The 57,062-nt window shown below is 61.7% G+C and carries 49 protein-coding genes and 1 pseudogene (1 of these 50 running past the window's edge); 26 read left to right on the top strand and 24 right to left on the bottom strand.

Going from position 1 to position 57,062, the window contains the following annotated elements; all coding sequences use genetic code 11:
* Positions 1 to 7, bottom strand: partial view of a response regulator transcription factor GacA gene (gene gacA, locus AC13EY_RS04710; RefSeq protein ID WP_228244866.1) — the beginning only. Its footprint begins 638 nt before the window's first position; only the first 7 of its 645 coding nucleotides appear in the window; the start codon lies at positions 5 to 7; its stop codon lies off the left edge, out of view.
* Positions 8 to 301: 294 nt separating this feature from the next.
* Here gacA and AC13EY_RS04705 point away from each other — a divergent pair, with 294 nt between their 5' ends.
* From AC13EY_RS04705 to AC13EY_RS04695, 3 genes are all read left to right on the top strand, one after another.
* Positions 302 to 2,236 (top strand): DUF294 nucleotidyltransferase-like domain-containing protein, encoded by a 1,935-nt coding sequence (locus tag AC13EY_RS04705; RefSeq protein WP_482877127.1) that lies wholly within the window; start codon positions 302 to 304, stop codon positions 2,234 to 2,236.
* Entirely contained in the window at positions 2,233 to 2,943 is a 711-nt protein-coding gene (locus AC13EY_RS04700; protein WP_482877125.1) for a 3'-5' exonuclease, read from the top strand. Before AC13EY_RS04705 ends, AC13EY_RS04700 begins: the two co-directional genes overlap by 4 nt.
* A gap of 135 nt (positions 2,944 to 3,078) precedes the next feature.
* Positions 3,079 to 4,323 (top strand): OmpP1/FadL family transporter, encoded by a 1,245-nt coding sequence (locus AC13EY_RS04695; protein ID WP_482877123.1) that lies wholly within the window; start codon positions 3,079 to 3,081, stop codon positions 4,321 to 4,323.
* 60 nt (positions 4,324 to 4,383) lie between these two features.
* On the opposite strand, the gene AC13EY_RS04690 is transcribed toward AC13EY_RS04695, so the two are convergent.
* Together AC13EY_RS04690 and AC13EY_RS04685 are read right to left on the bottom strand one after the other, a co-directional pair.
* Entirely contained in the window at positions 4,384 to 6,150 is a 1,767-nt protein-coding gene (locus AC13EY_RS04690) for a sodium:solute symporter family protein (protein ID WP_233049695.1), read from the bottom strand.
* A gap of 16 nt (positions 6,151 to 6,166) precedes the next feature.
* A complete protein-coding gene (locus tag AC13EY_RS04685) occupies positions 6,167 to 6,433 on the bottom strand; it encodes a DUF4212 domain-containing protein (RefSeq protein ID WP_088274190.1) in 267 nt (88 codons plus the stop codon).
* A 295-nt stretch (positions 6,434 to 6,728) separates the two neighbouring features.
* On the opposite strand from AC13EY_RS04685, the gene AC13EY_RS04680 reads away from it, so the two are divergent.
* Complete coding sequence (locus AC13EY_RS04680) at positions 6,729 to 7,406, top strand: DUF4197 domain-containing protein (RefSeq protein WP_482875971.1); 678 nt, start codon at positions 6,729 to 6,731, stop codon at positions 7,404 to 7,406.
* 140 nt (positions 7,407 to 7,546) lie between these two features.
* Here the strand turns inward: AC13EY_RS04680 and AC13EY_RS04675 are convergent, their stop codons facing one another.
* Positions 7,547 to 8,851 carry a serine hydrolase domain-containing protein gene (locus tag AC13EY_RS04675; protein WP_482875972.1) on the bottom strand — a complete coding sequence of 435 codons (1,305 nt, stop codon included), beginning with the start codon at positions 8,849 to 8,851 and terminating at the stop codon, positions 7,547 to 7,549.
* Between the two features lie 127 nt (positions 8,852 to 8,978).
* Positions 8,979 to 9,878, bottom strand: a complete 900-nt coding sequence (locus tag AC13EY_RS04670) for a LysR family transcriptional regulator (RefSeq protein ID WP_228244859.1) — start codon at positions 9,876 to 9,878, stop codon at positions 8,979 to 8,981.
* 267 nt (positions 9,879 to 10,145) lie between these two features.
* Between AC13EY_RS04670 and AC13EY_RS04665 the strand changes: the two genes are divergently transcribed.
* Genes AC13EY_RS04665 through atzD form a run of 9 tightly spaced genes read left to right on the top strand, consistent with a single transcriptional unit; the run spans position 10,146 to position 18,130 of the window.
* On the top strand, positions 10,146 to 10,943 hold the full coding sequence (locus AC13EY_RS04665) for a cysteine hydrolase family protein (RefSeq protein WP_228244858.1): 798 nt from the start codon (positions 10,146 to 10,148) through the stop codon (positions 10,941 to 10,943).
* Between the two features lie 2 nt (positions 10,944 to 10,945).
* Entirely contained in the window at positions 10,946 to 11,989 is a 1,044-nt protein-coding gene (locus AC13EY_RS04660) for an ABC transporter substrate-binding protein (RefSeq protein WP_228244857.1), read from the top strand.
* A gap of 16 nt (positions 11,990 to 12,005) precedes the next feature.
* Positions 12,006 to 12,797 (top strand): SDR family NAD(P)-dependent oxidoreductase, encoded by a 792-nt coding sequence (locus AC13EY_RS04655; protein WP_228244856.1) that lies wholly within the window; start codon positions 12,006 to 12,008, stop codon positions 12,795 to 12,797.
* A gap of 9 nt (positions 12,798 to 12,806) precedes the next feature.
* Complete coding sequence (gene allB / locus AC13EY_RS04650; RefSeq protein ID WP_228244855.1) at positions 12,807 to 14,255, top strand: allantoinase AllB; 1,449 nt, start codon at positions 12,807 to 12,809, stop codon at positions 14,253 to 14,255.
* Positions 14,256 to 14,314: 59 nt separating this feature from the next.
* A complete protein-coding gene (locus AC13EY_RS04645) occupies positions 14,315 to 15,184 on the top strand; it encodes an ABC transporter ATP-binding protein (protein ID WP_228244854.1) in 870 nt (289 codons plus the stop codon).
* Complete coding sequence (locus AC13EY_RS04640; protein WP_228244853.1) at positions 15,181 to 15,963, top strand: ABC transporter permease; 783 nt, start codon at positions 15,181 to 15,183, stop codon at positions 15,961 to 15,963. Before AC13EY_RS04645 ends, AC13EY_RS04640 begins: the two co-directional genes overlap by 4 nt.
* Positions 15,960 to 16,559 carry an LOG family protein gene (locus AC13EY_RS04635; protein WP_228244852.1) on the top strand — a complete coding sequence of 200 codons (600 nt, stop codon included), beginning with the start codon at positions 15,960 to 15,962 and terminating at the stop codon, positions 16,557 to 16,559. The genes AC13EY_RS04640 and AC13EY_RS04635 overlap by 4 nt, the downstream gene beginning before the upstream one ends.
* A gap of 14 nt (positions 16,560 to 16,573) precedes the next feature.
* Entirely contained in the window at positions 16,574 to 16,999 is a 426-nt protein-coding gene (locus AC13EY_RS04630) for a DUF3830 family protein (protein ID WP_228244851.1), read from the top strand.
* A gap of 36 nt (positions 17,000 to 17,035) precedes the next feature.
* Positions 17,036 to 18,130 carry a cyanuric acid amidohydrolase gene (atzD, locus tag AC13EY_RS04625; protein ID WP_228244850.1) on the top strand — a complete coding sequence of 365 codons (1,095 nt, stop codon included), beginning with the start codon at positions 17,036 to 17,038 and terminating at the stop codon, positions 18,128 to 18,130.
* A gap of 66 nt (positions 18,131 to 18,196) precedes the next feature.
* Here atzD and AC13EY_RS04620 read toward each other — a convergent pair whose 3' ends face one another.
* Genes AC13EY_RS04620 through AC13EY_RS04580 form a run of 9 tightly spaced genes read right to left on the bottom strand, consistent with a single transcriptional unit; the run spans position 18,197 to position 26,337 of the window.
* On the bottom strand, positions 18,197 to 18,883 hold the full coding sequence (locus AC13EY_RS04620; RefSeq protein WP_482875973.1) for a GntR family transcriptional regulator: 687 nt from the start codon (positions 18,881 to 18,883) through the stop codon (positions 18,197 to 18,199).
* Between the two features lie 6 nt (positions 18,884 to 18,889).
* On the bottom strand, positions 18,890 to 19,282 hold the full coding sequence (gene hpxZ / locus AC13EY_RS04615) for an oxalurate catabolism protein HpxZ (protein ID WP_482875974.1): 393 nt from the start codon (positions 19,280 to 19,282) through the stop codon (positions 18,890 to 18,892).
* Positions 19,275 to 19,949, bottom strand: coding sequence for a cysteine hydrolase family protein (locus AC13EY_RS04610; RefSeq protein WP_482875975.1), 675 nt, complete (start codon positions 19,947 to 19,949; stop codon positions 19,275 to 19,277). Before AC13EY_RS04610 ends, hpxZ begins: the two co-directional genes overlap by 8 nt.
* Positions 19,946 to 21,487, bottom strand: a complete 1,542-nt coding sequence (locus AC13EY_RS04605; RefSeq protein WP_482875976.1) for an ABC transporter ATP-binding protein — start codon at positions 21,485 to 21,487, stop codon at positions 19,946 to 19,948. The genes AC13EY_RS04610 and AC13EY_RS04605 overlap by 4 nt, the downstream gene beginning before the upstream one ends.
* A gap of 2 nt (positions 21,488 to 21,489) precedes the next feature.
* Positions 21,490 to 22,179, bottom strand: a complete 690-nt coding sequence (biuH, locus tag AC13EY_RS04600; RefSeq protein WP_482875978.1) for a biuret amidohydrolase — start codon at positions 22,177 to 22,179, stop codon at positions 21,490 to 21,492.
* A gap of 3 nt (positions 22,180 to 22,182) precedes the next feature.
* A complete protein-coding gene (locus AC13EY_RS04595) occupies positions 22,183 to 23,190 on the bottom strand; it encodes a formamidase (protein ID WP_432569328.1) in 1,008 nt (335 codons plus the stop codon).
* Between the two features lie 9 nt (positions 23,191 to 23,199).
* On the bottom strand, positions 23,200 to 24,120 hold the full coding sequence (locus AC13EY_RS04590; protein ID WP_233049704.1) for an ABC transporter permease: 921 nt from the start codon (positions 24,118 to 24,120) through the stop codon (positions 23,200 to 23,202).
* The gene (locus AC13EY_RS04585) at positions 24,113 to 25,219 is read right to left on the bottom strand and encodes an ABC transporter permease (RefSeq protein ID WP_482875980.1); all 1,107 of its coding nucleotides are present in this window, start codon (positions 25,217 to 25,219) and stop codon (positions 24,113 to 24,115) included. The genes AC13EY_RS04590 and AC13EY_RS04585 overlap by 8 nt, the downstream gene beginning before the upstream one ends.
* Before the next feature lie 8 nt (positions 25,220 to 25,227).
* Positions 25,228 to 26,337 carry a BMP family ABC transporter substrate-binding protein gene (locus AC13EY_RS04580; RefSeq protein WP_482875983.1) on the bottom strand — a complete coding sequence of 370 codons (1,110 nt, stop codon included), beginning with the start codon at positions 26,335 to 26,337 and terminating at the stop codon, positions 25,228 to 25,230.
* 418 nt (positions 26,338 to 26,755) lie between these two features.
* Between AC13EY_RS04580 and AC13EY_RS04575 the strand changes: the two genes are divergently transcribed.
* The 3 genes from AC13EY_RS04575 to AC13EY_RS04565 all read left to right on the top strand — a co-directional run bounded on the left by AC13EY_RS04575 (position 26,756) and on the right by AC13EY_RS04565 (position 32,004).
* Complete coding sequence (locus tag AC13EY_RS04575; protein ID WP_482875985.1) at positions 26,756 to 28,402, top strand: VRR-NUC domain-containing protein; 1,647 nt, start codon at positions 26,756 to 26,758, stop codon at positions 28,400 to 28,402.
* Complete coding sequence (locus AC13EY_RS04570; protein ID WP_482875987.1) at positions 28,399 to 30,702, top strand: ATP-dependent DNA helicase; 2,304 nt, start codon at positions 28,399 to 28,401, stop codon at positions 30,700 to 30,702. The genes AC13EY_RS04575 and AC13EY_RS04570 overlap by 4 nt, the downstream gene beginning before the upstream one ends.
* Positions 30,703 to 30,912: 210 nt before the next feature.
* A complete protein-coding gene (locus AC13EY_RS04565; RefSeq protein WP_269687307.1) occupies positions 30,913 to 32,004 on the top strand; it encodes an AI-2E family transporter in 1,092 nt (363 codons plus the stop codon).
* 40 nt (positions 32,005 to 32,044) lie between these two features.
* Here the strand turns inward: AC13EY_RS04565 and AC13EY_RS04560 are convergent, their stop codons facing one another.
* Entirely contained in the window at positions 32,045 to 33,892 is a 1,848-nt protein-coding gene (locus AC13EY_RS04560; protein WP_482875989.1) for a sensor domain-containing diguanylate cyclase, read from the bottom strand.
* Positions 33,893 to 34,136: 244 nt separating this feature from the next.
* Between AC13EY_RS04560 and AC13EY_RS04555 the strand changes: the two genes are divergently transcribed.
* From AC13EY_RS04555 to AC13EY_RS04545, 3 genes and pseudogenes are all read left to right on the top strand, one after another.
* Positions 34,137 to 36,767: a LuxR C-terminal-related transcriptional regulator gene (locus tag AC13EY_RS04555; protein ID WP_482875991.1), complete on the top strand. Its 2,631-nt coding sequence runs from the start codon at positions 34,137 to 34,139 to the stop codon at positions 36,765 to 36,767.
* A gap of 116 nt (positions 36,768 to 36,883) precedes the next feature.
* Positions 36,884 to 38,686 (top strand): acyl-CoA dehydrogenase, encoded by a 1,803-nt coding sequence (locus tag AC13EY_RS04550; protein ID WP_269687304.1) that lies wholly within the window; start codon positions 36,884 to 36,886, stop codon positions 38,684 to 38,686.
* A gap of 156 nt (positions 38,687 to 38,842) precedes the next feature.
* Positions 38,843 to 39,331, top strand: a pseudogene (locus AC13EY_RS04545) (winged helix-turn-helix transcriptional regulator).
* A gap of 1 nt (position 39,332) precedes the next feature.
* On the opposite strand, the gene AC13EY_RS04540 reads toward AC13EY_RS04545, so the two are convergent.
* The 4 genes from AC13EY_RS04540 to AC13EY_RS04525 form a co-directional block, all read right to left on the bottom strand.
* Positions 39,333 to 40,373 carry an MBL fold metallo-hydrolase gene (locus AC13EY_RS04540; RefSeq protein WP_269687303.1) on the bottom strand — a complete coding sequence of 347 codons (1,041 nt, stop codon included), beginning with the start codon at positions 40,371 to 40,373 and terminating at the stop codon, positions 39,333 to 39,335.
* 40 nt (positions 40,374 to 40,413) lie between these two features.
* Positions 40,414 to 41,280, bottom strand: coding sequence for a phytanoyl-CoA dioxygenase family protein (locus AC13EY_RS04535; protein ID WP_482875993.1), 867 nt, complete (start codon positions 41,278 to 41,280; stop codon positions 40,414 to 40,416).
* Positions 41,281 to 41,540: 260 nt separating this feature from the next.
* A complete protein-coding gene (uraH, locus tag AC13EY_RS04530; RefSeq protein WP_482875995.1) occupies positions 41,541 to 41,951 on the bottom strand; it encodes a hydroxyisourate hydrolase in 411 nt (136 codons plus the stop codon).
* Between the two features lie 33 nt (positions 41,952 to 41,984).
* Positions 41,985 to 42,479 carry a GlcG/HbpS family heme-binding protein gene (locus tag AC13EY_RS04525; RefSeq protein ID WP_482875996.1) on the bottom strand — a complete coding sequence of 165 codons (495 nt, stop codon included), beginning with the start codon at positions 42,477 to 42,479 and terminating at the stop codon, positions 41,985 to 41,987.
* Positions 42,480 to 42,621: 142 nt separating this feature from the next.
* On the opposite strand from AC13EY_RS04525, the gene AC13EY_RS04520 reads away from it, so the two are divergent.
* From AC13EY_RS04520 to AC13EY_RS04505, 4 genes are all read left to right on the top strand, one after another.
* Positions 42,622 to 43,293: a heavy metal response regulator transcription factor gene (locus AC13EY_RS04520; protein ID WP_228244831.1), complete on the top strand. Its 672-nt coding sequence runs from the start codon at positions 42,622 to 42,624 to the stop codon at positions 43,291 to 43,293.
* Positions 43,290 to 44,660: a heavy metal sensor histidine kinase gene (locus AC13EY_RS04515; protein WP_482875998.1), complete on the top strand. Its 1,371-nt coding sequence runs from the start codon at positions 43,290 to 43,292 to the stop codon at positions 44,658 to 44,660. The genes AC13EY_RS04520 and AC13EY_RS04515 overlap by 4 nt, the downstream gene beginning before the upstream one ends.
* A 531-nt stretch (positions 44,661 to 45,191) precedes the next feature.
* Positions 45,192 to 45,716, top strand: coding sequence for a DUF3833 domain-containing protein (locus AC13EY_RS04510; protein ID WP_228244829.1), 525 nt, complete (start codon positions 45,192 to 45,194; stop codon positions 45,714 to 45,716).
* Complete coding sequence (locus AC13EY_RS04505; protein ID WP_228244828.1) at positions 45,716 to 46,417, top strand: SDR family NAD(P)-dependent oxidoreductase; 702 nt, start codon at positions 45,716 to 45,718, stop codon at positions 46,415 to 46,417. Before AC13EY_RS04510 ends, AC13EY_RS04505 begins: the two co-directional genes overlap by 1 nt.
* Positions 46,418 to 46,477: 60 nt before the next feature.
* Here the strand turns inward: AC13EY_RS04505 and AC13EY_RS04500 are convergent, their stop codons facing one another.
* Entirely contained in the window at positions 46,478 to 47,434 is a 957-nt protein-coding gene (locus tag AC13EY_RS04500; protein ID WP_228244827.1) for a sensor domain-containing diguanylate cyclase, read from the bottom strand.
* A gap of 198 nt (positions 47,435 to 47,632) precedes the next feature.
* On the opposite strand from AC13EY_RS04500, the gene AC13EY_RS04495 reads away from it, so the two are divergent.
* Positions 47,633 to 48,577, top strand: a complete 945-nt coding sequence (locus AC13EY_RS04495; RefSeq protein ID WP_228244826.1) for an L-threonylcarbamoyladenylate synthase — start codon at positions 47,633 to 47,635, stop codon at positions 48,575 to 48,577.
* A gap of 4 nt (positions 48,578 to 48,581) precedes the next feature.
* Here the strand turns inward: AC13EY_RS04495 and AC13EY_RS04490 are convergent, their stop codons facing one another.
* The gene (locus AC13EY_RS04490; RefSeq protein WP_228244825.1) at positions 48,582 to 49,505 is read right to left on the bottom strand and encodes a LysR family transcriptional regulator; all 924 of its coding nucleotides are present in this window, start codon (positions 49,503 to 49,505) and stop codon (positions 48,582 to 48,584) included.
* A 97-nt stretch (positions 49,506 to 49,602) separates the two neighbouring features.
* On the opposite strand from AC13EY_RS04490, the gene AC13EY_RS04485 reads away from it, so the two are divergent.
* On the top strand, positions 49,603 to 50,460 hold the full coding sequence (locus AC13EY_RS04485; RefSeq protein WP_482876001.1) for a DUF6671 family protein: 858 nt from the start codon (positions 49,603 to 49,605) through the stop codon (positions 50,458 to 50,460).
* 143 nt (positions 50,461 to 50,603) lie between these two features.
* Here the strand turns inward: AC13EY_RS04485 and AC13EY_RS04480 are convergent, their stop codons facing one another.
* Both AC13EY_RS04480 and AC13EY_RS04475 read right to left on the bottom strand, forming a co-directional pair.
* A complete protein-coding gene (locus AC13EY_RS04480; RefSeq protein ID WP_228244823.1) occupies positions 50,604 to 53,051 on the bottom strand; it encodes a YbcC family protein in 2,448 nt (815 codons plus the stop codon).
* The gene (locus tag AC13EY_RS04475) at positions 53,048 to 54,574 is read right to left on the bottom strand and encodes an NADH-quinone oxidoreductase subunit L (protein ID WP_228244822.1); all 1,527 of its coding nucleotides are present in this window, start codon (positions 54,572 to 54,574) and stop codon (positions 53,048 to 53,050) included. The genes AC13EY_RS04480 and AC13EY_RS04475 overlap by 4 nt, the downstream gene beginning before the upstream one ends.
* 105 nt (positions 54,575 to 54,679) lie before the next feature.
* On the opposite strand from AC13EY_RS04475, the gene AC13EY_RS04470 reads away from it, so the two are divergent.
* A complete protein-coding gene (locus AC13EY_RS04470; protein WP_228244821.1) occupies positions 54,680 to 55,564 on the top strand; it encodes a LysR family transcriptional regulator in 885 nt (294 codons plus the stop codon).
* Positions 55,565 to 55,708: 144 nt separating this feature from the next.
* Here AC13EY_RS04470 and AC13EY_RS04465 read toward each other — a convergent pair whose 3' ends face one another.
* Positions 55,709 to 56,674, bottom strand: coding sequence for a calcium/sodium antiporter (locus AC13EY_RS04465; protein ID WP_228245051.1), 966 nt, complete (start codon positions 56,672 to 56,674; stop codon positions 55,709 to 55,711).
* Between the last annotated feature and the right edge of the window lie 388 nt (positions 56,675 to 57,062).

Here is a 57,062-nt window from a genome sequence, read left to right as displayed (position 1 = left end):
TGATCAAGTCCTACCCCTTGAACAAACCGAACCGAGCTATCCCACCGGGAGCGGAGGCAGCATCCCGACACGCAGCCTTACTATAATGGGCGAACGCACCATCCTGCCCGACAAGGAAATGCTCTGTCAGGCAATGATCAGCGTGTTTTAGGCGCAACGATACCAAAACGACCAGCCAGATGAAATCACTTGTCCAGCTGCGCGAACTGCCGGTACCTGTCCAATGACTCAGCTACCATGGTCTGATGGACGTTATGGGTACTGCACGCAACACTGGCTGCAAACAACAGGCGCATAGCCCATGAACCAAAACAACAAGTTTACCCAGGCCGGCAAAACAGCGGTCATGCAGAACATTCAGGGCATCATCGGCTTTCTGCTTGGCTACCCGCCCTTCAATCTGATGGAGCAGGGTCATCTGGCTTGGCTGGTGGAGCACGCCCAGCTGCGTTTTTTTGCCGCTGGCGACCCCATTCTCCAGCCCCAGGATGGCCCCGTTCAACACTTCTTCATCGTCAAGCAGGGTTTGATTCGCGGTGAACGCGTAATCTCCGGCAACGACGAGCCCGATACCACATTTGAAATCGGTACCGGCGAGTGCTTTCCGCTGGCAGCCCTTCTGGGGGAGCGGGCTACGCGCACCCTTCACCGCGCAGCAGAGGACAGTTTCTGTCTGACGATCAACCGCGACGACTTCGTTACCCTGTTCAGCCAGTCAATGCCGTTCAGGGACTTCGCCCTGCGCGGTGTCAGCAGCCTGCTTGAACAGGTGAATCAACAGGCTCAGAAACAGGCGAGCGAAACCCTGGGAGCGCATTACTCCCTGGATACCAGGCTGGACAGCCTGATCGGGCGCGAACCTATCTGCTGCCCACCAGAGACCAGCATTCGCAATGCAGTCAAGCAGATGCATGAAGCAGGGGTCGGCAGTATCGTCATCATAGATCCGCAGCAGGCGCCGGCGGGCATTTTCACGCTGCGCGACCTGCGTGCACTGATTGCCAATGATGCCGCTGACCTGAATAACAGCATCGCGACCGTAATGACACCGCAACCAGCTGCGCTCCCCTCCTCCGCCAGCGCGTTCGACGCAGCCATCGCAATGACCAGGCGGCATATTGCACACATTTGTCTGGTCGATGATGGCAAGCTGGTTGGCGTTGTCTCCGAGCGGGACCTGTTCTCGCTGCAACGGGTCAACCTGGTGCACCTGGCCCGCACGCTGCGTCAGGCCGAAAGCATCCAGCGGCTGCGTGACTTGCGCAGCGACATTCACCAGTTGGTCGACAGCATGCTGGCACACGGCGCATCCTCCGGGCAGATCACCCGGATCATCACCCTGTTCAACGATCACACGGTGTGTCGTGTCATCGAGCTCAGCCTAGAGGAACACGGCGATCCTGGTATACCGTTCAGTTGGCTGTGCTTTGGCAGCGAAGGACGCCAGGAGCAGACCCTGCATACCGATCAGGATAACGGCATGCTGTTCAGCGCAGCATCGGGCGCAGAGGCCGATGCGCACCGCGAACGTCTGCTGCCGCTGGCCCGCCATATCAATAATGCACTCGCCGAATGCGGCTTTACCCTGTGCAAGGGCAACATCATGGCCAGCAATCCGGAGCTGTGTCTGTCCGCCCAGGAATGGCGGGACAAGTTTTCACGTCTGGTACGCAGCACCACGCCGGCCAACCTCCTGAGCTCTTCGATTTATTTCGATTTCCGGGTCGTATGGGGCGATAAACGCGGCCCGGAACAGCTCTTTGCCGAAGTCTTGCGCCAGATCGGCGGCAACACGCTGTTCCAGCAGCAGATGGCGCAAAACGCCCTGCTCAACCGGCCACCTATTGGCCGCCTGCGTGACTTTGTAGTGGCGCGCAGCGGCGCCGAGAAAGACACGCTGGATACCAAGGTGCAGGGGCTGAGTCCCTTTGTGGATGGCGCCCGACTGCTGGCACTGGCCAATGGTATCAGCGTCACAAACACCCTTGAGCGCCTGCAGCAACTGCGCGAACGCAGAGTGCTCGACCCTCAAGACGCCGACGCCTACATCGAGGGCTATCAGTTCATTCAGTTGGTGCGGATGCAGCAGCACCAGCAGCAGGAACGCGATGGCAAGACATTCAGCAACCGGCTGGACCCGGACACGCTCAACCAGCTCGACCGTCGCATTCTTCGTGAATCGTTCCGCCAGGCCAAGCGGCTGCAGGCCAGTCTGGCCTTGAGGTATAACCTGTGAACCCTCTCTCCTGGCTGGGCATTCGCCGCCGCGGGCTATCGCCAGCACAGCAGCAGCGGCTCGACGCACTGCCTGCCCCGCAACCACTGGATGATACCCCGCTGGATGATTGTCGCTTTGTGGTGGTGGATCTGGAGACCAGCGGGCTGAACGTCAACCGCGACCGTATTCTGTCGGTCGGCGCAGTGGTGATCGAACATGGCCTGATTTACCTGGGCAGCCAGTACGAATGCACCCTCTACCAGGAAAACCACCGTGTTACCGAGTCGGTACTGATTCACGGCATCGCCCCCAGTGCGGTGGCAGACGGCGTAGCGCCTGCTGACGCCCTGCTGGACTTCATGGACTTTGCCGGCACCTGCATCTTCGTGGCCTTTCACGCCGCCTTCGACCATCGCATGCTGCAGCGCGGCCTGCGTGACGAGCTGGGCCACCGGTTGCGACACCGCTTTGTTGATGTTGCCGAGCTGGCCCCTATGCTCTGCCCTGCCGGGGGGCGCAGGCAAAGCCTCGACGAGTGGCAACAGCACTTCAAGGTCGTCAATCAGCAACGTCATCATGCTGCTGCTGATGCACTGGCAACGGCCGAGTTGATGCTGATTCTGTTGTCACTGGCACGCCGGGAAAAACTTGAAACCCTGGCAGACCTGGATTCCCGCCTGCGTCACTGGCGCCGCTTGCGACAGGCTCGAATCGGCGCGATGTAGCGCGACAACCGGTATTTTGCCGTCATTTTGCGCCACCAAAACCGCTTTTATCGACAAGCAGCTCTGGCAAATGGCACTGATTCTTGATAGCGTGCGCGCCCTCACCGAATCACCCATCCCTATCCGGAGCATTCCATGAACAGACACGCCTGGCTGAAGTCATCTGTTGCCTTGGCCGTCACCCTCGCCGCCAGCAGCGCCAGCGCCAATGGCCTGAGCATCAACGAACAAAGCGCCAGCGGCATGGGAACTGGATTTGCAGGACGCTCATCCGCCGCCGAAGACGCCAGCACCCTGTTTGGTAACCCGGCAGGCATGTCCAGGATGGACAGAACCGAGGTCAGTGGTGGCTTTGCTACCATTTTCGCTTCTACCGATATTGATGACGCTCAGGGTTTCGCCTCGGGCACCAATAAGGGCGACATGGTTCCGACGGCAACCATTCCGTTCGCCTACCTGGTAACGCCGCTGAACGACCGCTGGCACGCCGGCATCGGCGTTTACGCCCCCTTCGGCGTGATCAGCGATTATGAGAAAGGCTTCCAGGGACGCTCGCATGGTCTGTATAGCATGGTTCAGGTCGTTACCCTGCAGCCCACTCTGAGCTACCAGGTCAACGACCGTGTATCCGTCGGCTTGGGCCCGACCATCAACCGTATCAGTGGCAAATTGACCAGCCAACCGCTTGCGGCGCTGGGCAGCGATGCCAAAGTCAACATCAAGGGTGATGACACCGGCTACGGCTTCAACGCTGGGGTGCTGGTGCAGGTTACCGATCAGGTGCGCTGGGGCCTGACTTACCACTCGGCCATCGACTTCGGCCTCGAAGGCCGCACTCGGTTCAGCGGCTTCAACCCGCAAATCGGGCCTGACGGCAGCTACGACGCCGCGCTGGACATCACCATGCCCGAATCGATCGACACCTCCATCACCTGGGAACTGGATGACCGTTGGACCGTTTACGCCGGCAGCACCTGGACCCGCTGGAGCCGTCTGGACAAGATCGTGGTTGAGAACAGCGGTTTGCTGGCACCCTACCAGCCTAACTTCGGCAGCATTGAAGAACAAATGAAGTGGGACGACATCGTCTCCTGGGCGGTTGGTGCATCCTACCAACTGAACCCGCAATGGGTTCTGCGTGCCGGCTTCACGTCCGATCCGTCACCAACCAACGACACCCACCGCACCGTGCGTATCCCGGTATCGGACCGCAAGGTCTTCTCGGTAGGCGCCGGCTGGGATGTTACATCAGACCTGACGCTGGATATCGCGTACTCCTACCTGCGTGAAGCCAAGGGTGAGATCAACACCGCGGACTACACCGCCGAGTTCCGCAACCAGGCACACGGCCTGGCAACTCAGGCCACCTGGCGCTTCTGATCGACGGGCAATAAAAAACGCCCCGCATGATGCGGGGCGTTTTTGTTTCAGTGCTGCTGATCAGTGATCAACCGCAGCGCCTGCTCCACGCGGGATACGAATATCCTCGATCAGGTGCTGGATCTTCTCCGGCGGCGCCTTGGTTACGGATGCAACCAGTACTGCAGCGACGAAGTTGAAGATCATACCCAGGGTACCGATACCTTCCGGAGAAATACCGAACCACCAGTCGTCTGCGGTCGCAGTCGGGTTGATGAACTTGTAGTAGACGATATAGCTGAAGGTGAAGGTCAGACCGACAATCATCCCCGCGATAGCGCCTTCCTTGTTCATCTTCTTCGAGAAAATACCCATGACGATGACCGGGAAGAACGAGGCCGCCGCCAGGCCGAACGCGAAGGCGACCACCTGCGCCACGAAGGCCGGTGGGTAGATCCCGAACAGACCGGCAATGGCGATGGCGACACCCGCAGCTACCCGGGCAGCAAGCAGCTCCTGCTTCTCGGTAATATTCGGTGCCATGTTGCTCTTGAGCAGGTCATGGGAGACCGAGGTTGAAATCACCAGCAGCAGACCTGCTGCAGTAGACAGCGCCGCAGCCAGACCACCCGCTGCAATCAGTGCAACCACCCAACCGGGCAGATCGGCAATTTCCGGGTTGGCCAGAACCATGATGTCGCGGTCCACGTACAGCTCGGTGGCAGCAGCAGTCGGCTCGTTGCTGATCAGACGCTCACCGTTGGCACCACGCTCATCAGTAAACTTCGGCGCACCAACGAACGGCGCGCCCGGGCCGTACTGAATCACGCCATCGTTGTTCTTGTCCTGCCAGGCGATCAGACCGGCATTTTCCCAGGTCTTGAGCCAGGTCGGCACCTGTTCGTAAGCGACGTTCGGCACCGAGGTCAGCAGATTGGTGCGAGCAAACGCAGCAACCGCCGGCGCAGTGGTATAGAGAATCGCGATGAACAACAGAGCGTAACCGGCCGATTTACGGGCATCACGCACGGTCGGTGTGGTGAAGAAACGAACGATAACGTGGGGCAGACCGGCAGTACCAACCATCAGCGCCATGGTGATGAAGAACACGTCAATGGTCGACTTGGACCCGTCAGTGTATGCCCCAAAACCCAGCTCAGCGCCCAGACCGTTCAGGCGTTCCAGTACCGATTGCCCGGTTCCGGTAACCTCGCTGCCAAAGCCCAGTTGCGGGATCGGGTTGCCGGTAATCAGCATGGAGATGTAAATGGCGGGAACCATGTAGGCGAAGATCATCACGCAGTATTGCGCCACCTGGGTATAGGTGATGCCCTTCATGCCGCCGAGAACGGCGTAGAAGAACACGATGGCCATGCCGATCACGACGCCGGTGTTGATATCCACTTCCAGGTAACGGGAGAACACGATGCCAACACCGCGCATCTGGCCTGCCACGTAGGTAAAGGAAATGAAGATCACACAGATCACCGCCACCACCCGCGCGGTTTGTGAGTAGTACCGCTCGCCAACAAACTCCGGCACGGTAAACTTGCCGAACTTGCGCAGGTAGGGTGCCAGACACATAGCCAGCAGCACATAGCCACCGGTCCAGCCCATCAGGTAGACCGAGCCATCGAAGCCGGTGAAGGAAATGATACCGGCCATGGAGATGAAGGATGCCGCAGACATCCAGTCAGCCCCGGTAGCCATACCGTTGGCAATCGGGTGCACGCCCTTGCTCGCCACATAGTACTCGCTGGTGCTGCCCGCACGAGACCAAATGGCAATGGCGATATACAGCGCGAAGGTCGCGCCGACGAACAGATAGATCAGAGTTTGGGTATCCATCGCAGGGATCCTGTTCTTATTCTTCGTGGAAGTCGTACTTGCGATCGAGCTGGTTCATCTTCCAGACGTACACGAAGATGAGCACCACGAAGGCGTAGATGGAACCCTGCTGGGCAAACCAGAACCCCAGCGGGAAGCCGAAGAACTGGATGGCGTTGAGCTGGTCTACGAACAGCACGCCGGCACCGAAGGAAACCACAAACCAGACGACCAGCAGGGTCAGCATGAGTTTGAGGTTTTCACGCCAGTAACCGCGCGCTGCCTCTTCTTTTGACATGGACATTAGCGTCTCCATTGTTGTTGTTATTACGCCAGTAACGGTAGCACCGGGATGCGCTGGTGAAGAGTAAGACTTTGGTAGAACGGACGTTCAGGATCGCAAAACAAAACTTTGAAAACACATAAACTTATAAATATAAAGCACTGATTTTTATTTTCTTTAATAAATAAAGAAATAAAAATGACCAACCTATTAGACTAAAGACACGCCCTGGGCAGTAAGCCTTGAATACACGGAAAACGCCCACACTGGCAGACATCGTCTAGAGTGAAGGAACACCACTGGAGCGGAGACAGCCATGAAACGCGTTGCTTTGTTGCTCACCAGCCTGTTTCTTTCGGCTCAGGCCATGGCGTTGTCGCTGTCCGACCTTACCCAACAGGACACCGCAACCGCCATGAAGGAGGCGCTGACCCAAGGCGCGCAGCTGGCCGTCAGCGAACTTGGCAAGCCCGGCGGGTTCAGCAACAACCCGGATGTGCGCATCGAACTGCCCGGCAAGTTGGGTAGCGCTGCACGCTCGCTGAAAATGATGGGAATGGGGAACCAGATCATCGCGCTGGAAAACAGCATGAATCAGGCCGCAGAGGCCGCGGTGCCCCAGGCGCAATCCATTCTGGTCAACGCCATCAGCCGGATGAGCCTGACAGACGCCAAGAGTGTCCTCACCGGCGGTAACGACTCGGCAACCCAGTATCTCGAACGCAGCAGCCGGGAAGAAATTCGCGCCCTGTTCCTTCCGGTGGTAAAGCAGGCCACCGACCAGGTTGGCGTAGCCCAGCAATACAACGCATTTGCCTCTCAGGCAGCAGGGTTTGGCGTTGTCGACGCCAACGCGACCAGCGTCGAGACCTACGTCACCGAAAAGGCGCTGGACGGCCTGTTCGAGATGATTGCCCAACAGGAAGCAACTATTCGCAGCAACCCGGCAGCGGCAGCCACCAGCATGGCACGCAAGGTATTCGGCGCTCTGTAATGCGCGACAGCCTGGCGTTATACCCGATTGCCGCTTGTCCTATTCGGTAATCACGCACATGGCCTTCAGCTTGACGAATCTGCTGCCGGCAGTGCCCTACCCGATAATGGATACGCAGACCGTAAAAGCTCCGTTCAATATCAGACCCGGCCACCAAGATGGCCTGCCAACCGCTGCATCGCAGCAGTGGTCATTTCGTAAGTAAACTCATTACTGGCAATCGGGTGTGAGGCGGTCCGAACAACAGTCAGCTCCACCGCCGGATTGATATGTATCAGTTGCCCATGCACCCCCATGGCTTCATACACGCCATCGGCGTTGTGACTGATCCACCACTGGTTGTGATAGGAGTAGCCGTCCATGCCACGCCGGCCAAAATCGGCAAAGGCTTCGCGATCGGCGCCGCGCTGCAAATCCTCAATGATTGCGGCGGGAATGATCTGCTGGCCGTTCCACCTTCCGCCGCTGCGCATCATCTCGCCGAACCGGGCGAGATCTCGCAAAGTCGCATTCAGCCCCGCACCAGCCCATTCGGTACCCGTCGGGTCGAGCAGCAACAGCGCGTCCTCCTCTGCCCCCAGTTTGCTCCAGATGCGCTCACCAATATGGGTCGCCACATCCTTGCCGCTGGCGCGGCGAATCAGCCAGCCCAGAACCTCGGTGTGAACCGTGCGATACGCGAAATAACGGCCGTGCTCGCGGGCTGCACCGATGGTCGGCAGGTAGTCATAGAGACGGGTTGGACCGGCCCATTGCGGTGACTGGGTAATGCCCGCGGCCAGGCCGTAGTACTTCACATCCGAGGTGCCGTCAGCGTAGACCTCGGAGTACTTGATGTCCGCTGTCATATCCAGCACCTGCTGAACGCTGGCACCACGCCAACCGGAACTGGCCAGTTCAGGAATCAGGTCAGTCACCTGGGCGTTCGGATCCATAACGTCCTCGGCGATCAGCATCGCCGCCACCAGACCGGTGAACGACTTGGTCACCGACCAGAGCATGTGCGGGCTGAGCGGATCGGGCTGATTGGGATACTGCTCATAGATCACCTTGCCGCGGTGCAGAATGATGCAGGCGTCCGCATAGCTACACGACAGAAACTCGCTAAAGTCGATTTCGCTGCCGTCATTCAATGTGATACTGAGCGCGTCGATCTGAGCGGTCAGATCGGCACCGCGAGGCAACTCACTGGTAGCACCACTGCCACGCCTGATCTGACGTGAGGGCACAAGCTCGCGCATATGCTGGAACGCCCAGCGCAGCTTCGGGTACTCGACCAGGTAGTTTTCGCGGGTAACCAGCTTCTCGGGGGCCGGCGGAAAGCCCTCCATAAAACCCAGCAGCTCATAGCGCACGGTATCCGGAGCGGGGAGATCGGGTGCCACATCGGCAGCGGCATGCAGGCGACGCCCCATACCCGGTTGAAAACCATGAAAGTGTGTCATTGGGCTGTCCTGTTTTTGTTGTTTGAGCAGCCCCTCACGTTAGGAGGTCGGTGTCAGTGCAGCAAGCATCCCCTGCTGAACGCTATGTTCCATCATTCATCCGATATGATGCCCGTTGCTTCGCTATTCAATGTGCATCCTCCTTGGGCGCTGCAGACAAATAGTCGGCAAAAGCATAGGCAACAACCGGCAGTTGGCGGTTCTGCAGCGAGGCCAGCACCAGATTGGCCGCCGGAAAGCCCCGGTCGGCGATTTCGCGGCTGACCAGTTCCTCACCCGCCAGCGGCACGCCAATCTGGATCTGAAAACTCAGCGCTTGCTCATAGCGTAGATAGCCCAGCAGAAATTCGAAGCTGTTGCTCTCAACCAGTGCCCGCAGCTTGATCGAACGCCGTGCCAGATAGGTATCCAGCAGCTGGCGGCCGGCGGTTTCCCGGCTGGGCAGCACCACAGGGTAATCTAGACACTGTCGCAGACTGATGGCGCCCGGCTGGGCCGCCAGCGGATGGTCTCGGTGCATGACCACGCACAGCGGCTGCACCAGCTCATGCATGCGCTGGATGTCGGTCTCCGGGGTGAGATGAAAGATCAGCGCCAGATCAGACTCAAAGCTGCGCAGCGCATCCAATGCCCGATGGTGATCGCCCACCTGGACCTGAAACTCCACCAGCGGATGCTGCTGGCGAAAGCCGGCAATACGCTTGGGCAGGTAGCTGCCGGCTGCCGCCTGGCTGACCACGATACGCACACGACCACGGCGCAGGCCCTGCAGGTCTTCAATCTCCGAGCGCACCTGCTCCAGATGCGCGGCGCGGCTGCGGATGTACTGCACAAACAGCTCACCCGCCGCGGTCAGGCGCATGCCCCTGGTCAGGCGCTCGAACAGCGGCGTACCCAGCTCATCCTCCAGATCCTGAATACGCCGATTAACCGCCGAGGGCGCCACGTGCAGACGCTCGGCGGCCTGGCGAATCGACCCCACCCGGGCCACTTCATCCAGATAGTGCAAAAAACGCAGGTGGTTCATAGCTTCTCCTGAGCACCGTCACAGTGCAGCAAACCGCACAGCATGAGTGCAGCCGGTGCCGCGCGATCGCACCCGCCATCCATGCATACCTCACCCAGACCGCCGCCAAGCCCGAGCCCTTGAACTGGGCGCGCAGCAAGTCGATGACCGGCAAGCCGCCCGGTATATGTGCTGCAGCATAACCGTTGCCGAAACGGCAACGCAATGCACGTTAAAAGGTGACATTTGATAGTCACCGATGGCATGTGTACTGCATCGTCTGCCAGCATGAAAAAGACCACCGACGACACCGAGGCCTACGGCCCTCACCCGGACAATGCCTGGCACCGACACTACGGTGTGACAAGCCTGCTGCGTCCAGCCCATACCCCGCAGCCGCTGCTGTTCGGCAGTGATCAGGGCAACCTGGAGCTGGACATCAGCACCAGCGCCGTGGTCGTGGTCGACATGCAGAACGACTTCTGCCACCCCGAGGGCTGGTTCGCGCAAAAAGGCGCCAGCATGCGCGCCACCCGGCGCCCCATCGCACCGCTGCGCAAGCTGCTGCCAGCCTGGCGCCAGGCTGGCGGGCGCGTGGTCTGGCTCAACTGGGGCATCCGCGCCGACCGCCTGAACCTGCCGCCGGTGGTGCACTTTGTCGGCAAGCGCGGCGCGGGCGAGGTGGGCTATGGCGAGCACTCGCCGATCGACCACGGCCCGGCACTGGTGCAGGGCAGCTGGGGCGCCGAGGTGATCAGCGAACTGCCGCCCGAGCCCGCCGATATTCAGGTCTGCAAACACCGCCTGAGCGGCTTTTGGGATAACGAGCTGGACAGCATCCTGCGCGGCCAGGGCATCACCAGCCTGCTGTTCGCGGGTATCAACACCGACCGCTGTGTCTTTTCCACCCTGCAGGACGCGGCCTTTCTCGGCTACGACTGCGTGCTGCTGCGCGACGCCTGCTCTACCCCATCGCCGGCCTACGTCAGCCGCGCCATCCACTTTCTTGTTGCGCAGTGCCACGGCTTTGTTGCCACGGCCGCTGCGCTGAATACCGCCATCGCATCACACCATCAGGAGTCTTGAACATGTCAGCAAAAATCCGCCGGCCACGTCTGGCCAACACCCTCACAGCCCTTAGCCTCGGCATGGGGCTATTCGCCGCCGCCAGCGCGCAGGCCGCAACCGATATCGATCTGGTTCTGAACTGGAAATACGAAGGTGCCCAGGCCTGGTTCTTCCTAGCCGAAGACAAGGGCTACTTCAAGGAGCACGACCTGAACGTCACCATCGATCAGGGCGAAGGCTCTGCTGCGTCCATTCCGAAGGTCGCCTCTGGTGTCTACGACGCGGGCTTTGGTGACACCAACGCGCTGATCCAGCTGGCCTCGACCCAGCCTGAGCGTGCGCCGGTGGGCGTTTACATGATCTACAACACCCCGCCGTTCGTGATTGCGGTCAAGAGCGACAGCCCGATCACCGAGCCGCAGGATCTGGAAGGCAAGATCGTCGGCGCCCCGGCTAACGACGCCGCCCTGAAGCTGTTCCCGGCCTTTGCCGAGATGACCGGCATCGACCAGTCCAAGGTCACCATCAACAACATGGCGCCCAACCTGCGTGAGCAGTTGCTGATGCGCGGCCAGATTGACGCCGCCTTCGGCTACATCACCACCATCAGCTTCAGCGCCAAGGGCATGGGCATCAACCCGGACGAGGAACTGCGCTTTATTCGCTACGGCGACCACGGCATGGACCTGTACTCCAACTCGATCTTCTTCTCCCAGGAGTTCATCGCCGAGCACCCCGAGGCCGTGCGTGGCTTTGTCGCCGCCATCAACCAGGCCATTCAGGACGCCGTGGCCAACCCCGAAGAAGCCATCGACGCGCTGATGCGCCGCGAGCCGCTGCTCAACCGCGCGGTCGAGACCGACAAGATGCTGACCACCGTGCGCAACGACATGAGCCACCCGGAAATCGCCGACATCGGCCTGGGTGACGTCAGCGACGACCGCCTGCAGCAGAACATCGACATCGTGGTCAAGGCCAACCAGCTGGAGAACGCACCGGCCCCGACCCAGATCTTCGACCGCAGCTTCCTGCCGGCCCGGGCAGACCGCCCGAGCGAACTGTGAGCGACGGGAGATACTGATGAATCTTGATCTGCAGGACAAAGTCGTTGTCATCACCGGCCCGGCCAAAGGTATGGGCCGGGCCATCACCCTCGCCTTCGCCCGCGAAGGTGCCCGACTGGTGCTGGCCGGGCGCGATCTGGACGCCATCGCCCCAGTCGCCCGGGAAGTCACCGAGCTGGGCAGTGAGGTAGAAGTAGTGCGCTGCGACATGACCCGCAGTACCGATGCCGAGGCCCTTGCGGCCGCGGCACTGAACTGCTTCGGCCGCATCGACGTGCTGGTCAACGTGGCCGGCGGCTCTGGCCCGATCGGCAAGACCGGCTGGGAGACCACCCAGAGCGAGTTCGATGAGATCGTTCAGCTCAACATGACCGGCTGCTTCAACACCATGCGCGCAGTGATGCCCGCGATGATCGAGCAAGGCAGCGGCAAGATCGTCAACGTTGGCGGCACCTTCGGCATGCGCGGTCGTGCTGGCCGCATGGCCTATTCCGCCTCCAAGTGGGGCCTGCGCGGCATCACCAAGAGCTTTGCGCTGGAGGCCGGCCCGCACGGTATCAACGTCAACTGCGTCGCCCCCGGCATGGTTGACGGCCCGCGCTTTCGCGACAAGGTGTGCGCCAACATGGCCGCCCAGCTGGATATCAGCCCGGAGGAAGCGGCCACCCGCCACGCCGCCGACTACGCGCTCAAGCGCGTTTCCACCGACCAGGACGTTGCCAATGCCTGCCTGTTTCTCGGCAGCGACGTCTCCCGCCAGATCACCGGCGTCGACCTCCCGGTCGATGGCGGCTGGGCCATGCTTTAGGAGTATTTGATGAACCAAGTTGACCTGCTGATTCGTGGTGCCCGCGTGGTATCAGACCACCAGATAATCGAGGCATCCGTTGCCATCGACGGCGAGAAGATCGTTGCCGTGGGCCGCGACGAGCTAATGCCGTCGGCACGCGAAGTCGTCCAGGCAGACGGCCTCTATCTGCTACCGGGCGCCATCGACAGCCATGTGCACTTCCGCGATCCGGGCTACGCCCATAAGGAAACCTGGAAGACCGGCTCGGCGGCTGCCGCCTGCGGTGGCGTGACCACCGTGTTCGACATGCCCAACACCAACCCGCCGACCGGCACTATCGAAGCCCTGCGCATGAAGCAGAAAGCGGCCGAATCCTCTTACGTCGACTACGGCATCCACGGCCTGTTGGGTGACGACACCGTCGGCCATCTGGAAGAGCTGATCGACGCCGGCTGCACCAGCTTCAAGGCCTTTGTCGGCAATACCTTCGGCAACCTGCCGGCGCCCACCGACGGCGCACTGCTGGAAGGCTTCGAGAAGCTGGCGCCACTGGGTATTCGTACCGTGGTACACGCGGAAAACTCGTCCATTCTCTCCCGTCGCCAGAAGCGCATGCAGGAAGCCGGGCGTATCGACGCCCTGGCGCACCTCGCCGCGCGCCCGGTGGTGGCCGAGATCGAGGCCATCGGCCGCGTGCTGACCCTGGCCGAGTGGACCGGCGCGCGCGTGCACATTGCCCACCACAGCGCCGCCGACTCGCTGTTTCTGATTCGTGAAGCCAAGCGCCGCGGTGTGGACGTGACCGTTGAGACCTGCCCGCAGTACCTGCTGCTCAACACCGACCATAGCGACCGGCTGGGCGGCATCCTGCGCCTGAACCCGCCGATCCGCGAACCCCGGCACAACCAGCCGCTGTGGGATGCGCTGATGGACGGCACCATCGACATGATCGCCACCGACCACGCGCCGCACGCCCCGGAAGAAAAGACCCGGGAGAACATCTGGGAGTGTGACTGCGGCTTCCCCGGCATCGAGACGCAGATGGCGCTGATGCTCACCGAGGTGAACCGCGAGCGCGCCAGCCTGATGGACTACGTGCGCTGGAGCTCCGTCAGCCCGGCCAAGGCCTGGGGCATCTACGGCACGAAGGGCGTGATCACCCCCGGCGCCGATGCCGACATCGCCATTGTCGATATGCAGCGCAGCGGCATCCTCTCGGAAAACCAGCTGCACAGCACCAGCAAGATCTCGCCCTGGCATGGTCGCCCGGTCAAGGGCTACCCGCTGCATACGCTGGTGCGCGGCAAGTTCGTTATGCGTAACGGCGAACTGGTCACCGAGGCCGCTGGCTGGGGCCGTTCGGTCAAAACCATCCAGCAGATGCCAACGCCGCGTCCACAGAACACCGAGCACTACACCAGCGCGATCCTGAGTACACCCGAGGGTGTGCGCCCGACCGCAGAGCCGCGGCGGTGAGCCGCTGGCCCATGACAACCCCGGCGCTCGACGCCGGGGACGTGCAACAGGAGCAACCCATGACTGACACCCCATCAGCCAGTGCCCAGCGCCCGATGATTGAGCTGTCCGACGTGACCGTGCGTTACGGCGGCAATGTCGTTGCACTGGACAACACCACCCTGCGCATCGACAAGGGCGATTTCGTCGCGCTGGTCGGTCCCAGCGGCTGCGGCAAGTCCACCATTCTCAAACTGGTCGCCGGCCTGCTGGAACCGACCGCCGGTGCTGCGATTGTCGGTGGCCGTGAAGTAGGCGCCATTGGCAGTCACGCCAAGCGGCTCGGCCTGGCCTTCCAGAACCCAACCATGCTGCCGTGGCTGAGTATTCTGGATAACGTAATGATCCCGCTGAAGATCGTCGAGCCGTTCCGCCAGGACTACCGCCGCAAGCGCAAGGGCGAGTTCCGCGAACGCGCCGAGGCACTGCTGGAGCAGGTCGGTCTGGCCGGGTTTGGCAACAAGCGGCCCTGGCAGCTGTCCGGCGGCATGCTGCAACGGGCGTCGTTGTGTCGAGCGCTGGTGCATGAGCCCGACATCCTGTTGCTCGACGAGCCTTTCGGCGCACTCGACCAGTTCACCCGCGAAGAGCTGTGGGACACCATGCAAGACCTGTGGATCAACCGCCGACCGACCGTGCTGCTGGTAACCCACGACCTGCGTGAATCAGCCTATCTGGCCAGCCGCATCTGCGTCATGAGTTCACGCCCCGGCCGCATCATCGAAGACCAGCGCGTGACCTTCGCCCGACCGCGCACGCTGGAATCCAGCTATCAGCCGGACTTCACCACTCTGGTGCAGCAACTGCGCATGAGCATTGCCGAGGCGCGTTCCCCCGGCAGCACGCAGAGCTCCGAGGCCCGCCGTCCGCTTGAAGAGGTATCCGTATGAACAAGCCCATGCCGCGCTGGCGGCGCAACCTGCTGTCGTTCTCCGCGATGATTGGTTTTTTTCTGCTCTGGGAAGTGCTGTGCCGCCTGCTCGGGGTTTCCGAGCTGGTACTGCCGGTACCCAGCCAGATCGCAGCAGTGCTGATCGACAAGATGCCGATCCTCTGGCCGCACACCCAGCAAACACTGATGACCACCCTGATCGGCTTCTTTCTCGGTGTGTTTATTGGCCTGCTGATCGGCGTGATCATCGGCTCCTCTCGGGTCGCCTACGACATCGCCTATCCGCTGCTGGTCGGCTTTTCCAGCATTCCCAAGGTCGCTGTGGTGCCAATCTTCGTGGTCTGGTTTGGCTCGGGCACCATCCCGGCGATTCTGACCTCGATGGTCATCGGGATCTTCCCGGTGGTGGTCAACGTGGCAACCGGTCTGGCAACCACCGAGCCGGAGCTGGAAGACGTGCTGCGCGTACTCGGCGCCAAGAAGCGCGACATTCTCTGGAACGTCGGCCTGCCGCGCACCCTGCCCTATCTGTTTGCCTCGCTGAAGATCGCCCTGACCTCGGCCTTCATCGGCACCGTGCTGGCAGAAACCGTGGCCTCCAACAAAGGCATCGGCAACGTAATGATGATTGCCAGCGGCAACTTCGACGTACCCCTGGTGTTCGCCGGCCTGTTCATTCTGGCTGCCCTGGGCGTCGCCCTGTACTCCGTCTCGGCACTGCTTGAAAACCGTTTCACCAGCTGGACCCAACGTGGAAAAGGCTCGGAGGCCGCATGAACCGCAATCCATCAATTAACAGCATTGCCGTGTTTTCCGGCTCCAACTTCGGCAGCCATGAGGACTACATCGAACAGGCCAAGAAACTGGGTCAGGCGATTGCCGAACGCGGTCAGACCATGGTTTACGGCGGCACCACCAAGGGCCTGATGGGCGTGGTGGCCGATGCTGCGCTGGACGCCGGCGGCGAGGTCATCGGTGTCATCACCGAGCGCCTGCGTGAGCGCGGCCACCTGCATCCGGGCCTGACCCGTCATGAGGTGGTCTCCGGTATGCGCGAGCGCAAGGCACGCATGGCCGAGCTGGCCGATGCCTTTGTCGCCCTGCCCGGCGGCCTCGGCACGCTGGAAGAGCTGTTTGAGGTCGCCACCCTGACCCAGCTGGCCGAGCATCAGAAGGCGCTGGCCTGCCTCAACGTGCGCGACTTCTTTGCCCCGTTGCGCGCCTTGCTGCTGCACGCCACGACCGAAGGTTTCATGAAGATCGAGCACTGCGACATGCTGATTCTTGAAGCCGACCCGCTCAAAGCGCTTGAGCAGATCGACCAGTGGCAAGCGCCAACCGTCACCAAATGGATCGGCCAGCCCGGCTCCTGACCCAAGGAAACCCTATGACCCGCATCAAGATCAGCGCCGGCGGCTTCGACTTTGTTGCCGAATGCCACCCCGACGCCCCCGACACCGTTGCTGCCTTTCTCAAGCTGCTGCCCTACCGCCAGAAACTGATCCACGTACGCTGGAGCGGTGAAGGCGCCTGGGTGCCGCTGGGCGACTATCAGCTCAAAAACGGCGAGCAGCCGATCGGCTTTGAAAACCACACCAGCCACCCCTCGGTTGGCGACGTGCTCTTCTATCCCGGTGGTTACAGCGAGACCGAGATCATCATGGCCTACGGCGCCTGCAGCTTCTCCAGCAAGCTCGGGCAGCTGGCCGGCAACCACTTTCTGACCATCATCGAGGGCCGTGAGAACCTGCGCGCCCTCGGCCTGAAGACCCTCTGGGAGGGCGCTCAGGACATCAGTTTCGAACTCGTCTGATCCATCTGACCGGACCTATTTGAAAAGGTACTGCCCATGAAAACGCGCGTCACCCGTCTGAGCGCCAGCTCGCCAGACGACATCTCTACCCTGGCCCAGGCCATCAGCAACGGCCAGATCGACCCCACCCGCGTCATTGCCGTGCTCGGCAAGACCGAAGGCAACGGCTGCGTAAACGACTTTACCCGCGCCTTTGCGACCAGCACCCTGCGCCGTTTCTTTGCCCAGCAACTGACCCTGTCGGAAGCCAAGGTTGAGGAGCGTATTGCCTTTGTCATGTCCGGTGGCACCGAAGGCGGTCTGAGCCCGCACTGGCTGGTATTTGAAGTCGACAGCAGCGAGCAGAACGCCGATTACAGCCTGCCTGGCCTGGCGGCCGGCGTTGCCTTTACCCGCGACTTCAAACCGGAAGAAATCGGCCGCCTGGAACAGGTCATGGAGACCCGCGACGCGGTACGCCGCGCCATGGCAAGCGCCGGCATCGAGCGCGAAGATGATGTGCACTTTGTGCAGATCAAATGCCCGCTGCTGACCGCCTCGCGCATCAGCGAAGCGGCCTCGCGCGGGCACACTACTGCCTGCCACGACACCTACGAGTCGATGGGCTATTCGCGCGGTGCCTCAGCACTGGGCGTGGCCGTAGCGCTGGGCGACCTGACGGCAGAGCAGCTGAGTAACGAAAAGATCTGCAGCGACTGGTCCCTCTACTCCACCCGCGCCAGCACCTCGGCCGGTATCGAGCTGCTGCGTAACGAAGTGCTGGTGCTGGGCAACGCCGCCGGCTGGGACCCGGCCTACCGCATCGGCCACGCGGTCATGGAAGACGCTCTGGATACCGCCGCCATCGACCGCGCCCTGGCCAGCATGCCCGGTGGCGCGCAACTGACCATCACGCCCGACAACCTGACCGGCCTGCTGGTCAAGGCCGAGCCCTCAGCGTCAGGTGAGATTCGCGGCAATCGCCACGTGATGAGCGACGACAGCGACATCAACGGCTCGCGCCACGCCCGCTCGCTGGTTGGCGGCGTACTGGCCGGCAGGCTCGGCGACACCCGGTTGTTTGTGTCTGGCGGCGCCGAGCATCAGGGGCCCAACGGCGGCGGCCCGCTGGCGTTGATTCTGCACCCGTAAAGCTGCGCTAGAAACGACAAAGCCCCGCAGATGCTGGGCTTTGTTGTACTCGCTAAAGACTGTACTTCAGCCGGCGCGATAGCTGCGCCGGGCGGCTTCCAGCATCGACAGGCTGATCTTGTGCACCGACTGGCGGCTTTGTTCGATATGCGTGCAGAGCAGGCGCTGAGCCACATCGCGCTGGCGTTCGAGCAGGGCCTGCAGAATCAGGGCGTGTTCTTCGTAGGTTTTTTCGATGCGCTGGGCCTGATAGAAATCCAGACGACGCACGATACGGATGCGCTCGCACACTTCCTGATGCATCCGCGCGGCCTCACCGTTGCCGGCAATGCGCACCAGCTCGCAATGAAACTGTTCATCCAGCTCGGCCATGATCTGCATGCCGTCTTCGCGCTGATCGGCCGGCACCATCCAGGTAGCGCAGAGCGGCTGCAGCCGGTCTTGGATATCGGCGGCAGCGCAGAGCCTGTCCAGTGCCGCGCACTCCAGAGTGATACGTACCTCGTACAGCTCATCGATTCGTTCAAAGTCCAGCGGCTTGACCGACCAGCCCCGGCGCAGCCCCACCTCCAGATAGCCTTCGCGCTCTAGCCGATACAGCGCATCGCGCACCGGCGTACGTGAGACCTGATAGCGCTCGGCTATCTGGTTCTCGCTGAAGCGGTCGTGGGGCAGCAGAACAAAGTCAAAGATGTCCTGCTTGACCCGCTGGTATACCTGATCGGCCAGGGAAACTGCCTGCAGTTGCGCCATGTGCGCTTATTCCTGAAGAGAAGACAGATCGATACTGACATGCGCGGCAACCACCTGCCAACGCCCGTCAATTCGCGCCCAGGTCTGCATCTGACGGCCAACGCGGGCGGTCTCGCCGTCGCGGAACTGGGTGCTGACGGTGGCGTAATCCTCACCAAAGGTGCTGACCACGGTGTTGTAGAGTTCGCGGCCGGGGCCAACCGGCACGCACACCCGGCGGTAATCGGCAATCGCCTTGGCGCCGTAGAGGTTCTCGGCCACGCCGTAGCGCACGGTATGTTCGCTGTCCCAGAAGTAGTGGTCCAGGGTGTCCATTTCGTTGACCAGTAGCGCCCGCTCGTAGTCGATAAAGGCCTCGGTGACTTCACGCACGACGTAGGGCAGGTTTATTTCAGTCATTACTCACTCCAAGGCTTGCCTGCAGCTGCTGCAGGTGGGCAACACGGCCAACAATCCCGCCTTGGGCGGTAATCATGGCCAACGTTGCCTGTTTGAATTCGGGAAAATAGCTCTCTGTCGCCTCATCGATCAGCAGGCAGCGATAACCGCGATCTTTGGCCTCACGCATGCTGGTCTGCACACAGACTTCGGTGGTCACACCAGCAAAGATCAGGCTGTCGATACCCTGCTGTTGCAGTCGCTCGTGCAGGCCGGTGGCGTAGAACATGCCCTTGCCCGGTTTGTCGATCACCCACTCGCCGGCCAGCGGCGCAACCGCTTCCAGAATCTGGTTGCCCGGCTCGCCACGCACCAGAATTCGGCCCATGGGACCAACATCACCAATCTGTATGCCAGCCGGCCCACCAGCGCGCTTGGCGGGTGGGCAGTCAGACAAGTCCGGCAGGTGCGACTCACGGGTATGAATCACCAGCAGACCGGCTTGTCGCGCGATGTCCAGCAGCTGCTGCACCGCCGGGATGATAGCCGCGAGCGGTGTGACATCGTTACCCAGCGCCGCACCAAAGCCGCCGGGTTCGATAAAGTCGCGCTGCATGTCGATGACCACCAGCGCGGTACGCTCGGGGTCAAAGGCAAAGGTGTCGGGTACCGCTGTTACCTCAATCATCCTGCCACCTGCTGAGCCGCTTGCTCGGTACCGGCCATATAGCGGCCAAGCACCTGACGCTCGGCCGCTGCGGGGACGGTTTCGTGGTTTATTTCGCCGTCGTGGATAACCAGAATCCGGTCCGATAGCTCCAGTAGTTCATCCAGGTCTTCGCTGAGCAGCAGCACGGCGGCGCCACGGTTGCGCGCCTCCAGCAGGCGCCGGTGAATCAGCGCCACAGACGCAAAGTCCAAGCCGAACACCGGGTTGGAAACGATCAGCACCGCTACATCCTCGGTCAGCTCGCGGGCCAGCACGGCGCGCTGCACGTTGCCACCAGACAGCGTGCCGATGGGCCGGTCCGGATCATCCGGGCGCACCTGAAAGCGGCTGATCAGCTCGCGCGCGCGCTCCCGAATGGCCCGGCGGTTGATCAGCCAGCCACTGCGGCACAGCGGAGCATGGTCGTAGTCACGCAGGGCCAGGTTCTCCGCCACGCTCATGCCAGCGATGCAGGCGTTGCGTAGCGGCTCTTCCGGCAGGCTGTAGACCTTTTCCCGCTGCATTTCGACGCGGCTGGCAGCGTAGGGCCGGCCATTGACGCGCACCTCACCCGAGCTGGTCGGGCGTTGGCCAAGCAGGGCTTCGGTCAGCTCGCGCTGGCCGTTGCCGGAAATGCCGGCGATACCGACGATTTCGCCCGGTAGCACCGACAGCGAAACGCCCTTGACCGCTAGGGTGCCACGGTCATTGGCAACCTTCAGGTTACTGACCTCCAGCCCCGGCGTGCGCTCGGCCAGATACTCCACCCGCTCCAGCGCAGTCTGTTGTTCGCGGTTCTCGCCCATCATCCAGGCTGACAGCTCGGCCTCGTCGGTATCGGCCACCGCCTTGCTGCCGACCAGTTTGCCGCGCCGAAGCACCGTGACGTCGTCGGCAAAGCGCATGACCTCACCAAACTTGTGGGTGATCATCAGCACAGACAGCTCGCCGGCATGCGCCAGTTGCTGCATCAGCCCCAATACTTCCTCGGCCTCCTGCGGCGTCAGTACCGAGGTGGGCTCGTCGAGAATGATGAACCGCCGATCCAAATACAGCTGCTTGAGGATTTCCAGTTTCTGCTTTTCGCCAGCGGCCAGCGAGCTGACCGCGCGCTCAACATCCAGCTTGAACGGCATGCGCGCCATAAAGGCCGCCAGCGCTGCGCGCTCCTGTTTCCAGTCAATCGCCCAGGGCAGCTCGCCGCGCGAGAGCACCAGGTTTTCCGCCACGCTCAGGCCGGGGGCGACGGTGAAGTGCTGGTACACCATGCCGATGCCCAGCGCGTGCGAATCACGGGGCGAGGCGATGCTCTGCTCCCGGCCGCCCACCAGCACACTGCCCTCATCCAGCGGGCCATAACCGACGATGCCCTTGACCAGCGTGCTCTTGCCCGCGCCGTTCTCACCCAGCAACGCGTGGACAGTGCCGGCACGGACCTGCATGGAGACGTCATCCAGCGCGCGAAAGCTGCCAAATACCTTGCCAGCGCCGATGGTTTCCAGACTCAGGGCGCGCATAGTCACCCCCGCTTGAGGCAGTCGAGCAGCATGGCCGAATCGCCAATAGCGCCAAACACGCCGCCCTGCATCTTGACCATGCTTAGCGCCGCCAGGTGGTTGGCGTGATCGGTCGCGCCGCAGCAGTCTTCCAGCAGGATGCACTCAAAGCCGCGGTCGTTCGCTTCACGCATGGTGGTGTGCACGCAGACGTCCGTGGTGATGCCGGCCAGAATGATGTTCTCGATGCCACGGGTACGCAGGATCAACTCCAGATCCGTGGCGCAAAACGAGCCTTTGCCCGGCTTGTCGATAATGATTTCGCCGTCGATCGGCGCCAGCTCCGGGATGATCTCCCAGCCCGGCTCCCCACGTACCAGAATGCGCCCGCATGGGCCGGTATCCCCGATACCGGCGCCAATGCGCTGCGAACGCCAGCGCTTGTTCGCCGGCAGATCAGACAGATCAGGGCGATGCCCTTCACGGGTGTGGATGATCCAGAAGCCCTGCTCGCGCAGCACCTCCAGCACCCGACTGATCGGCTCGATCGGCGCGCGGGTCAGCGACAGGTCGTAGCCCATCGAGTCGACATAACCGCCCTTGCCGCAGAAGTCGGTCTGCATGTCGATCACGATCAGCGCAGTGTTCTCAGGCGTCAGGTTGCCGTTGTAGGGCCAGGGATAGGGCGCAGACTGCAGATAACGTTCGCTCATGGCTCAGTTGTCCTCGGCCGGTTGAAAGGTGCGTTCAGGGGTGTCAAAGCCGCAGGAGGTGCCGTCGGTATGCACCACCTCGTCTTCCCAAGGCAGGCGGTATTTGCCGGCAACCAGGTCGTGCATGTAGCTGTAGGGCGCATCCTGCGCGCCACCTTTGACGGCCGTATAGCCGCGGTGGCCGAACTGGTAGATGTTGTTCTCCACACCCCAGTGAATGCGCGCCTCGCGCACCAGGTCTGGGCGCATTTCACAGCTGACAATCTCGTCGGCGCGGCCGCCGCCGACCGCCATCGGCGTGCCGTCAAAGTCGACAAACATGGCCTCGCCCATGGAGTCGAAGGTGCCGTCCGAGCCGCACATGCAGACGCTGGCGGTCTGCATCAGGTTGCAGAAGCTGTTGGCCTGGTTGGTGATCTGCCAGGAGTGGCGAATCGGCGCGGTGTAACCGGCGGTGCGAATCATGATCTCCGCGCCCTTGTAAGCGCACTCGCGGGCCATCTCGGGGAACATCCCATCGTGGCAGATAATCAGCGCCAGCTTGCTGCCCTTGGGCCCGTCACAAACCGGAATACCCAGGTTGCCCGGCTCCCACGGTTCGACCGGGACCCACGGATGCAGCTTGCGGTAATACAGCTGAATCTCGCCCTGATCGTTGACGATGATACCGCTGTTGTAGGGGTTGCCGTTGGGGTTGGCTTCCATGATCGAGAAGCAGCCCCAGATCGCGTTATCGACGCAGGCCTGACGCAGCGCGGCTACTTCCGGCCCGTCGAGGGTGCACATGATGTCGTCGGAGGTATCCATCGACAGGCCGTGCAGCGAGTATTCCGGGAACACGATCAAATCCATACCGGCGACGCTGCGACGCGCCTTGCCGACCATGGCAACGACCTTTTGGGTCTGCTCCCACAGCTCTGCGCGGGTATGCGGATCAGGCAACGCCAGTTGCGCCAGACCGATGACAACGCCGTTCGGCGACTTGTTGAGACCACCCAGACCACTGGACATAGTTAGCTCCTATCGAGTCAGACTGAGTTCGCCCGGGGCGCCACTCAGGGTTTGATTGGGACGGCAGGTGATGAACATCACCGCCAGCGTGAGTGCATAGGGTGCAGCGGCAAACAGGTAGTAACCGGCGCTGATGCCGACCGATTGCAGGGCCGGGCCAATGGCGCCGGCAGCGCCGAACAGCAAGGCGGCCCACAGACAGCGCAGCGGTTGCCAGCGGGCAAAGATCACCAGTGCCACGGCCATGATCCCCTGCCCGCTCGACAGTCCCTCGTTCCAGCTGCCGGGGTAATACAACGACAGATAGGCGCCGCCGATACCGGCCAGAAAACCACCAGCGGCAGTCGCGGCAATGCGCACCAGCACCGGGCGGTAACCCAGCGCCCGAGCGGACTCGGCGTGATCACCGACCAGCCGCAACATCAGCCCCCAGCGGGTGCTGCGCAGGCCCCAATGCAGCACAAAGGCCAGCGCCACGCCGATAAAGAACAGCACGTTGATACTGAGCGCCGAGCGCACCCGCTCGTCATCGCTCCAGTCACCCAGCCCGATGGCCACCAAAGACGGGGCCTGTGGCTGGATAAAGTTTTTGCCGAGGAAGAAGGCCAGGCCGGTGCCCAGCACCATCAGCGCGATCCCCACCGCAATGTCGTTCACCCGCGGGAGTGAGCAGATCGCCCCATGCAAAAGCCCGAGCAGCAAACCGGTGCCGCCGGCGGCCAACACGCCCGTCCAGGCCGAACCGCTCAGGTAGGCCACGGCGTAACCGGCCATCGCGCCACTGACCAGAATGCCTTCCAGGCCCAGGTTGATGCGCCCGCTCTTTTCCGTCAGACACTCACCGAGGCTGACAAAGATGAAGGGCGTACCGACACGAATGGCGCCGGCCAGCAGCGCCAGAAAGAAAGTTGCCAGATCAAGATCAGCCATGTTGCAACGCCCCCTGCGCCTGTATTGCACGTTCGTTCAGACGCAGCCGCCAGGCGACAATGCGCGGGGTCAATGCTTCCCAGGCCAGCAGGCTGGTAAACAGAATCCCCTCCAGGATCAGTGTGGTGGCGTCCGGCAGACCGAGCCGACGCTGCAAAAGACTGCCACTGGCCTCAATGCCGCCAAGCAGGATGGCGCAGGCAATGATCGCCAGCGGGTTGTGCCGTGCCGCAAAGGCCACCAGAATGCCGCTGGCGCCGTAGCCGGCGATAATCGCCGCGTTGGCGCTGCCCTGCACTGCGGCCACCTCAAACATACCGGCCAGGCCAGCACAGGCGCCGCCCAGCACACAGGTCAGAATCACCAACCGGTCTACCGGCAGGCCGATCATGCGTGCGGTGCGTACGTTGCCGCCCACTACCTGCAGCGAGAAGCCGGTGACGCTGTTGCGCACCAGCACTTGCGCAAGAATGCAGGCGATAACGCCGACCACTAGCCCCCAGTGAACCTGAAAGGCATCGCTGATCGGGCCGATCATCACGCTGTCATCCAGCGGTATGGTTGAGGGCTTGTTGAGACTGGCCGGATCGCGCAGCGGGCCTTCGACCAGCTGGTTGAAAATGGCGATGGCCACGTAGGAAAGCAGCAGGCTGCCGATGGTTTCGTTCAGGCCGCGTTTCTGACGCATCCAGCCATTGAGGCCAATCCAGAAACCACCCACCACCATGGCCGACAGTGCCATGCACAGCAGCAACAGCGTCACCGGCATGGCCGGCAGCCACAGCGGCGTCACCGCTGCGGCCAGCCCACCGAGCACCAGCGCGCCTTCACCGCCGATGATGATCAAGCCAGCCCGCGCCGGCAGCGCGACACACAGGGCAGTGAGCATCAGCGGCGCGGCGCGCTGCAGCGTATTTTCCCAGGCGAAGGCCGAGCCGAACGCCCCTTGTACCACCAGCTGACAGGCCTGCCAGGCAGGCTTGCCCTGCACTGCCAGAAACAGCATGAACAGCACAAAGGTCGTCAGCGCAGCGAGCAGGGTTGGCAGACCGGGGAGCAACAGTCCCCCGGCCCGATAGATCGCATTGCGAGGTTTCATCAGCTACCTCAAATCTGGCCGCGTACGCCTTCGACCAGATAGTCCATGCTCTCCAGCACGACATCGGTCTGACCCAGCGCAGTGCCGGCGGCGATCACCTCGTTGCCCTGATTGTCCTTCAGCGGGCCGCGGAAGATGGAGTACCCGCCGGCCAGCATCTCCGCCTTGACAGCGTCAGCGCGTGCCTTGGCCTCATCGCTGACCAGCGGCCCGTAGGGCGAGGTCTTGACGAAGCCTTCCTTCAGGCCGCCCCGCAGGAAGTTGATCATCGGCTGACCTGCCTGCGACGCCGCCACGTGGGCGCGGTACGGGGTTTCCCAGTTCCACTCGGCACCGGTCAGGTAGCCGTTGGGCGCCAGCGCGGATTGATCGGCGTGATAGCCACAGGTCATGGCGCCGCGTTTCTCGGCAGTCTCCACGATGACCTTGGGGCCATCGACGTGGCAGGTCAGCACGTCACAGCTTTGGTCGATCAGGCTGTTGGCCGCTTCGGCTTCCTTGATCGGCAAGGACCAGTCACCGGTAAAGATCACGGTGGTAGTGATCTCCGGATCTACCGATCGCGCGCCCAGGGTAAAGGCGTTAATGTTGCGCAGCACCTGCGGTACCGGCTTGGCGGCGATAAAACCGAGTTTCTTGGTCTTGCTGGCAAACCCGGCAACCACACCGTTGAGGTACTGGCCTTCATCGATGTAACCAAAGAAGCTGCCAGCATTGGTCGGGTGCACGCCCTCGGTCCACAGGCCGCCACAGTGGGCGAAGTGCACATCCGGAAAGCGCTCAGCCATCTTGATGACGTGGGGGTCGAAGTAACCGAAGGAGGTCGGGAAAATCAGAGTAGCGCCGTCCTGACGGATCATCGCCTCCATCGACTTCTGCACCGCGACCGTCTCGGGCACGTTCTCTTCTTCAATCACCACCACATTCGGCAGCGTCTTGATGATGGCGGCCGCCTCGGCGTGCGCCTGGTTGTAGCCAAAGTCGTCCCGCGCACCAACGTAGATAAAACCAACCACCAGCGGCTGGTCGGAGGCACGGGCAAAGCTGAACGGCATTGCCGCCGTCACGCCAATCAGTCCGGCCAGTTTCAATAATGTGCGACGATCAATATTCGACATGAAGAGCTCCTTTTTGCGTGTGCGGCTAGCGGAATTCAGCTCGCTGGACACGCGTATGACTTTGAATACCATCTTGTATACCAGCAGGCATGCAAGCATTCTTTGTGCCAGAAGCTGAAAGCCTCAGAGTTACGGGGTACCCACTCTAGGCATCGCGCTGCTTACGCACCCATAAAGTGCAAAAGCAAGCATGGCGCACCACGACTGACCGCTCTAGATCAAGCCATACAGCGCATATTCTGCAACTGCGCCGATTTGCGGGAGTGACCGCAGCGCGGGCCTGACAAGATCGTGGCCGTCGCAAGCTCTCCCGGAAAAGGGCTTGCCTGGCTGCGTTCAGCCGGAGCTCCGCAGCGCTTGAATTCACCCGAGCAGATGCGCACAATGCTGGACATTCAACCAGTATCCAATTCAAGCCATGCCCGCTTTGCTCGCGACCGACTTCTACTACCTGCGCAACTTCGAATTTGTTCTGGAGTGGGTGGGTGCGCGCTATGACGATCTGCTGAGTGAGCAGGAGCGCCGGTTTGTTCGGCATTTTCCGACTCTGCCCGAGCGCTCACGGGCGCTGCTGGTGCGCTTGATCATGCGCAAGGGCGATCATTTCCGCGTCAGCCGGCTGCGCTATGACGAGATCGGCGATATTGAGTCCGCGGCACAGCCTCTGCTGGATCTGAACTGGTTGTCCGCAGAAGACCCCATCGATGTATCCAGCCTCGCCAAACTACTGCTGAAGACGGAATTGGCGTCACTGGATCTGGGCGCTGAACAGGCCGGCAAGGGCAAGCTGGGCAAGCAGGCGCTGATCGATGCATTGCTGGCCGGCAATCACGCACCAAGGCCCTGGCACGCCTGGCCAGGCATCCCGACAGACAATGTCTTGAGCCTGCAGATCAGCAATCTGTGCGACCGGTTCAGGTTGCTGTTTTTCGGCAATCTGGCGCAGGACTGGAGCGAGTTCGTGCTGACCGAACTCGGCCTCCAGCAGTACGAGTCGGTGCCGTTTCCGGCCCATTCGCGCAGTTTTCATCAGCCAGGCGATGTTGACCAGTACCTCTATCTCAGGCGCTGCCGGGAGGAGCTTGAGGCCGGCGGCGACGCCATGACGATTGTCGACCAGCTCTCGCATTTCACTACCAGCAACCCCTGGATCGAACGCCGGCATCAGCGTTTGCGCTTTCAGCTTGGCCAGCAGTTGGAACGCGAGCAGCAACTGGAGCAGGCGCTGGCACTCTACCTCCAGAGCAGCCACAGCGAGGCGCGCCAGCGGGCAATCAGGCTGCACGAACGGCTGGAGCAATACGAACAGGCCTACGCGCTGGCAACCACGGCGCATGCGGCGCCGCACACTGCGAGCGAGCAGCAGTTGGTAGAGCGGGCATTAAAACGGCTGGGGCGCAAACTCCAGCAACCGGTGCCCCGGCCCCTGCCGGAGCCCGAAACGAAAACCACGCAACTGATACTGCCGGGGCCGGACCCGCAGGGTGTTGAGCTGGCTGTTGCCGCCCATCTGGCTGCGCCGGATGCACCGGTGTTCTACGTCGAGAATGCGTTGATCGGCAGTCTGTTTGGCCTGCTCTGCTGGGAGGCGATTTTTGCCCCCCTGCCCGGCGCCTTCTTCCACCCGTTCCAGAGCGGGCCAGCCGATCTGTACGACGCCGACTTTGCCGACCGTCGCGCCGCGCTGTTCGATGCCGCGCTGGCCCGGCTGGACGATGGCAGTTACCGCGAGCATATTCGCGGCATCTGGCAGCAGAAACAGGGGCTGCAGTCGCCCTTTGTGTTCTGGGGGCTGCTCGATGAGACACTGCTGGAACTGGCTTTGCAGTGCATCCCTGCCCGCCACCTGCGGCTCTGGTGTGAACGCATGCTCAGAGACATCCGCGCCAACCGCGCCGGCATGCCCGACCTGATCCAGTTCTGGCCCGCCGAGCAGCGCTATTGCATGGTCGAGGTCAAAGGGCCCGGCGATCGCCTGCAGGACAACCAGCGCCGCTGGCTGGCGTTTTGTGCCGAGCACGACATGCAGGTTGAAGTAGTGCATGTGCAGTGGGAGAGGCCATGAGCTATCAGGTTGCCGTGCGCGCGCTGTGCGAATTTACCGCCAAGCAGGGCGATCTGGACCTGCGCTTTACCCCGGCGCCCACCGCGCAGGAAGGTATCGCCGGGCACCAGACCGTGGTCTCACGCCGCGGCGCGGGCTACCTCAGCGAGCTGACGCTGGCAGGCAGCTATCCCGGTTTGCTGGTAGCAGGACGGGCCGACGGCTATGACCCCGAGCAAAATCTGCTGGAAGAGATCAAAACCCACCGCGGCGACATCAGCCGCATCCCGGACAACCATCGGGTGCTGCACTGGGCGCAGGCCAAGGTCTACGGCTGGCTACTGTGTGCCGAGCTGGAATTGGAAGAGGTCGATCTGGCGGTGGTTTACTTCAACGTGGTCACCCAAAAGGAAACCGTCTTTCGTGAGACGTTTGCCGCCGACGCGCTACGCCAGTTCTTCGCCCAGCAGTGCGACCGCTTCATCGCCTGGGCCCGGCAGGAAACCCATCACCGTGGTGCCCGCGACCAGCAGCTGCAGCAACTGACCTTCCCCTACCCCAGTTTCCGTGCCGGCCAGCGCCAACTGGCCAAGGCGGTTTACCGCGCGGCGCGTGACGGCAAGACGCTGATGACCCAGGCCACCACCGGCATCGGCAAGACGCTCGGCACCCTGTTCCCGCAGCTCAAGGCGATGCCGGAGCAGCAGGTGGATCGGCTGTTTTTTCTCACTGCCAAGACGCCCGGTCGTCAGCTCGCGCTAGACGCCCTGCAAAGCCTGCGTGCGCACAGCGAGACACCACTGAACCTGCGCGTACTGGAGCACATCGCCCGCGACAAGGCCTGCGAGCACCCGGACAAGGCCTGCCACGGAGAATCCTGCCCGCTCGCCGAAGGCTTCTACGACCGCTTGCCGGCCGCCCGTGCCGAGGCCGTTGCCGAACACTGGCTCGATCAGACCGCCGTGCGCCGCATCGCCGTGAAACACCGTATCTGCCCCTACTACCTCAGCCAGGAGCTGTGCCGCTGGTCTGATCTGGTGGTAGGCGACTACAACTACTATTTCGACATGACCGCCCTGCTCTACGGGCTGACAGTCCTCAATGACTGGCGCGTCACCGTACTGGTCGATGAAGCCCACAACCTGATTGATCGCGCCCGCGGCATGTTTACCGCTGAACTGGATCAGGGCGTATTCAACACCCTGCGCAAACAGGCCCCGGCGAAGCTGAAAGCACCGCTGGACCGGGTCGCCCGGCACTGGAATGCATTGCACCGCGATCAGACCGAGGACTATCAGATCTACCCGGCGATTGCCGACCTGTTCATTCTCAGCCTGCAGAAAGCCGTCAGCGCCATTACCGAACATCTGACAGACCAGCCCGATGGCAATGCCAACGCGCTGATTCTGTTCTACTTCGACGCCATGCTGTTCTGTCGTCTGGCCGAAGCCTACGGTCCGCACTCACTGTTCGACATCACCCGCCATGCCGGCGCCAGTGGCCGCCGCACCCTGTCGACCCTGTGTCTGCGCAACATGGTGCCGGCTCCGTTCCTGCAGCAGCGCTTCACCACCGCCCATAGCACCACGCTGTTTTCTGCGACCCTGAGCCCGGCCCATTACTACCGGGATCTGCTCGGGCTGCCCGAGGACAGCCAGTGGCTTGAAGTCGAGTCGCCGTTCCATGCCGATCAGCTCAGCGTCTCGGTCATCCGCAACCTGTCTACCCGCTATCAGCACCGCACTGCCAGCCTGCAACCGATCAGCGAACTGATGGCCGAGCAGTTTGCCCGCCAGCCCGGCAACTATCTGGCCTTCTTCAGCAGCTACGCCTACCTCGAACAGGTCGTGGAGAAGTTCCAGCACCTGTACCCGGATATCCCGGTCTGGACTCAGTCGCGCAGTATGAATGAGGGGGAGCGCAGCGCTTTCCTGGCGCGTTTCCATGAGCACGGCCAAGGCATCGGCTTCGCCGTGCTCGGCGGGGCCTTTGGCGAGGGCATCGACCTGCCGGGGCGTCGTTTGATCGGCGCCTTTATCGCGACCCTCGGGCTACCGCAGATCAACCCGGTCAACGAAGAAATGCGCGAGCGGCTGGAGGTCATGTTCAACGGCAGCGCTGGCAGCGGATACGAATACGCCTACCTGTATCCAGGGCTGCAAAAGGTAGTGCAGGCGGCCGGACGAGTCATTCGTACAACGGAGGATCAGGGCGTGGTCTATCTGCTCGACGACCGCTTCGGCCAGCGTACGGTGCGCGAGCTGCTGCCGCGCTGGTGGAGGATCGGCACCCGCAGCCTCACATTGAACAAGATGAGTTAGAAAAAACCTCTAATTAATTGATTTAAATTTAAATACGGAAGAAATATCAGGCCATCATTCCCCCTTTAATTCGCCCGCACTGTCATGCCATTGCCACCAACGTAGCGGATTGAACGCGACACAGATGCAAGGTAACCGAGGCAGCCGCAGAGGTGTAAAAGTTGCAATTTTCTGCTCAAATCGGGTTTTCCATGGCAGGAGCCCGAGCCAATGCAGGCAAAACTTGAACAACGATCCTTTCTGCTGATGCTGGTCGTTGTAACCTTGCTGTTTCTCTATCTGCTCAAACCCTTTTTCGGCGCCGTCTTCTGGGCATGCGTGATTGCATTGCTGTTCCACCCATTGCAGCTGCGCTTGAGCAAGCGCTGGAGCGGCCGGGACAACATGGCAGCCCTGGCGACCCTGACGGTGTGCATGGCGTTGTGCATCCTGCCAGCGGTATTCGTTATCACCTCGTTTGTTCAGGAAGGCCATGCCCTTTATGAACGGGTACAGACCGGCAAGCTGGACCCGGCAGCGATCATGGAAAAGCTGAAGACCAGCTTCCCGTTGGTCGAAAGCCTGTTTCACCGTCTCAACATTGACCTGGAAGGCGTCAAGGCCCTTGCCACCAACGCCGCCGTTACCTCAAGCCGCTTCCTCGCCCAGAACGCGTTCCAGCTGGGCCAGGGCACATTGAGCTTTTTCGCCAGTCTGGCGCTGATGCTCTATCTGGCGTTCTTCCTGCTGCGCGACGGTCCAGAGCTGGTACGCATGCTGGTTCGTGCCCTGCCGCTGGGTGACGAGCGCGAATACCAGCTATTCGGGAAGTTTGCCGAGGTCACCCGGGCGACGGTCAAGGGCAACCTCGTGGTCGCCGCAGTTCAGGGCGCACTGGGCGGGCTGATCTTCTGGGCTTTGGGCATCCCCGGTGCGCTGCTCTGGGGTGTGGTAATGATGATGTTGTCGCTGATCCCGGTGGTCGGCGCCAGCCTGATCTGGGGCCCCGTCGCGATCTATCTGTTGGCAATCGGGCACTGGACCCAGGGCATTATCCTGATCGCCTTCGGCGCGCTGGTAATCGGCCTGGTCGACAACCTGCTGCGCCCGCTGCTGGTTGGCCGTGATACCAAGCTGCCGGACTATCTGGTGCTGTTGTCTACCCTCGGCGGCTTCGCCCTGTTCGGCATCAACGGCTTTGTCATCGGGCCCTTGATTGCAGCGCTGTTTATTGCCTTCTGGCAGATCTTTGCCGAGGAGTTCAACCCGCTGGCCGAAGCACCGGCACAGAAGCCGGCGCCGCAGGCCGATGACCCGCAGTAGCGGGAGCTCACTCGCTTCCGGTCGCCGTTCGGAACGGGCACTAGCTGCCCGTCTGAACGGGCGTCCATGGCACCACCCGATTACGCCCCTGCGCTTTGGCAAGGTAAAGCGCCCGATCCGCAAGATTGAACCAGTTATCAACATCGTGCAGACCATCAAAAAAGTCGCAGTAGCCGATGCTGACGGTAATGCCGATTTCGATGTCGTCGTCGAGCTGGATGCAGCACGCCTGCAGCGATAGCCGAAATCGCTCCAGCACATCGAGCGCATTTGTTTCTGACGTCTGGGTCAGCAACACCGCAAACTCCTCTCCCCCTACCCGCGCATGCACATCCGACCGCCGAACCGCATCGGATAGTGTCTGGGCAAATACCTGCAGAACCCTGTCTCCCGCCTGATGACCGAACTTATCGTTTACAGACTTGAAAAAATCGATATCCATGACCGCCAGCGAGACCTGCTGGCCATAGCGCAATGCCTGCTCGAACAGACTGTCGGCCATGCTGAAAAACAATTTGCGATTGGCCAGTCCTGTGAGGGCATCATGGGTTGCCTCACGCAACAGCGCAGCTTCGGCTAAAGCGCGCTGCTCTTCCAGCTGGCGGGCGCGGATCATGGTGCCCAGCACGCTCGCGAACGGTGCCAGCAACTCAATCTGTTCGCCGCTGTAACCACCCTCCCGGTTGCCAACCGCAATCATCCCCACAGCCTCACCATTGAATCGCAGCGGAATGCCCAGGAAATTATCAATCGACGGATGCCCGGACGGCTGCCCCCGACTGGCCGGATGACGGCTGACCATATCGGTGCAGACCACTGTATTGTGGGTTACCACATGGCCAAACAGATTGTTGAGCGAGTGAAAGCGCAGGGACTGCCCCTCGGCCCGGTGGGAGGCATACCAGGCGCGACTGGCGTCATCCCAGCTGATATTGGAGATGCTGGGCACCTCCAGATACTGCGAGCCGTCTTCGCTGTTACGCAGAATGCCGATAAAGCCGACCTGACTGTCCGTTATTGCCAGCAGCGGCTCAAACAATCGGTCGCAGGCCGACACCAGACTCTGATCCACCAGAAAGGCCTGCTGAACCTCGGCCGCCAACGACATCAATTGCTGCTGGCGCAGATCCAATAGCTCAAGTCGTCTCAGTTCAGTCACATCCCGAATACTGCCGCACAGCCGTGCATACACCCCCTGTTCCTCCGCTGGCAGTGATGCTGCTGCAACCACGATCCAGCGGTAATTATCCCTACCGACGCTGACGCGCAGTTCTACTTCGTGAATTTCGCTGGTAGAGCGACTGAACGATCTGCTTCGCACCAGATCAATCAGTCGCTGCCGATCACCCTCATGCACCCGCGCCAGGCATGCGTCCAGTGACAGCTCGCAGGCATGTGCGCCCACCCCCAGCCACTGCGCAAGACGCTCGCACAGGGCTATGAACGAATCACCCGGATACCATTCCCACACCCCTATGCAGGCGGTTTCCAGTGCGGTCAGCAGACGCTGACCAGCTTCGTGCTCGGCGCGCTCTCCGTGCTTCAGTGGGGTAACGTCCTGCAAGTGCACCCGCACCAGTCCGGGCCCCGGACGCACACCGTCGGATGACAGCAGTATCCAGCGCTCGCCAATCAGAAAGATCATCTGGCGACGTCTGTTGCGACCTTTCGACAACTGGATAAACAGCTCATAAAGACGCCGGGCAGACAGCGGTGAAACCAGCAGACCGAGCCCGGCCCCCTGCGTGATCCGCATCGCGGTGTCAGGCCCGACGACCGCATCCAGCGCGCCATCCCACTCGGCGAGCAAATAAGGTGAGGCAAGGTGGATGACCACCTCGGCGTCGTGGCGCAATTCTTCCTTGTTGCCGCTCATGTGCCTGGCCATTGCACACATCCCTAATTGACTCAAATCCGCTCTTTACAACGAGTCGGTGCACACACTGATCTCCGCGTCAGCACTGCTTGCGGAGGTCAAACTCGCTATGCCCTGGAATTATATTGCAGTTTCTTGAAGCATAGTTTTGATCAGTGATGGCGCAAGGCCGCTTGGGTCAAGAGATGCCCCAGGTCTATGCGGAATGCGCGCCAGCCGTATAATGGCCACCTTGTTCAGGGTAACGGGCAGGACAATGACAGAGCTGCAGCAATCAGGCAACGTGATAACAGCGCCAGCGGTCATACTCAACCGCGCACGCCTGCGCCCGCCGCCGTTACCCAAAGCCATGCTTGAACGCGATGCACTGATCCAGCGCCTGAGCGCATCAGGCAACCGTCTGACCCTGCTGACCAGCCCCCTCGGTTACGGCAAGACGACACTGATGGCAACCTGCGCCATCAACATGGACGAAGACTGGGGCTGGCTGCGATGCTGCAGCGCAGACAACCAGCCAGCGGTGTTTCTGCAGCATCTCGCTGCCCTGTTCGGCCTGCTGCCGTCGTCCCCTGAACAGGAGCAGACACTCGGCACCGCGTTGTTCAATGCACTCGAGGCCCGTTCCCGGCCTTTCACCCTGTTTCTCGATGACCTTCATCTGCTGCGCTCGCCCGGCACCCGACGGCTGCTTAATGAGCTGATTGGCTTCGCCGCACCCCAGCTAAGGATCGTCGCGGCAAGCGAAGGACTACCCGAACTGGAAATAGCGCACCTGCGCCGGGACCAGCAATTACAGCTGATCGGCACCAGTGAGCTGTCGCTCGACAACACCCAGATCGCACAACTGGCAAGTAAACGCGGCGCCCTGCTGGATAACGACAGCATCTACCAGCTGCGCACCAGCAGCGAAGGTTGGATCAGCGGCGTGCTGCTTGCGCTGGCAGCACGCGCCGACAACGCAGACGCCAGCGAATATATCGACGACTACCTCAGCCAATCGCTGCTACAGGGTCTGCCGCCCAAAATACAGTACTTTCTTCAGCAGACAGCGGTGGTCAGTGGGTTCAACCCGGAGCTGGCCGCCCTGCTAAGCGGGCACGAGCAGCCTGAGCGTACCCTGCGCTGGCTAACTCGCCACGACCTGTTCATTCAGCCCAACCCCGATGATGTGCTGACCCACCGCTACCACCCCGCCCTGCGCAGCGCCTGCCTTCGTCACCTGCAACGCCGCGACTCAGCGTCACTGCGTACTCTGCATCTGCAGGCTGCCGACTGGCTGCTGCAGCATCGCTGCTATGGCGAGGCGGTCTACCAGCTGGGGCGCGGCGGCGATTACAACCGCTTGCTGGCCGAGGTCGAACAGCACAGTTTTGACCTGCTGCGCGAGGGCAAGGTCGACTCCATCGTCGACTTCCTGATGGACTTGCCCGACCGTGACACCGATCACCTGACATTGGCGATCACCGAAGCGAGCACCGTAATCGCCACCAATGATATCGAGCGTGCGCGCCACTGCCTGCTGCTCCTGCAACGCCTGGTGCGTGAGGCGCAGGTACCCGCCGATCGCCCCGAGCGGCTGTTCCAGACCATCGCCTTTTTGCGCAGCAGACTTGCCGTGCTGGGCGGCAACTACCGGCATGGTCTGCGTCTGACCGACAGCTGCATGCGTCACTGGCCCCAGCGCACTGCCGCCAGCGCTGTGCTGCTCTACAACCGCGCCAGTTGCCTGCTGGCGCTCGGCGACCTGGATTGCGCCGAGCAGGCGGCCCATGAGGCACTGGAGCAACTGACCCAGTTCGCCTTCCGCGGCTACACCCACAACCTGCACCTGCTGCTGACCCAGATCGATCTTGCCCGCGGCGATACCCTGCAGGCTGACCAGCGCCTGGTGAGCATGCTGCAGCACGACCCGGCAGCCACTTCCAACACCTTCTACGACCTGTTCCTCAACATTGGCCAGGCGCTGGTCCAGATGCAGCAAGGCAAATTCGAGGCAGCGCGCCAGCAGCTGGCCCAGGCCGAGGCAGCCGCGCTGGAGGTGGTGCACAGCGCAGCCCTGCCCTGGGTATTGCATCATCAGGCCTGTCTGTACGACGCTTGGGGTCAGCCCGAGCAGGCAATCAAGCTCTGGGATGAGTCGCGCAGACTGGCCTGGCAATACCGCTTGTACAGTATCTATCGCATTGCCGGCGCCTGGCGGGTGCGGCTGGCGGTGCGTCAGCAGAACGAGCCCGCCATTGCCCAGTGGCTGGATGAATGGGCCTGGTGTGAAGAGCACTACGGCGAGGCACTGCACTACGAAGAACGCCTGGCCCACGGCTGGGTGCTCTGCCATCAGGGGGAGACTCGAACGGCGCAGGCGCTGGCCCACCAGCTGCAGGAGCAGGCAAGCGCACAGGGCAGCCGACTGCTCGCGTTGCAGGTGCATCTGCTCAACGCTCGGATCGCCCGAAACGGGCATCAGCATGCCGAACTGTACTCGGCGCTGGAGCAGGCTTTACAGCTGAGCCTTGGCCACCGCCTGGGCCAATTGCTCCAGCACGAAGGCACGGAACTGCGCAACGAACTGCGTCAGTTGCTGTCACCTGCCTTCCGGCGCCAGCAAGGCTTGCCCGACCTGCCGACCAGCAAGCAACTGCTCAATCCACTGCAGGCCCTGCTTGCTGACGCCGATCCGCAGCAGACCCTGATCGATCCCTTGACCCGACGTGAGCAGGACGTGCTGCAACGGATCGCCCGCGGCCAGGGTAATCAGCAGATTGCCGACGGTCTCAACGTCAGCCTCAGCACGGTCAAGACCCACATCAACAACCTGTTCCGCAAACTCGGCGCCGCCGAGCGGCAGCAGGCCATTCAGATTGCCCGCACACTGAATTTGCTGACCTGAATCTCCACCCGTCTCCACCCAAAATTCAACCTGCAAATCCACCCGTGGTTTGACGCAAACCCACGGCCAGCTTGTTACAACGTCTGCCTGTGATCCACCCTGCCGACGAGGCCATCATGTCCGACAAACTGCTGAACGAACGCGAGCTGAATTTCCAGCTGTACGAAATGCTCGACACCGAGGCGCTGCTGCAACGCCCGCGCTACGCCGAGCACGACCGCGCCGTCTTCGACGCCACGCTGGAGACCGCCCGCGGCATCGCTGCCGAATTTCTTGCTCCGCACAACCAGAAAGGCGATGCCAACGAGCCGACCTTCGACGGCGAAAAGGTCACCCTGATTCCGGAAACCAAAGCCGCCTGGGATGCTCTGGCCGAAGCCGGCTTCCACGCCGCGCACCACGACGCCGAAGACGGCGGCCTGCAGCTGCCGGAAGTCATCCTGCGCAGCTGCGTTGCGTATTTCAGCGCCGCCAACATTTCTACTTCCGGCTACTCCTTCCTGACCATCGGCTCCGCCAACCTGGTCAAGAGCTTCGCCAGCGATGCGCTGCGCGAGCGTTTCCTGCCGCCGATGCTGGACGGCCGCTACAGCGGAACCATGGCCCTGACCGAGCCGGGTCAGGGCTCTGCCCTCGGCGACATCCGCACCACCGCGCGCCCGGCAGCAGATGGCAGCTACCGCGTATTCGGCCAGAAGATGTTCATCTCCGGCGGCGACCACGAGCTGACCGACAATATCGTACACATGGTGCTGGCTCGTATCGAAGGCGCACCGGCTGGCGTCAAGGGCATCTCACTGTTCCTGGTACCCAAGGTGTTGGTCAACGAGGACGGCAGCCTGGGCGCGCGAAATGACGTCGCATTGGCCGGTCTGCTGCATAAGATGGGTTACCGCAACACCACCTCCACCGTACTGAGCTTCGGTGAGCAGGACGGTGCGGTCGGCTATCTGGTCGGCGAGGCCAACAAGGGCCTGTCGTATATGTTCCAGATGATGAACGAAGCCCGTATCGGCGTTGCCCTCGGCGCCTCCGTGCTGGCCTATCAGAGCTACATTCACGCGCTCGACTACGCCCGCGAACGCCCGCAGGGCCGTCTGCCGGGCAGCAAGGACCCGTTGTCTACCCAGGTGCGCATCGTCCAGCACGCTGACGTACGCCGCATGTTGCTCCAGCAGAAGGTCTACGCCGAAGGCAGCCTGAGCCTGTGCCTGTATGCCAGCAGCCTGTTCGAGGACTCGCACACCGCGCCCACCGAAGCCGAGCGTGAAGACGCCAACGAGCTGCTCGATCTGCTGATCCCGATGGTCAAGTCCTACCCGTCCAAGTACGGCGTGATCGCCTCCGATCTGGGCATCCAGATCCTCGGTGGCTCCGGTTACATCCGCGAATATCCGCTGGAACAGTACTACCGCGACAACCGCCTGAACCCGATCCACGAAGGCACCGAAGGCATCCATGGCCTAGACCTGCTGGGCCGCAAGCTGAGCCAGCGCGGCGGCAAGGGCTACCGCCTGTTCCTCGCCGCAGCGCGCGCCAGCATTGCCGAAGCTGGCACCAGCAAACAGTGCGCTGGCATGGCCGCGGCGCTGAACGACGCGGTTGGCATTCTGGATCAGGTGAGCAGCGATCTGCTGCAACAGGTCGCTGCTGACGTCGACCTGGGTCTGGCCAACGCCACCGCCTACCTCGACCTGTTTGGTCGCGTGGTTGTCGGCTGGATCTGGCTGCGTCAGGCACTGGTGGCCGAACGCGCGCTGGAGGCTGGCGCAGAAGGCAGCGAGGCCGACTTCTACCAGGGCAAGCTGCACGCTGCGCGCTACTTCATGGACTGGGAACTGGCCAGCCTCGCCAGCCAGGCTCGCCTGCTGAGCACCGGCAACCGCCTGACCTACGACATGCAGGACGCCTGGTTCTGAGTTTGGGCCTCAGGGCCTGAAATCGGAAAGGTTGCGGGCGGCTCCACGCCGCCGCCCGCGCCATCTGCTTTTCCCTCCTACACTCCCTCCCCTGTACCTCATCAAGCACAGAGTCCCCCAAGACGGTATCTTGTATGCAACCGGACGATCACATTCATGCAGCGAAACAAGCTCACCCACGTCGAATGCCCCATTGCCCGCAGCCTGGATCAGGTTCGCGAGTGGTGGAGTATTTTGCCGATGCGTGACGCCCTGCAAGGGCTGCGCCGGTTCGACCAGTTCTCTCAGAGTTTAGGCATTGCACCGAACATGCTGACCCGCCGTCTCAGCGCACTGGTCGAGGCCGGGATGCTGGAACGGGTGCCTTACAGCCAGCGGCCACTGCGCTACTAGAGCGTGCCGACGGCCAAGGGGGAAGATTTTGCCTTCGTTGACTGGGGCAATCGCCACTATGCCGCTGAGGGCGAAAGCGTGCAGGTGGCGGATCGTGACATCGGCAGGCGCTTGCAGTTGGCCTTTACCGACCCGGAGGATGGCCGTGTGCTCGCGCCGCAACAGTGCACAGTGCAGCCGGGGCCGGCCGCCAGCGACGCGATGCGCGAGCGGCTTGGCTGTAAGCACGCTCGCCCAGTGTTGACCACCTGATTCAGTGCCCGCAGGCCTGATACCACTCCACACCGTGGGCATCGCGCTGCATTTCGACCTGGCCCTGCGCAATCAGGCAGTTGAGGTTGGCGCGGCTTTCACCGGTCGCCAGCGCCAGCACGATGCCGTCATCCATGCCAATCGGCCGACCAAACAGACACTCGAAAATATCGACACTGCGGCGGGGTTCGCGCAGTTCGGCATGCAGCCGCTCCAGCAGGCGCTGCTGACTGTCTACCAGATCATTGATTCGCGCGTGCAGGCCGCGGAAGCAATCGTTGTGGGAGGGCAGCACCAGCACGCGGTCCCTGACCCTGTCGCGAATCCGGCGCATTGAGACCATCCACTCGCCCAGCGGGTCGCCATCCGGCTCGCGGGCCTGCACCGATACGTTGGATGAAATCAGCGGCAATACCTGATCGCCGGAGATGAATAACCCAAGCTCGGCGCAATACAGGCAGGCATGCTCGGCGGTATGGCCCTGACCGACGATCACCTGCCAGTCGTGCTCGCCAATGCTCAGAACGTCGCCGTCACCGATACGGCGGAAGCGCTCGGGCAACGGGTGCACCATGCTGGAGATACCGCCGTAGTTGTCGCGCCAGTAAGCAAGCGCGCTGTCATTCCAGCCGGCACGACGGTAGAACGCCAGCTCCACCTCGGGGGCTTCCCGGCCCTGCAGCCGCGCCGCGTTGCAGGCGTGATATTCGATATGCGGCATCCACAGCTCGCAGCCAAAACGCTCGACCAGCCAGCCGGCCAGACCGGCATGATCGGCATGGCGGTGAGTACAAATCACGCGCGTCACCGGCAGGCCAGCCAATACCTCATCAAACAGCTGTTCCCAGACGGCCATCGCCTGCTTTGTCCAGACGCCGGTATCGACCAGCGTCCAGCCATCTCGGTCACGCAGCGCCCAAAGGTTCACGTGATCCAGCCTGAACGGCAGCGGCATGCGAATCCACAGCACGCCCGGCTGCACCTCCAGCGTCGCGCCCAGTGCGGGTGTGGTAAGCGGATAAATCAGACCGTCTGTAGCCATAGCGTTACTGCTTCTTGATCAGGAGTGAGTGAGGAGTGGGTCAGCTGGGCTTGTCTTCCAGCAGCCGCCTGGGATGCATGCCGTTGACCATGCCCATGAACGGCGGGTGGATCGAATATCCCAGCATCCGCTGAATATGCGGACTGCATTCGCGGGCGCGCGGCAGCGGAACAGACAGGCTGAAGTTCTCCTGCTGACGTACCCAGGGCTCGCAGTACTGCGCGGTCACGGCAAGACGCGGCGCGGCGCTCTGGTTGGCGCCACCGCCATGCCAGAGGGTGCCGAGAAACAGCACCATCGAACCCTTGGGCATGATCACCGGGATCGATCTGGCGCAGTCGTCGGGCGTTGGCGCATGACCGTCCCAGGTATGACTGGCGGGGATCACCACGGTTGCGCCGTTGTCGGCGGTAAAGTCGTCCATCGCGATAATGGTCGCCGCGCCGAAATGCGGACGTGGACGCGGCACCGGGTAGAAGGCATCGTCGTGATGCAGCGGTTGCGCCTGCTCGCCGGGCAGAATGTTGATCACCTGCAACTGCGACAGCAGATAATTCGGCGCCAGTACTCGATCCAGCAACCCCAGCACCAGCGGATGTTCCACCAGCGGGTTGCAGGCCAGGGTCTTGGTAATCACCGCGTAGAGCCGCTGGGTCAGCGTGCCCTCGAAATCGTTGCGCCCGCAGTGCGCGGGCAACAGGCTGCGCAACTCGGCGCTGATCTGCTCGACCTGTGCCTCGGGGACAATTCGCTCCAGAATCACATAGCCGTCGCGCAATAGTGCTGCATGCAGCCGCTCAAGTTCGGCGGCATCGACCGCCTCCTGACTACCCGCCGTTGACTGGTAAGCCTTGGCGTGGCCGCTTTTAAGGTACTCACTGTCACCGGATAACACACGCTGACTCATGCTCGCCCCCTGTTGTCGTTGTTGGCCGACGCGCAGGTGCGAGGCACCTGTCGGCATCGGTGGACGTGAACGATGCGATGACCGCACCAAGCGCAGCGCGGCGATACCCCATTGTAGAGAGGCTGGATCCCCTGATAAGGGGCACAAGGCGGACGATCCTGCCAATTACCGGACTGGTCAGTCTGCTGTTGAGGGGCTATTCAGAGAACAAATGATTGGGGCGCTACCGGCGGGCAGCGCCCCAGGGGGGCACCAATCGCTCAGTTGCCGCGATAGGTTGAGAACCCATAGGGGCTGAGCAGCAGCGGGATGTGGTAATGGGGTACAGAGGCATCCACCTCGAAGATCACCGGCACTTCCGGGAAGAAGGTCTTGGCCTGCTGCTTCGCAAACCAGTCACCGGTTTTGAAGGTCACGCGGTAGGTGCCGCCCGTGAGCGTCTGATCGTCCGGATACAGCGCGGTAATGCGGCCCTGTGCGTTGGTCACACCTTCGCTGAGTGCCTGCCATTGCTCACCCTGCAGACGCTCCAGCGTTACCTGAACGTCCGGTGACGGCAAGCCGCTCTCAAGATTGAGTACGTGAACGCTGAGCGGGTTGTTCGCAGCGGCGGCCAGGCTGCTCATGGTTGCCAGCAGCACAGCGCCAGCGGTAACAAGGATACGATTCATAAACATAACTCCAGACAGTGAGATAAATGCGCGTTATTGCGCCGGGAAAACCTGTGAAATAGCGCTCTGGGCGCAGGCCTGATCGGTTTCGGCGCCGCCAGCACCGGCCACGCCCACCGCGCCGATGACTGCGCCGTCGACCAGCACGGGCACACCCCCACCCAGCAGCAACAGCTCATCAAGGGTCGTGAGGTTGGCAGCATCAGCATTACTTCGGGCTCGCTCGGCGAGCAGCAGCGTTGGTGTCTTGGCCGACAGCGCGGTAAAGGCCTTGCGCTGGGCAGCAACGGTGTTGTGCGGACCTACGTTGTCGTCACGCTGCAGGCTGACCAGTTGGCCGGACCGGTCGACCACGGCCACCACAGCGGTTCGCTGCCGGGCGTGGCAGGCCGCGAGCGTGGCATCGGCCAGTTGATTGGCCAGTGACAGCGTGAGGTCGGGGCGGCTGGCAATGGCAACGGTGTCGGCCTGCACGGCACCGGCGCCAAGGCCGACGGCCAGCGCAAGGACTGGTTTGGATATGTGCATCTGCGGAATCTCCTGGGTTGATCAAGCACAGCCGCATGCTGCAGCGCCCAGGCCATCGGCAGCATTGCCGGCAGATTACGCTTTTGTAATGGGCATCCGGCGCGCTTGGCTCTACTCTGTCAGCCTGAAGGAGGAGAACACGATGCGCATTCTGGTGGCAGAAGATGAACCCAAGGCAGCCGAGTACCTGCAACGCGGACTGAGCGAGTCCGGCTTTCAGGTCGACATCGCGCTCAACGGCCTTGATGCGCGCCATCTGATGGAAGAAGACCGTTTTGATCTGGTGATACTCGACGTCATGCTGCCCGGTATGGACGGCTGGCAGTTGCTGCGTCTGATCCGCAGCCGCGCCGATACGCCGGTGCTGTTCCTGACCGCCCGCGACAGCGTTGAGGACCGGGTAAAGGGTCTGGAACTGGGCGCAGACGACTATCTGGTCAAACCGTTCTCCTACGCAGAACTGCTGGCCCGCGTGCGCAGTCTGCTGCGCCGGGCACCGCTGCGTGAGGTCGAGTTCTACCGGCTGGCGGATCTGCAGGTCGACCTTCTGCGGCGGCAGGTGCACCGCCAGGGCCAGCGCATTCATCTGACCAACCGCGAATTTGCGCTGTTGCAGTTGCTGGTCAGCCACCCCGGTGAAGTCATGTCGCGCAGCCGCATCGCCTCGGAGGTCTGGAATATCAATTTCGAGAGCGACACCAATGTGGTTGACGTTGCCGTGCGCCGTCTGCGCGCCAAGCTTGATGATCCGTTCGATCTCAAGCTGATTCACACCGTACGCGGCATGGGTTACAAGCTGGACGAGGCGCCATGAACCGTTGGCGTCGCTCCCTCAGCCTGCGCCTTGCGCTGGCCTTCGCACTGGTCAGCTTGCTGGTGCTCGGCGGCATCGGACTGTATCTGTACCGCTCGCTGCAGCAGGAAATCGCCTGGCGCGATGACCAGACCCTGCTCGGACGGCTCGACCGCATGGCGAACCTGCTGCGCGACGCAGCGGATATACAGACGTTGCGGGCACGCCCCGAGCTGTACGCCAACATGCTCGGCAACACCGAACATTTCCTTTGGGTGCTCGATAGCAGCGGCACTGTGCTGATCAGCATCAATCCCCGCGAATTGCCATTACCGGATCTGCACGCCGGCCCGGAGCCACATTTTCAAGAGGGCTCGGGTGAGCCATCCTATCGACTGGTTACCCAGCAAAGCCGTATCCACGGTCAGACGCTGACGCTGGTGGCCGGGCACCTGCTCAGCGAGCGCGAGAACATGCTGGCGGCCTACCGCAACAATCTGGTCCTCGCCCTGCTCTGCGCAGGCCTGCTCAGCTTTGTGCTTGCCGCCCTGATCAGCCGTCGTGGTCTGCGCCCGCTGCGCCAACTCGCGGCACAGGCCGCCGAGCTGGATGCCGCTCGGCTGCACACCCGCCTGCACACCGGCAGTACCTACGCCGAACTCGATGGGCTTGAGCACAACCTGAATCAGGCGCTGACACGGATAGACGAGGGTTATCAGCAACTGATGCGCTTCTCGGCCGATCTGGCACACGAGATGCGGACCCCGCTGAACAACCTGATAGGCCAGACTCAGCAGGTGCTGAGCAAGGCCCGTTCGGTCGACCGCTATGAGCAGGTGCTGGAGTCCAACCTGGAGGAGTTTGAACGCCTGGCGCGAATGATCGATAGCCTGCTGTTTCTGGCCCGCAGTGAGCACCCGACCACCGCAGTGCAACGTCAAACGGTCGATCTGCACGATCTGACTGCACGGCTGTGCGACTACTTCGAGGACATGGCCGAGGAGCACGGTCTGAGGCTGCAAAACCACTGTCAGGGAAGCCTGCAGGCCGACCCGGAGATGCTGACCAGAGCCCTTGCCAACCTGATTGCCAACGCCATCCGTCACGCCGACACCGGCAGCGACATTACCATCAGCAGCGCCCACAGCGAAGGCCAGTGCGTGCTTGCGGTAACCAACCGGGGCGCCCACATTGAACAGCCCCACCTGACCCACCTGTTCGACCGCTTTTATCGGGCTGACCCCTCGCGCAGTGCGCCGGGCAGCACCGGCGGGCTGGGACTGGCCATAGTGCAGGCGATCATGCGCCAGCATGGTGGCCACGCCAGCGTCACCAACGAGGACGACGGCGTGCGCTTTGAACTGGTGTTTGCGCTCACCGCAACATGACAACACTGTAATCCCCGGGTCATCCGGCGGTTGCCGGCAGTGCCCTATCGTAGCCGGGTAATGCGGTGACGGTCACCGCGCACAGCCCGGAGAGAATCCCCGATGAAATACCTGATTGCCCTGACCTTGTCTGCCCTGTTCATGACCACACTGTCAGCCCACGCCGAAGATGGCAGCGAACGCCTGCGCCAGATGCACGCCAAGCACCTCGAACGCCAGTAAGCCCTCTCGCTGCCACTCCCGACCGTCAGCCTCGCTGACGGTCGCCCCACTCCTCCCTTTCGGCTCGCTGCCAGGCCGTTGTACAACACCCGCCTCTGCGGCTTTCCTGCCTTCACGCCATCCCCGGTAAAACATCCATCGCGCGGGTTTGTGCCGATAAAGACACAGGTAAAAGTTATTCAAATGCTGTACATCACAAATATTACGTATAGGATTTGTCGTTAGCGCCCGGTGCTCGTCCGGCCACGCCCTGGCGCGTTGGCGTGGTTAACGGTATCAGGCAATCTTGACCCGAATACGAGGTGGAACATGAAACGGCTTCTGGTGCTTTTTTGCTGTCTGTGGCTTGCCAGCTGCGGCAGCGTCACGGTGCAGGATTATGCAGGCGAACAACCGAAACTGGATCTGATCAGCTTCTTCGACCGGCCCGTCGAGGCCTGGGGCATCTTCCAGGACCGCAGCGGTCAGGTCATCAAGCGCTTCCATGTCGACATCACCAGCCAACGCGACGGCGATCGCCTGATTCTCGATGAGCGCTTTCTCTACAGCGACGGCACCACCCAGCAGCGGGTCTGGACCCTGACCCCGGATGGCACCGACCGCTGGCGCGGTACCGCCGATGACGTGATCGGCGAAGCCATCGGTGAACTGGCGGGTAACGCCCTGCGTTGGCAATACCAGCTCAACCTGCCGGTCGACGACACTACCTATGTGGTGACCTTTGACGACTGGATGTACCTGATGGACGAAGATACCCTGATCAACCGATCAAGCATGCTGAAGTTCGGCGTCGAGCTGGGCCAGGTAACCCTGTTCTTCCGTCGCCAGAACTGATGACAGCGCTTAAATCATTCGGCAACGGGTATCGCGCACTGGTCATCGGCGCCAGCGGCGCGCTGGGTCAGGCCTTCTGTGATGCGCTTGAAGCTGATCCGGGGTGTGCGCTGGTGACGCGCTTGAGCCGCAACAGCGCGCCCCCGCTGGATTTGGAAGATGCAGCCTCCATTCCCCGGGCTGCTGAGGCCGTTGCACAGCACGCGCCGTACCACCTGATCATCGTCAGCAGCGGCTTGCTCCATCGCCCGGGCATCCGGCCGGAAAAGAGCCTGTCAGCACTGGATGCAGACGCCCTGCAGGCGGTTTTTCAGGTCAATACGCTGGGGCCGGCGCTGTTGCTGCGCGATTTCCTGCCGCTGCTGGATCCTCAGGGCGCCATGGCCTTGCTCTCTGCCAAAGTCGGCAGCATTGGTGATAACCGGCTGGGTGGCTGGTATGCCTATCGCGCGTCCAAGGCGGCGTTGAACATGCTGATCAAAACCGCCTCCATCGAGCTGGCTCGACGTGCGCCCAGGGCGCGGCTGCTGAGTCTGCATCCGGGCACCGTCCAGTCAGCGCTGTCCCAGCCGTTTCGTGGCGCCGCTGCAGCGCGTCCCGCCGCACAGGCGGCCCGGGAGCTGCTGGCCGTTATCGACAACGGCACGCCAGCCGATAGCGGCGGTTTTTTCACTTACAACGGCGAGCGCATCGAGTGGTAACCGGCAGTCGAGGGCTGCTGCATGGCTGTAGAGTCGGGTTTGCTGCGCACCTCCCTCTCGCTAGCCCTGGCGCACAGCCCCACCGCCACTGTCCTTGACCTTGTAGAGGGCATCGTCGGCCAGCTGCAGCAGCGCATAGCGATCAGGACAGTCCTGCGCCTGCTCGGGAATGCGACTTGCCAAACCGACGCTGGCTCTGACCTGAACCCCATCAGCGCAAACAAGGTGCAGACGATCAACCTCGTCAACGATTTTTCGCGCAACTGTCTCGGCCCCGGCGGCATCGGTATCCGGCATCACCAGCACGAATTCGTCGCCGCCAAAGCGCGCCGCCATATCTGTTTCCCGGCGCGCGCACGCCGCCAGCACTGCGCCAACTTTCACCAGGGCCTGATCTCCTTCAAGATGGCCCAGGCTGTCGTTGAAAGACTTGAAGTTGTCCAGATCGATGATCAGCACGCTGATGGGGCTGATCGCACGCCGGGCACGACGCCACACCTTGGCCAGGAAGGTCTGAAAACCGCGGCGGTTGGCCAGTGCGGTCAGAGGGTCGTGGTGAGCTGAGTGTTCGGCTGCCTGCTCGCTCAGCTTGCGACGGGTGATATTGTGATGGCTGAGGACGACGTAAACCTTGCCTGAAAAAAGGGTACGTGCGCCCCTGAGAATGAACCACTGTTTCGCTTCAGGGGTATGACACGGATATTCGTGATAAAAGGTCTCCGCGCGACCGGATATCAGATCTTCCAGTGCATCCGCGACGGATGAGGCATCGGCGTCACCGCAACGGATGGCCGAACGGCAGACACCGAGATAATTCTGCCCAGTCCAGTCAAACTCCGGAGCCACGCCGTTGGACTGTGCCACAGTGCGCCAGGTGTGATTAACAAAAACGATTACGCCCAGTTCATTAAGCACGGCAATCTGGTCTTCCAGACCATCCAGTACCGCACGAAAGAAGCCGTCAGTGGCACCTTCGCCTGCATTCCCTACTCGCTCGACTACTACTTCAGCGGCCATTATTCACCCCTAAAAACCGGCGAGTGCGCGTAACGCGAACCCAACCGGGCAAGCATATCAGCAACCCTGTTCTCCCGGGCATTTATAAATACGCCATTATCAGCCCCAGCTCTTCGTACAAGCGCCGCGCAAAGATCCGCTGGCGCCGCCAAGGGCGTATAATGCCGAGCTTTCCGCCACGACAGACACGCTGCTCAAATGCCCCGGATTACCGAGAACCTCAACGACTGCGCTGCCCGGCTGCGCGCCGGCCAACTGGTCGCGATGCCAACCGAAACCGTCTACGGACTCGCCGCCGATGCCCGTCAGGACACGGCGGTGCAGCAGGTATTCGCGCTCAAGGGCCGCCCTGGCAACAATCCGTTGATCGTGCATCTGGAAAACGCCGCACAGGCCACTGAGTGGGCATCTGTCGTACCGACTGCAGCCAAAGAGCTGATGGCCGAGTTCTGGCCGGGGCCGCTGACGCTGGTACTGCCGGCACGCGACGAGGTGTCACGTCTGGTCACCGCCGGCCAGGACAGCGTCGCCCTGCGGGTTCCGGCTCATCCGACCGCACGGGCGCTGCTGAGCGCCTTTGGCGGTGCGCTGGTCGCGCCGTCGGCCAACCGTTACATGTCCATCAGCCCGACCTGTGCAGCCCATGTGGCGCAGCAGTTTGCCGACAGTGACCTGCTGATTCTCGACGGCGGAAGCTGCCAGGTAGGCCTGGAATCGACCATTGTCAGCGTTCTTCCGGGTGATCGCCCTCGCCTGTTGCGCACCGGCATGCTGGGCCAGTCTGCACTGGAGGCTGTTCTGGGTCAGCCGCTGGCGGACCGGGACGGTGGCCCTCGTGCACCGGGTCAGCACCACCGGCACTATGCACCGACAACCACCACGCTGACGTTCCGGGAGACGCCAACTGAAGCGCTTGGGTCGACGGATTGTGGCTGGCTATGGTGCACAAACGCGCAACCCACCCATGGCCCGGCACTGGATCTCGGCGCAGATCCCCACGTTTATGCTGCCAACCTGTATGCAGCACTCTATGAGCTGGACGCACTTGACCTGAGGCGCCTGTATATTCAATTGCCGCCGTCGGACGCGGCCTGGGCGGCAGTGCACGACCGACTGGCGCGTGCCAGCCAGCGCCTGAACTGAGTGGCTATTGCGGCAGAGCTGGCGTATCGGATGGTATCTCGGCAAAACGGCTGAATGCCTGCGCTGCGGGAGACGGGTTCTTGGTTCGCCAGCGCACCAGGTACCAGCGATTCGGAATCGGAAACCCCTCCACATCAAGCTCGACGAGATTGCCAGGCGCGGTATGAATAAGGGTATGCCGTGACAGAATGGCGATGCCCAACCCTGCGGCGACAGACTCCTTGATCGCCTCATTACTTTCGATCGTCATCTGCGGACGCACAGTCCAGCCAAAACGGGCAAAGTGCTCCTCGATAGCCAGCCTTGTGCCCGATCCGGGTTCTCGGCTGAGGAAGGGCTCATCAACAAGCTGCTCCCAGCGCAGGCGTTTGCCGGCATACCGATGCCCTGCAGGCGCAATAACTACCAGCGGGTTGTCAGCGAGGGGAATGACATCCAGATCAAGGTGTCTGGGTGGCTGGCTGAACACATACAGATCATCCAGATTGCGTTCGAGGCGGCGAATCACCTCGGAGCGGTTGGCGATATTCAACTCCACCTCGACCTGGGGATACTGGCGGCAGAACGGTCCCAGCAGGCGCGGTACCAGATACTTTGCCGTGGTAACGGCGCCCAGACGCAACTGGCCTGCAGTCAGGCCGTTAAGGTGGGCCAGGCGCATATCCAGGTGGTCCAGCGCGGCAAAAATCTGCCGGGCGCCAGCCTGCACTTCTTTACCGGCATCGGTCAGATGCAGGCGCTTGCCAATCTGCTCGAACAGCTTCAAACCGAGCGATTGTTCCAGTTTGGCAATCTGTGTCGATACCGACGGCTGGGCCAGATGCAGCACGCGTGCCGCCTCCGTTACGCTGAGACGCTCGGCAACCACCAGAAAGGTTTCCAGCTGTCTGAAGGTCGTTTGGCGCGTGTGGAAATGCTGTCTTTTCATAGCTTTTTGACTATGGTTTCCTGCCAAATAATCTATTTTTTACTATAGTCATTACTGTTCAAACTGCATGCAAGATCCCTGCAAGGAGACCTTGCTCATGAACATCACTTTCGCCCGTCCAGCGCATCAAGCGGCCCAATCTCCGGCGCATTGCGTCGCTTTCCTGACCTGCCACGACAAGGCGCATCTGGTCTCCGATGCCCTGGCTCCGCTGGGTCTGGATGTCCAGCCGATCAGCAGCTACGACACCGATAATTTCGGCACCTTCAGCCGGGAAATACCGCGCCAGGGCAGTGCCCACGACACCGCACTTCGCAAGGCCAAACTGGCCTGTTCTCTGGCAGCAACGCGCTACGGTCTGGGCAGCGAGGGCAGCTTCGGCCCCGATCCGCATCTTGGCTGGATGCCATGGAATTACGAGATCCTTTGCCTGTGGGATGACGAACGCCAGTATGCCGTCTACGTCATGGCCAGCTCGGGGGCTACCAATTATGCGCAGGGCGAGATCGACAGCCTGCAAGCCGCAGAATCCTTCATGCAGCGCGCGCGCTTCCCGACCCATGCACTGATTCTTGGGCGACCGGATGAACGCTGGTTCCAGAAAGGCATCCGCGACCGCGACTGGTTGCTGGACAAGATCGCTATCCTGCTCACTCAGCACCCAGCGGTCTGGCTCGAAACCGACATGCGGGCCCACCTCAACCCCCTGCGCCAGCAGATGATCCGCGAGGCAGGCGAGCAACTGGCAAAACAGCTGGGCAGTCTTTGCCCTCGCTGCAGTGCGCCGGGCTACGCCATCGCACGCAGCGAGCCTGGCCTGTCATGTGCCGATTGCGACCTGAGCACTCCCCTGGCGGCGGCCTACATCTGGGAATGCCCCGCGTGCGAGTACCAGGAACGCATCGCTACCAGCCAACTGGCCGCCCCCGGGCACTGCGAACGCTGTAATCCGTGACGACAATGGCCGACCGGGCGCTCGGCCATACCCTTCCTGCATAAGCTGCAGCCAACATCATGTCGCACCCGGACAGATAACCAACTGCCCGAATTCCAGGCGCGCTGCACCGCTTGGCGGTACAGCGCGACCACCCCCTCTATTTACAACCCGGGCAGCGGCTGCCAGCCCCCGGCCGTGCGACGCTCCAGCCGCAACGGCGTGCCATCCATGCGCAGCAATTCAAGCCAGCCATTGTGGACGAGGTCACGCACCGCCTGATGAGTGGAGATCACCTCATCGATCATCGCCCGGGGCGCTTCAATCACGGCCTGCAGCCGCAGCGGCCGATGCATCCACTGCTCGCCATCGTGCAGCGATTGTTTGGCGAGGCCGATCCGCAGATCGCCGCCGTTCCCCTCGAACACGCCGATATGCCCCCCCACCACGTTGTGAAGCAGCTTGTTGCCACTGCCGAACCGCAGGTTGTCCGTAGTGGACGTGAAGTACTGAAGGTTGATCCAGTGGGCTACCACCATCGGCGCGGTCATGATCAGCTCCAGCACACCGCCGCCTTCGTCCTGACGCCAGTCATAGTCATGCAAAAAGGCACGCCCCTGCAGATCGATACTACGGGTTCTGGAACGCGGCGCGGCAATAAATGCCGCATTGCCGGCCAGCCCCCACTCCGGCCGGGTCTGGGCCCAGTCGCGCGCACGCCGGCGCAGGCGGCTCAACAACCTGTCAGGTTGGTCCTGCAGTGCTTCCATTCCAAGTCCGGCGGCTCGCTGCTGACGCACCTTGGCTGTGGCCGTATCCAGCGCCTGACGCAATTGCTGCCAATTGGCCTGAAGGGCCGCCGGAATCGCCTCAGGATCGAAAATCCGAATTTCGTCCGTGGTTGTATTGTGCAACCCGGCCAGAGCATGAAACTGGGGTGGCAGGTCGACGCCCCGCTCGCGCAGCTGTGCCTGCACAGCCGGTTCGTTGAACAGTCTGGCCAGCAGACGCGCATTGACCTCGCCGCTTTGCCCGCAACAGGCGCCGCAATCCAGGCCCGCTGCCTGCGGGTTGTTACTGCTCTGGCTGCCGTGTCCGAGTAACACAACCAGTGCCGGCACAGCTCCGTAAATCCCCATGGCCTTGAGAATACGCTCGGCCAGATCACCCTTCTGCGCTGCTGTCATGGCCGGTAGCTGCGGTGCCAGCTGGGCCCACTCGCGCAGCTGCAGGGCGCTGCGGTGCGGCTCAACGTCGTTGCCTGTTATCCCGAAGGTACGCCCCAGCAAGGCACCGGCGTATCCCAGTCCGATACTCTCAACCAGGGTAAAGGTTGAAGCGGGCAGTCGTTCGAACAGTCGCCAGCGGTCACGGCGGGTCAAACGGCTCTGACGCAGCAGGGTCAGACGCTGATCCCTTGCCGCATCGCCACTACTGTCACTGACCTGGAGCTGAGGCGCCAGCAGACCGGGTAGCTGCGGGCGTGTCGCTCCCGTGCCCAGCGGCGTGTAAGCAATCGGCAGCCCGAAAAAGCCGGCAAAGCCCGCCGTTTCGATTGCCGGACAGGTCTGCTCCAGCGCCCGCCGCATCGGCTCGGAACGCACGTCGATACAGAAGAACAGCTTGGCTACCGGAACCTCGGGCGTCGCTGACGGCTGCGTCTGACACAGCCGGTTATGCAACTGCTCCTGCCACGACAGTTCCTCGGCCCGCTGCCACAACTGCAAAGCGCGCCAGGCAGCCGATGGCGGCTGGTGCAGATGGGCCTGCCAGTCCGCACGCCACTGTTGCCAACGGCTGCCGTTGCCGCGCTGACGATCATCGACCAACGACTCCCAGGCCGCGCGGATTGCCAGCAGCGCCATGACGGAGTGATCGTCCTCCCCCTGCAATCGGGCCTGCCAGCGCAGATAGGCACACCAGGACGCCCAGCCCAGGCTGCGCAACAGCAAACAATCGAACCACAGGTGCCACTCATCCGGCTTGAGCCCAAGACGCTCCACCGCAAACGCCAGCGCGGCAAGCGGTTCGCAAGGCAGCTCTTCAATACGCTGATGCAGTTGCGGGCAGGCACTGAGCACACTCAATCCCCTGTCCTCCAGCATGCTGGCGCGCCAGGCCTGGTAAAGACCGGCGCTTTCGCCTGGCCGCCAGTCTGCCTGTTCGTGGTCGAACCAGGCCGCACAGCACTGACCAATCTGCTGATTGATCAGTACCGGCCATCCCGGCAGCGTAATACTGGGATCGGCCATATCCTCCAGCAGCGGCAGCCCGTTGAGGTCGGCCGGCGACTCATCCAGCGCCCGCAACAATTGCTCGACGCTGAGTGATCCCCCCTGCTCGGTTTGCGCTTGCAGAAGATGACGTTCGGCAATGACCCCGTCATGCCAGGCCCTGCGGTAGTCGTCGGACTTGAGGGTCAGGCTGATACCTGCGCGCTGCCAGAGCTGCTCGGCGACGCTATGCCACGCCTGCTCCCTGCGCTCCCAAAGCGGGTTGACGGCGATCATGCGGTCCAGCGGCCAGGTCGGCGCTATCTTCGCACAAGACTGACGAACGGCATCGTGCAGGGCGTCCCGGTCGAGGCCGGTGAAGGATTCAAACGCGGTCATTGGCGATCTCCATGAGTCGGGGCAACAGGGTGCAGCGGGCGCGGAGGCCATACCCGGAAGGTCAGGCGGGTGAAGTGTTCATCAAGGGAGAAACCGGCGAATGCCAGCGGATACAGACGCTTGGCCAAAGCACCCGCAGGATTGGCCAGAATCTGGGCCTGAATCAGATACAACGTCAGAAACAGCGCAACGGCGAAGATGTTCAATGCGGCAGGGGCCGGGCTGAACTGCTGCGCCAGTATCCATTTGGCAATCTCATGCCAGAGCAGATAAGTGCCAAGCAGCAGGCAAAACATCAGCAGGCCGTACCCGAGTTGGCCGCGACGCAGGCACCAGGGTGCGAGACCAACGGCCAGGATGGCCAACGCTACCAGGGGCAATTGATGTCCCGGCAACAGGTTCGTCACGAACGCCTGCAGTACAATCAGCACGCCGCCAGCCAACACAATGACCACAAGCAGGCTGCTCAGCGCTGGAACCGGGACCTTCGGATGCAGCGCGTGATGACGCGCATGAGCTACCGTTTCTCCGGCTGCCAGGAAGGCATAGGCTTTATAGAGCGAGTGGGCCAGCAAGTGCACCAGCGCCAGTTCCCACAGCCCAAGCCCGCATTCGAGCAGCATCAGCCCCATCTGCGCACAGGTGGACCAGGCCAGGCGTACCTTGATGCTTACCCGCGTCATCATGACCAGTGCCGCCAGCATTGCGGTTAAACCGCCGACCACTACCAGCAGGGTCTGCGCCGGTACCGTTACGGAAAACAGCGGTGCGAAGCGCAGCAGAAGAAAACCACCCAGATTGACTACGCCTGCATGCAGCAGAGCTGATACTGGCGTCGGCGCCTCCATTACCTGAATCAGCCAGCCATGCACCGGCAGCTGTGCCGACTTGAGAATCACCGCCATGGCAAGCAGCAAAGCGGCCAACTGCATGTCCCAGCCTGGCTGACCATCGGCCTGCAAGCGCACGTCAAGCACCTGCAGGATGACGGCGATATTGCTGTCGCCCGCTGCTCGCACAAGCAGAACAGTCGCCATCAGCATGCAAATATCGGCAAGCCGGCTGGCGAGAAATTTCTTGTGCGCGACCACAATTGCCTGTGGCCGATCGCGATAGAAGGTCAACAACTGATGCAGGCACAGACTGGACAGGATCCAGGCACCCACCAGCACATAAAGGTCGGTGCTGGTCACCACTGTAGCTACGCAGGCCAGGGTCCCCAGCAACGAGAGTACGTAGCGTCGCTGCCCTGCCTCACCCTCCAGGTAGCGATGGGAATACTCGACGATCACCATGGCCAGCAGACCAATCAGACCTGCCATCAATAACCCCAGGCGATCATTGCGTAGCCCTTCAGAGGCTGCCTCAAATCCGCCCATGACGACAAACAGCAGGGCCAGAAAAGCCGCAACGCGTGCAGGCAACCATAAAGCCCGCACGGAGCGTGCGAGGACAACCGGCAGCAGCGCCGCCGCATAGATCATCGGCAGCAACTGAAGCAGGGAAATGGACAAACTCGGCATGAAAGGCACTCCGCAACAACGTGACTGGCCAAGTGTCGGAGAGTGCTTGAAATAATAAAAATAGATAGATAAGAATGGATTATTAACTTAAAAAGAATGAACTTGATGCGTCGACTGAATTTCCACCACCTGCACTACTTTTGGGCCGTCGCCAAAGAAGGCAATCTGACACGTGCTGCCGAAAGCCTGCATGTATCCCAGTCAGCCCTGTCGACCCAGATCCGCGCGCTGGAAGATCAGTTGGGCCATGCACTCTTCCTGCGCGCCGGGCGGAGCCTGCAGCTCACCGAAGCAGGCCAGCTGGTGCTTGATTACGCCGAAAACATCTTTGCCCTTGGCAGCGAACTGCAAACCACACTGCAAAGCAGCCGGCAGGCCAGCAGGATATTGCGTATTGGTGCGGTGGCTACGCTGTCGCGGAACTTCCAGGAAAACCTGCTGCGACCCTTTCTCGGTCGTGACGATCTGCGCATCACGCTGGAATCCGGCAGCATCGATGACCTGCTCGAGCGCCTCACCGTGCATAAACTGGACGTCGTGCTTACCAACAAGGCGGTGAGCACAGATAGCCATCGCAACTGGCAATGTCGCCGGCTCGCCCGTCAGGCAGTGTGCCTGATCGGCCCGCCCCGCAAGCATGCAACCCCGTTTGATCTGCAGCGCGATCTGCAACGGGTGCGCTTGATCGTTCCAGGCCCCAGCAGCGATGTGCGCAGCCAATTCGAGGTGTACTGCAACAGCAACGGCCTCAAACCGACCATATGTGCAGAAGTGGATGACATGGCCATGCTGCGCCTGCTTGCCAGGGATTCCGGTGACGTTGCCCTGCTGCCGGCGGTCGTCGTGCAGGACGAACTGCGCAGCGGCGCGCTGCAACTCTACGCCGAGGTACCCGACGTTGCCGAGCAATTCTTTGCGGTCACCCTGGAGCGCCAATTCAGGCTGCGTATCCTGGACGAGCTGCTCCAGCAGGCAGCGCAGGAAGCGTGACCGGCCAAGGCTCTCCCATGCTCAGAAACACAAGAACCCGGCAAAGTCCCGCCCGGCTTCAGCAAAGTCGGGCGGGCGGCAGCTAATTGTGGCCACCGCGGCATCTCAGGCTGCGAGTCAGAACAAGCCGGACATACTCCGGCGCTAGAATACAGTGCTGATCAGATAGGTCGTGTAGGCCACATAGGCTGTCATTAACGCAGCCCCTTCCACACGGTTGATACGCCCGGCGCTACGAAACCCGTAGCCGATCACAAACAGCGATACGGTCAGCGCAATCATCACCAGCATGTCTCGGTTGAATACCTCCGGCCCGACAGACAATGGATGAATCATGCCTGCGATGCCAACCACAGCCAGGGTATTGAAGAGATTCGAGCCCAGAATGTTGCCGAGGGCGATATCGTGCTCGCCTTTGCGGGCCGCGATAACCGAAGACGCCAGCTCAGGCAGCGACGTGCCCACCGCAACAATTGTCAGGCCGATTATCAGGTCGCTCACGCCAAACACGTGCGCGATCTCGACGGCCCCCCAAACCAGGATCCGGGAACTGACAATCAGCAGTACCAACCCCAGAATCAGCCAGTAAACCGCGCGGCGAATTGGCATGACGCTCTGGTCCAGCTCCTGCTGCATTTCGCTTCCCAGCGCGTCACTCTGCTTGCGCAGCCCCTGCCAGATGGTCCAGGCCATCAAGCCGGCAAACACGCACAGCAATATGACGGCGTCGAGTCGGGAGATATGACCATCCCATAACTGCCATGCAGCCAGCGCAGTCACCGCCGTCAGAATCGGCAACTCCTTGCGAAGCACCTGCGAATGGACGGCAATAGGACTGATCAATGCGGTCACACCGAGGATCAGGGCGATATTGGTTATGTTTGAGCCATACGCGTTGCCCAGTGCGATCCCCGGGTTTCCCTGGGAGGCAGCCAGCGCCGATACCACCATCTCTGGGGCCGATGTACCGAACCCCACGATCACCATGCCGATCAGAAGCGGCGGCATACCGAAATGGCGAGCGGTTGAAGCCGATCCTTCGACGAAACGATCAGCACTCCAGACAAGAAGAACCAAACCCAGAACAACAGCAATGATTGCCAGCGTCATATAGACATTTAACTCGCTGAGAAAATAGAGGGTTATCGACAACGAACAAAACTGCAGATCCTGCCAGCGTGCCACGTGCCTGCATCATCCGGCACACGAACGCCCGCTGGTCCACGCCAAGCTATCAGAAGACAGGAACAAATCACATACAGCGCCACCCATACCGTATCAAAATAACGGATAGACAGGTCTGGATACAACAAAGTCCCATCAATGGAGCCCTTACGTCAAAATACGCTGGTAAAAATGAACCGCCCCGGGTTTCGCGGAGGCTCCACCCTTTGAGAGAATGGAGCCCATATGAGCAAGCACACCAAATTTTCCCCTGAAGTCCGTGACCGGGCCATCCGTATGGTTTATGAGGTCCGGGAGTCCCACACATCGCAGT

The organism is Halopseudomonas sp. L-58 (genome assembly GCF_056859475.1).
The sequence above is the reverse complement of the archived record's forward strand: the minus strand, read 5'-3'. Positions and strand labels throughout refer to the sequence as shown.

What these genes read in the sequence shown, in the direction of transcription:
- AC13EY_RS04705 (WP_482877127.1), top strand. Translation starts at nt 302, where the DNA reads ATGAACCAAAACAACAAGTTTACCCAGGCCGGCAAAACAGCGGTCATG.
- AC13EY_RS04695 (WP_482877123.1), top strand. Translation starts at nt 3,079, where the DNA reads ATGAACAGACACGCCTGGCTGAAGTCATCTGTTGCCTTGGCCGTCACC.
- AC13EY_RS04690 (WP_233049695.1), bottom strand. Translation starts at nt 6,150, where the DNA reads ATGGATACCCAAACTCTGATCTATCTGTTCGTCGGCGCGACCTTCGCG.
- AC13EY_RS04685 (WP_088274190.1), bottom strand. Translation starts at nt 6,433, where the DNA reads ATGTCCATGTCAAAAGAAGAGGCAGCGCGCGGTTACTGGCGTGAAAAC.
- AC13EY_RS04680 (WP_482875971.1), top strand. Translation starts at nt 6,729, where the DNA reads ATGAAACGCGTTGCTTTGTTGCTCACCAGCCTGTTTCTTTCGGCTCAG.
- AC13EY_RS04675 (WP_482875972.1), bottom strand. Translation starts at nt 8,851, where the DNA reads ATGACACACTTTCATGGTTTTCAACCGGGTATGGGGCGTCGCCTGCAT.
- AC13EY_RS04670 (WP_228244859.1), bottom strand. Translation starts at nt 9,878, where the DNA reads ATGAACCACCTGCGTTTTTTGCACTATCTGGATGAAGTGGCCCGGGTG.
- AC13EY_RS04665 (WP_228244858.1), top strand. Translation starts at nt 10,146, where the DNA reads ATGAAAAAGACCACCGACGACACCGAGGCCTACGGCCCTCACCCGGAC.
- AC13EY_RS04660 (WP_228244857.1), top strand. Translation starts at nt 10,946, where the DNA reads ATGTCAGCAAAAATCCGCCGGCCACGTCTGGCCAACACCCTCACAGCC.
- AC13EY_RS04655 (WP_228244856.1), top strand. Translation starts at nt 12,006, where the DNA reads ATGAATCTTGATCTGCAGGACAAAGTCGTTGTCATCACCGGCCCGGCC.
- allB (WP_228244855.1), top strand. Translation starts at nt 12,807, where the DNA reads ATGAACCAAGTTGACCTGCTGATTCGTGGTGCCCGCGTGGTATCAGAC.
- AC13EY_RS04645 (WP_228244854.1), top strand. Translation starts at nt 14,315, where the DNA reads ATGACTGACACCCCATCAGCCAGTGCCCAGCGCCCGATGATTGAGCTG.
- AC13EY_RS04640 (WP_228244853.1), top strand. Translation starts at nt 15,181, where the DNA reads ATGAACAAGCCCATGCCGCGCTGGCGGCGCAACCTGCTGTCGTTCTCC.
- AC13EY_RS04635 (WP_228244852.1), top strand. Translation starts at nt 15,960, where the DNA reads ATGAACCGCAATCCATCAATTAACAGCATTGCCGTGTTTTCCGGCTCC.
- AC13EY_RS04630 (WP_228244851.1), top strand. Translation starts at nt 16,574, where the DNA reads ATGACCCGCATCAAGATCAGCGCCGGCGGCTTCGACTTTGTTGCCGAA.
- atzD (WP_228244850.1), top strand. Translation starts at nt 17,036, where the DNA reads ATGAAAACGCGCGTCACCCGTCTGAGCGCCAGCTCGCCAGACGACATC.
- AC13EY_RS04620 (WP_482875973.1), bottom strand. Translation starts at nt 18,883, where the DNA reads ATGGCGCAACTGCAGGCAGTTTCCCTGGCCGATCAGGTATACCAGCGG.
- hpxZ (WP_482875974.1), bottom strand. Translation starts at nt 19,282, where the DNA reads ATGACTGAAATAAACCTGCCCTACGTCGTGCGTGAAGTCACCGAGGCC.
- AC13EY_RS04610 (WP_482875975.1), bottom strand. Translation starts at nt 19,949, where the DNA reads ATGATTGAGGTAACAGCGGTACCCGACACCTTTGCCTTTGACCCCGAG.
- AC13EY_RS04605 (WP_482875976.1), bottom strand. Translation starts at nt 21,487, where the DNA reads ATGCGCGCCCTGAGTCTGGAAACCATCGGCGCTGGCAAGGTATTTGGC.
- biuH (WP_482875978.1), bottom strand. Translation starts at nt 22,179, where the DNA reads ATGAGCGAACGTTATCTGCAGTCTGCGCCCTATCCCTGGCCCTACAAC.
- AC13EY_RS04595 (WP_432569328.1), bottom strand. Translation starts at nt 23,190, where the DNA reads ATGTCCAGTGGTCTGGGTGGTCTCAACAAGTCGCCGAACGGCGTTGTC.
- AC13EY_RS04590 (WP_233049704.1), bottom strand. Translation starts at nt 24,120, where the DNA reads ATGGCTGATCTTGATCTGGCAACTTTCTTTCTGGCGCTGCTGGCCGGC.
- AC13EY_RS04585 (WP_482875980.1), bottom strand. Translation starts at nt 25,219, where the DNA reads ATGAAACCTCGCAATGCGATCTATCGGGCCGGGGGACTGTTGCTCCCC.
- AC13EY_RS04580 (WP_482875983.1), bottom strand. Translation starts at nt 26,337, where the DNA reads ATGTCGAATATTGATCGTCGCACATTATTGAAACTGGCCGGACTGATT.
- AC13EY_RS04575 (WP_482875985.1), top strand. Translation starts at nt 26,756, where the DNA reads ATGCCCGCTTTGCTCGCGACCGACTTCTACTACCTGCGCAACTTCGAA.
- AC13EY_RS04570 (WP_482875987.1), top strand. Translation starts at nt 28,399, where the DNA reads ATGAGCTATCAGGTTGCCGTGCGCGCGCTGTGCGAATTTACCGCCAAG.
- AC13EY_RS04565 (WP_269687307.1), top strand. Translation starts at nt 30,913, where the DNA reads ATGCAGGCAAAACTTGAACAACGATCCTTTCTGCTGATGCTGGTCGTT.
- AC13EY_RS04560 (WP_482875989.1), bottom strand. Translation starts at nt 33,892, where the DNA reads ATGGCCAGGCACATGAGCGGCAACAAGGAAGAATTGCGCCACGACGCC.
- AC13EY_RS04555 (WP_482875991.1), top strand. Translation starts at nt 34,137, where the DNA reads ATGACAGAGCTGCAGCAATCAGGCAACGTGATAACAGCGCCAGCGGTC.
- AC13EY_RS04550 (WP_269687304.1), top strand. Translation starts at nt 36,884, where the DNA reads ATGTCCGACAAACTGCTGAACGAACGCGAGCTGAATTTCCAGCTGTAC.
- AC13EY_RS04540 (WP_269687303.1), bottom strand. Translation starts at nt 40,373, where the DNA reads ATGGCTACAGACGGTCTGATTTATCCGCTTACCACACCCGCACTGGGC.
- AC13EY_RS04535 (WP_482875993.1), bottom strand. Translation starts at nt 41,280, where the DNA reads ATGAGTCAGCGTGTGTTATCCGGTGACAGTGAGTACCTTAAAAGCGGC.
- uraH (WP_482875995.1), bottom strand. Translation starts at nt 41,951, where the DNA reads ATGAATCGTATCCTTGTTACCGCTGGCGCTGTGCTGCTGGCAACCATG.
- AC13EY_RS04525 (WP_482875996.1), bottom strand. Translation starts at nt 42,479, where the DNA reads ATGCACATATCCAAACCAGTCCTTGCGCTGGCCGTCGGCCTTGGCGCC.
- AC13EY_RS04520 (WP_228244831.1), top strand. Translation starts at nt 42,622, where the DNA reads ATGCGCATTCTGGTGGCAGAAGATGAACCCAAGGCAGCCGAGTACCTG.
- AC13EY_RS04515 (WP_482875998.1), top strand. Translation starts at nt 43,290, where the DNA reads ATGAACCGTTGGCGTCGCTCCCTCAGCCTGCGCCTTGCGCTGGCCTTC.
- AC13EY_RS04510 (WP_228244829.1), top strand. Translation starts at nt 45,192, where the DNA reads ATGAAACGGCTTCTGGTGCTTTTTTGCTGTCTGTGGCTTGCCAGCTGC.
- AC13EY_RS04505 (WP_228244828.1), top strand. Translation starts at nt 45,716, where the DNA reads ATGACAGCGCTTAAATCATTCGGCAACGGGTATCGCGCACTGGTCATC.
- AC13EY_RS04500 (WP_228244827.1), bottom strand. Translation starts at nt 47,434, where the DNA reads ATGGCCGCTGAAGTAGTAGTCGAGCGAGTAGGGAATGCAGGCGAAGGT.
- AC13EY_RS04495 (WP_228244826.1), top strand. Translation starts at nt 47,633, where the DNA reads ATGCCCCGGATTACCGAGAACCTCAACGACTGCGCTGCCCGGCTGCGC.
- AC13EY_RS04490 (WP_228244825.1), bottom strand. Translation starts at nt 49,505, where the DNA reads ATGAAAAGACAGCATTTCCACACGCGCCAAACGACCTTCAGACAGCTG.
- AC13EY_RS04485 (WP_482876001.1), top strand. Translation starts at nt 49,603, where the DNA reads ATGAACATCACTTTCGCCCGTCCAGCGCATCAAGCGGCCCAATCTCCG.
- AC13EY_RS04480 (WP_228244823.1), bottom strand. Translation starts at nt 53,051, where the DNA reads ATGACCGCGTTTGAATCCTTCACCGGCCTCGACCGGGACGCCCTGCAC.
- AC13EY_RS04475 (WP_228244822.1), bottom strand. Translation starts at nt 54,574, where the DNA reads ATGCCGAGTTTGTCCATTTCCCTGCTTCAGTTGCTGCCGATGATCTAT.
- AC13EY_RS04470 (WP_228244821.1), top strand. Translation starts at nt 54,680, where the DNA reads ATGCGTCGACTGAATTTCCACCACCTGCACTACTTTTGGGCCGTCGCC.
- AC13EY_RS04465 (WP_228245051.1), bottom strand. Translation starts at nt 56,674, where the DNA reads ATGACGCTGGCAATCATTGCTGTTGTTCTGGGTTTGGTTCTTCTTGTC.